50 protein-coding genes, 1 tRNA gene and 1 riboswitch (1 of these 52 only partly in view) are annotated in these 57,126 nt (G+C 63.8%); of the genes, 28 read left to right on the forward strand and 23 right to left on the reverse strand.

The window, feature by feature from the left end; translation table 11 throughout:
• Positions 1-269, forward strand: a 269-nt coding sequence (locus tag J8I26_RS19695; protein WP_209608811.1) for a hypothetical protein, incomplete at its 5' end; no start/stop codon positions are given.
• Here the strand turns inward: J8I26_RS19695 and metF are convergent.
• From metF to metK, 4 genes are all read right to left on the reverse strand, one after another.
• Positions 212-1,054, reverse strand: a complete 843-nt coding sequence (gene metF / locus J8I26_RS19700) for a methylenetetrahydrofolate reductase [NAD(P)H] (protein WP_209608812.1) — start codon at positions 1,052-1,054, stop codon at positions 212-214. The genes J8I26_RS19695 and metF overlap by 58 nt on opposite strands.
• On the reverse strand, positions 1,051-1,404 hold the full coding sequence (locus tag J8I26_RS19705; protein ID WP_209608813.1) for a phage holin family protein: 354 nt from the start codon (positions 1,402-1,404) through the stop codon (positions 1,051-1,053). The genes metF and J8I26_RS19705 overlap by 4 nt, the downstream gene beginning before the upstream one ends.
• Before the next feature lie 136 nt (positions 1,405-1,540).
• Positions 1,541-2,947, reverse strand: a complete 1,407-nt coding sequence (gene ahcY / locus J8I26_RS19710) for an adenosylhomocysteinase (RefSeq protein WP_209608814.1) — start codon at positions 2,945-2,947, stop codon at positions 1,541-1,543.
• 49 nt (positions 2,948-2,996) lie between these two features.
• Positions 2,997-3,084, reverse strand: a riboswitch (S-adenosyl-L-homocysteine riboswitch).
• A 157-nt stretch (positions 3,085-3,241) separates the two neighbouring features.
• Positions 3,242-4,405: a methionine adenosyltransferase gene (gene metK / locus J8I26_RS19715; protein ID WP_209608815.1), complete on the reverse strand. Its 1,164-nt coding sequence runs from the start codon at positions 4,403-4,405 to the stop codon at positions 3,242-3,244.
• Between the two features lie 189 nt (positions 4,406-4,594).
• Between metK and J8I26_RS19720 the strand changes: the two genes are divergently transcribed.
• The 3 genes from J8I26_RS19720 to dapF are packed head-to-tail and all read left to right on the forward strand — an operon-like array spanning position 4,595 to position 7,237.
• Positions 4,595-5,443: a lysophospholipid acyltransferase family protein gene (locus tag J8I26_RS19720; RefSeq protein WP_209608816.1), complete on the forward strand. Its 849-nt coding sequence runs from the start codon at positions 4,595-4,597 to the stop codon at positions 5,441-5,443.
• The gene (locus J8I26_RS19725) at positions 5,440-6,324 is read left to right on the forward strand and encodes a lipid A biosynthesis acyltransferase (RefSeq protein ID WP_209608817.1); all 885 of its coding nucleotides are present in this window, start codon (positions 5,440-5,442) and stop codon (positions 6,322-6,324) included. The genes J8I26_RS19720 and J8I26_RS19725 overlap by 4 nt, the downstream gene beginning before the upstream one ends.
• Positions 6,325-6,379: 55 nt before the next feature.
• The gene (gene dapF / locus J8I26_RS19730; protein ID WP_209608818.1) at positions 6,380-7,237 is read left to right on the forward strand and encodes a diaminopimelate epimerase; all 858 of its coding nucleotides are present in this window, start codon (positions 6,380-6,382) and stop codon (positions 7,235-7,237) included.
• Between the two features lie 101 nt (positions 7,238-7,338).
• On the opposite strand, the gene J8I26_RS19735 is transcribed toward dapF, so the two are convergent.
• Positions 7,339-8,952, reverse strand: a complete 1,614-nt coding sequence (locus tag J8I26_RS19735) for an SEL1-like repeat protein (protein ID WP_209608819.1) — start codon at positions 8,950-8,952, stop codon at positions 7,339-7,341.
• Between the two features lie 366 nt (positions 8,953-9,318).
• Between J8I26_RS19735 and J8I26_RS19740 the strand changes: the two genes are divergently transcribed.
• From J8I26_RS19740 to J8I26_RS19755, 4 genes are all read left to right on the forward strand, one after another.
• Positions 9,319-10,545 carry a porin gene (locus J8I26_RS19740; protein WP_209608820.1) on the forward strand — a complete coding sequence of 409 codons (1,227 nt, stop codon included), beginning with the start codon at positions 9,319-9,321 and terminating at the stop codon, positions 10,543-10,545.
• A gap of 390 nt (positions 10,546-10,935) precedes the next feature.
• Positions 10,936-11,604, forward strand: coding sequence for a DUF484 family protein (locus J8I26_RS19745; protein WP_209608821.1), 669 nt, complete (start codon positions 10,936-10,938; stop codon positions 11,602-11,604).
• Between the two features lie 62 nt (positions 11,605-11,666).
• Positions 11,667-12,644 (forward strand): tyrosine recombinase XerC, encoded by a 978-nt coding sequence (locus J8I26_RS19750; RefSeq protein WP_209608822.1) that lies wholly within the window; start codon positions 11,667-11,669, stop codon positions 12,642-12,644.
• Between the two features lie 172 nt (positions 12,645-12,816).
• The gene (locus tag J8I26_RS19755) at positions 12,817-13,380 is read left to right on the forward strand and encodes a transcriptional repressor (protein ID WP_209608823.1); all 564 of its coding nucleotides are present in this window, start codon (positions 12,817-12,819) and stop codon (positions 13,378-13,380) included.
• Positions 13,381-13,398: 18 nt separating this feature from the next.
• Here the strand turns inward: J8I26_RS19755 and J8I26_RS19760 are convergent, their stop codons facing one another.
• Positions 13,399-14,136, reverse strand: a complete 738-nt coding sequence (locus tag J8I26_RS19760; protein ID WP_209608824.1) for an HAD-IA family hydrolase — start codon at positions 14,134-14,136, stop codon at positions 13,399-13,401.
• Positions 14,137-14,241: 105 nt separating this feature from the next.
• On the opposite strand from J8I26_RS19760, the gene J8I26_RS19765 reads away from it, so the two are divergent.
• Positions 14,242-15,147, forward strand: a complete 906-nt coding sequence (locus J8I26_RS19765; protein ID WP_348635347.1) for a TraB/GumN family protein — start codon at positions 14,242-14,244, stop codon at positions 15,145-15,147.
• Between the two features lie 154 nt (positions 15,148-15,301).
• On the opposite strand, the gene argB is transcribed toward J8I26_RS19765, so the two are convergent.
• From argB to J8I26_RS19785, 4 genes are all read right to left on the reverse strand, one after another.
• The gene (gene argB / locus J8I26_RS19770) at positions 15,302-16,195 is read right to left on the reverse strand and encodes an acetylglutamate kinase (protein ID WP_209608826.1); all 894 of its coding nucleotides are present in this window, start codon (positions 16,193-16,195) and stop codon (positions 15,302-15,304) included.
• Between the two features lie 120 nt (positions 16,196-16,315).
• Complete coding sequence (locus J8I26_RS19775; protein WP_209608827.1) at positions 16,316-17,104, reverse strand: hypothetical protein; 789 nt, start codon at positions 17,102-17,104, stop codon at positions 16,316-16,318.
• Between the two features lie 55 nt (positions 17,105-17,159).
• Entirely contained in the window at positions 17,160-17,936 is a 777-nt protein-coding gene (locus J8I26_RS19780; RefSeq protein ID WP_209608828.1) for a type III pantothenate kinase, read from the reverse strand.
• A gap of 2 nt (positions 17,937-17,938) precedes the next feature.
• Positions 17,939-18,799: a biotin--[acetyl-CoA-carboxylase] ligase gene (locus tag J8I26_RS19785; protein ID WP_209608829.1), complete on the reverse strand. Its 861-nt coding sequence runs from the start codon at positions 18,797-18,799 to the stop codon at positions 17,939-17,941.
• Positions 18,800-18,924: 125 nt separating this feature from the next.
• Here J8I26_RS19785 and J8I26_RS19790 point away from each other — a divergent pair, with 125 nt between their 5' ends.
• From J8I26_RS19790 to J8I26_RS19805, 4 genes are all read left to right on the forward strand, one after another.
• Positions 18,925-20,067, forward strand: a complete 1,143-nt coding sequence (locus J8I26_RS19790; RefSeq protein ID WP_209608830.1) for a VanZ family protein — start codon at positions 18,925-18,927, stop codon at positions 20,065-20,067.
• A gap of 101 nt (positions 20,068-20,168) precedes the next feature.
• Positions 20,169-20,489: an NAD(P)H-dependent oxidoreductase subunit E gene (locus tag J8I26_RS19795; RefSeq protein WP_209608831.1), complete on the forward strand. Its 321-nt coding sequence runs from the start codon at positions 20,169-20,171 to the stop codon at positions 20,487-20,489.
• 34 nt (positions 20,490-20,523) lie between these two features.
• Positions 20,524-21,186: an alpha/beta hydrolase gene (locus J8I26_RS19800; RefSeq protein WP_209608832.1), complete on the forward strand. Its 663-nt coding sequence runs from the start codon at positions 20,524-20,526 to the stop codon at positions 21,184-21,186.
• A 264-nt stretch (positions 21,187-21,450) separates the two neighbouring features.
• Positions 21,451-22,605, forward strand: coding sequence for a D-alanyl-D-alanine carboxypeptidase family protein (locus J8I26_RS19805; RefSeq protein WP_209608833.1), 1,155 nt, complete (start codon positions 21,451-21,453; stop codon positions 22,603-22,605).
• Positions 22,606-23,596: 991 nt separating this feature from the next.
• Here J8I26_RS19805 and ahpF read toward each other — a convergent pair.
• Both ahpF and ahpC read right to left on the reverse strand, forming a co-directional pair.
• Positions 23,597-25,192, reverse strand: coding sequence for an alkyl hydroperoxide reductase subunit F (ahpF, locus tag J8I26_RS19810; RefSeq protein ID WP_209608834.1), 1,596 nt, complete (start codon positions 25,190-25,192; stop codon positions 23,597-23,599).
• A 241-nt stretch (positions 25,193-25,433) separates the two neighbouring features.
• On the reverse strand, positions 25,434-25,997 hold the full coding sequence (ahpC, locus tag J8I26_RS19815; protein ID WP_079217944.1) for an alkyl hydroperoxide reductase subunit C: 564 nt from the start codon (positions 25,995-25,997) through the stop codon (positions 25,434-25,436).
• A 403-nt stretch (positions 25,998-26,400) separates the two neighbouring features.
• Here ahpC and J8I26_RS19820 point away from each other — a divergent pair, with 403 nt between their 5' ends.
• Positions 26,401-26,847, forward strand: a complete 447-nt coding sequence (locus J8I26_RS19820; RefSeq protein ID WP_209608835.1) for a thioesterase family protein — start codon at positions 26,401-26,403, stop codon at positions 26,845-26,847.
• A gap of 183 nt (positions 26,848-27,030) precedes the next feature.
• Here J8I26_RS19820 and J8I26_RS19825 read toward each other — a convergent pair whose 3' ends face one another.
• Both J8I26_RS19825 and J8I26_RS19830 read right to left on the reverse strand, forming a co-directional pair.
• Positions 27,031-28,899 (reverse strand): phosphoenolpyruvate carboxykinase (GTP), encoded by a 1,869-nt coding sequence (locus J8I26_RS19825; RefSeq protein ID WP_209608836.1) that lies wholly within the window; start codon positions 28,897-28,899, stop codon positions 27,031-27,033.
• 406 nt (positions 28,900-29,305) lie between these two features.
• A complete protein-coding gene (locus J8I26_RS19830; protein WP_209608837.1) occupies positions 29,306-30,196 on the reverse strand; it encodes a LysR family transcriptional regulator in 891 nt (296 codons plus the stop codon).
• A gap of 189 nt (positions 30,197-30,385) precedes the next feature.
• Here J8I26_RS19830 and J8I26_RS19835 point away from each other — a divergent pair, with 189 nt between their 5' ends.
• A complete protein-coding gene (locus tag J8I26_RS19835; RefSeq protein ID WP_209608838.1) occupies positions 30,386-31,387 on the forward strand; it encodes a zinc-dependent alcohol dehydrogenase family protein in 1,002 nt (333 codons plus the stop codon).
• 121 nt (positions 31,388-31,508) lie between these two features.
• Complete coding sequence (locus J8I26_RS19840) at positions 31,509-32,495, forward strand: D-2-hydroxyacid dehydrogenase family protein (protein WP_209608839.1); 987 nt, start codon at positions 31,509-31,511, stop codon at positions 32,493-32,495.
• Here the strand turns inward: J8I26_RS19840 and J8I26_RS19845 are convergent.
• A complete protein-coding gene (locus tag J8I26_RS19845; protein ID WP_209608840.1) occupies positions 32,473-33,237 on the reverse strand; it encodes an L-asparaginase in 765 nt (254 codons plus the stop codon). The genes J8I26_RS19840 and J8I26_RS19845 overlap by 23 nt on opposite strands.
• 452 nt (positions 33,238-33,689) lie before the next feature.
• Here J8I26_RS19845 and J8I26_RS19850 point away from each other — a divergent pair, with 452 nt between their 5' ends.
• Both J8I26_RS19850 and J8I26_RS19855 read left to right on the forward strand, forming a co-directional pair.
• A complete protein-coding gene (locus J8I26_RS19850; RefSeq protein ID WP_245200421.1) occupies positions 33,690-36,245 on the forward strand; it encodes a chemotaxis protein CheW in 2,556 nt (851 codons plus the stop codon).
• Positions 36,246-36,331: 86 nt separating this feature from the next.
• Positions 36,332-36,820, forward strand: a complete 489-nt coding sequence (locus J8I26_RS19855) for an asparaginase domain-containing protein (RefSeq protein ID WP_209608842.1) — start codon at positions 36,332-36,334, stop codon at positions 36,818-36,820.
• 35 nt (positions 36,821-36,855) lie between these two features.
• Here the strand turns inward: J8I26_RS19855 and J8I26_RS19860 are convergent, their stop codons facing one another.
• A complete protein-coding gene (locus J8I26_RS19860) occupies positions 36,856-37,758 on the reverse strand; it encodes a LysR family transcriptional regulator (protein ID WP_209608843.1) in 903 nt (300 codons plus the stop codon).
• 155 nt (positions 37,759-37,913) lie between these two features.
• On the opposite strand from J8I26_RS19860, the gene J8I26_RS19865 reads away from it, so the two are divergent.
• Entirely contained in the window at positions 37,914-38,951 is a 1,038-nt protein-coding gene (locus J8I26_RS19865; RefSeq protein WP_209608844.1) for a YeiH family protein, read from the forward strand.
• 78 nt (positions 38,952-39,029) lie between these two features.
• Here J8I26_RS19865 and J8I26_RS19870 read toward each other — a convergent pair whose 3' ends face one another.
• On the reverse strand, positions 39,030-39,503 hold the full coding sequence (locus J8I26_RS19870; RefSeq protein ID WP_209608845.1) for an SRPBCC family protein: 474 nt from the start codon (positions 39,501-39,503) through the stop codon (positions 39,030-39,032).
• A gap of 103 nt (positions 39,504-39,606) precedes the next feature.
• On the opposite strand from J8I26_RS19870, the gene J8I26_RS19875 reads away from it, so the two are divergent.
• The 7 genes from J8I26_RS19875 to dinB all read left to right on the forward strand — a co-directional run bounded on the left by J8I26_RS19875 (position 39,607) and on the right by dinB (position 47,565).
• Complete coding sequence (locus tag J8I26_RS19875; protein WP_209608846.1) at positions 39,607-41,685, forward strand: UvrD-helicase domain-containing protein; 2,079 nt, start codon at positions 39,607-39,609, stop codon at positions 41,683-41,685.
• Between the two features lie 284 nt (positions 41,686-41,969).
• The gene (locus tag J8I26_RS19880) at positions 41,970-42,776 is read left to right on the forward strand and encodes a basic amino acid ABC transporter substrate-binding protein (RefSeq protein ID WP_209608847.1); all 807 of its coding nucleotides are present in this window, start codon (positions 41,970-41,972) and stop codon (positions 42,774-42,776) included.
• A 275-nt stretch (positions 42,777-43,051) separates the two neighbouring features.
• Positions 43,052-43,858: a basic amino acid ABC transporter substrate-binding protein gene (locus J8I26_RS19885; RefSeq protein ID WP_209608848.1), complete on the forward strand. Its 807-nt coding sequence runs from the start codon at positions 43,052-43,054 to the stop codon at positions 43,856-43,858.
• Positions 43,859-44,092: 234 nt separating this feature from the next.
• Entirely contained in the window at positions 44,093-44,836 is a 744-nt protein-coding gene (locus tag J8I26_RS19890; protein ID WP_209608849.1) for an amino acid ABC transporter permease, read from the forward strand.
• 51 nt (positions 44,837-44,887) lie between these two features.
• Positions 44,888-46,168 (forward strand): TIGR03862 family flavoprotein, encoded by a 1,281-nt coding sequence (locus J8I26_RS19895; RefSeq protein ID WP_209608850.1) that lies wholly within the window; start codon positions 44,888-44,890, stop codon positions 46,166-46,168.
• Positions 46,165-46,374, forward strand: a complete 210-nt coding sequence (locus J8I26_RS19900) for a SlyX family protein (protein ID WP_209608851.1) — start codon at positions 46,165-46,167, stop codon at positions 46,372-46,374. Before J8I26_RS19895 ends, J8I26_RS19900 begins: the two co-directional genes overlap by 4 nt.
• Positions 46,375-46,407: 33 nt before the next feature.
• Positions 46,408-47,565, forward strand: coding sequence for a DNA polymerase IV (dinB, locus tag J8I26_RS19905; RefSeq protein ID WP_209608852.1), 1,158 nt, complete (start codon positions 46,408-46,410; stop codon positions 47,563-47,565).
• Positions 47,566-47,595: 30 nt separating this feature from the next.
• Here dinB and yddG read toward each other — a convergent pair whose 3' ends face one another.
• The gene (yddG, locus tag J8I26_RS19910) at positions 47,596-48,531 is read right to left on the reverse strand and encodes an aromatic amino acid DMT transporter YddG (protein ID WP_209608853.1); all 936 of its coding nucleotides are present in this window, start codon (positions 48,529-48,531) and stop codon (positions 47,596-47,598) included.
• A 261-nt stretch (positions 48,532-48,792) separates the two neighbouring features.
• On the opposite strand from yddG, the gene J8I26_RS19915 reads away from it, so the two are divergent.
• Positions 48,793-49,719: a recombination-associated protein RdgC gene (locus J8I26_RS19915; RefSeq protein ID WP_209608854.1), complete on the forward strand. Its 927-nt coding sequence runs from the start codon at positions 48,793-48,795 to the stop codon at positions 49,717-49,719.
• Between the two features lie 100 nt (positions 49,720-49,819).
• Here J8I26_RS19915 and J8I26_RS19920 read toward each other — a convergent pair whose 3' ends face one another.
• A complete protein-coding gene (locus J8I26_RS19920) occupies positions 49,820-50,491 on the reverse strand; it encodes a TetR/AcrR family transcriptional regulator (protein ID WP_209608855.1) in 672 nt (223 codons plus the stop codon).
• A gap of 338 nt (positions 50,492-50,829) precedes the next feature.
• Between J8I26_RS19920 and fusA the strand changes: the two genes are divergently transcribed.
• On the forward strand, positions 50,830-52,935 hold the full coding sequence (gene fusA, locus J8I26_RS19925) for an elongation factor G (RefSeq protein ID WP_209608856.1): 2,106 nt from the start codon (positions 50,830-50,832) through the stop codon (positions 52,933-52,935).
• A 129-nt stretch (positions 52,936-53,064) separates the two neighbouring features.
• Here fusA and J8I26_RS19930 read toward each other — a convergent pair.
• From J8I26_RS19930 to yidC, 4 genes are all read right to left on the reverse strand, one after another.
• Positions 53,065-53,141 (reverse strand) — tRNA-Asp (locus J8I26_RS19930).
• Between the two features lie 124 nt (positions 53,142-53,265).
• Positions 53,266-53,859: a nitroreductase family protein gene (locus J8I26_RS19935; protein ID WP_209608857.1), complete on the reverse strand. Its 594-nt coding sequence runs from the start codon at positions 53,857-53,859 to the stop codon at positions 53,266-53,268.
• Between the two features lie 372 nt (positions 53,860-54,231).
• Positions 54,232-55,632 (reverse strand): tRNA uridine-5-carboxymethylaminomethyl(34) synthesis GTPase MnmE, encoded by a 1,401-nt coding sequence (mnmE, locus tag J8I26_RS19940; protein ID WP_209608858.1) that lies wholly within the window; start codon positions 55,630-55,632, stop codon positions 54,232-54,234.
• A 172-nt stretch (positions 55,633-55,804) separates the two neighbouring features.
• Positions 55,805-57,126: the 3' portion of a membrane protein insertase YidC gene (yidC, locus tag J8I26_RS19945; RefSeq protein ID WP_209608859.1), read on the reverse strand. It continues 379 nt past the right edge of the window; only the last 1,322 of its 1,701 coding nucleotides appear in the window; the start codon falls outside the window, past its right edge — the gene reads right to left on this strand; its stop codon occupies positions 55,805-55,807.

A 57,126-nucleotide genomic window follows, 5' to 3' on the forward strand; every position in this document is an offset into this window, starting at 1 on the left:
TAGCAACGCCCCACACACCGCGCAAGTACTTTTTGAAAAATAAGCAAAATAATTTACTACCTCCACTGCCGCGCAGCACGGCAATCGACTGCAAACTCAGCACAGGCAAGGCTTGCAGCCTCAAGCAGACAAGCAAAAACCAACTTCAAAAACAAAAGAGCCGTCCCTGGCGGGACGGCTCTTATATACACCTGCGCTACCGCTCTCTCGACTACTTGACCAGCCGCTGCCAAATCGACTGCGTCGGCAACGCCTGGTTCAGGGAGTAGAAGTGCAAGCCCGGCGCACCACCTGCCAAAAGACGCTCGCACAACTGCGTCACCACATCCAGGCCGAAAGCACGAATCGATTCCGCGTCGTCTCCGAAGCTTGCCAGCTTCAAGCGAACCCAGCGCGGGATCTCGGTACCGCACATATCCGAGAAGCGCACCAGCTGCGAATAGTTGGTGATCGGCATGATGCCGGCGACGACCGGCACCGTGACGCCCAGCTTGGCCGCATCATCCACGAACCGGAAATAGGCGTCGGCGTTATAGAAGTACTGGGTAATCGCCGAATTGGCGCCCGCCTTCACCTTGCGCACGTAGTTCTGCACATCGTCCTGCGGCGACTTGGCCTGCGGGTGCATCTCCGGATAGGCCGCCACTTCAATGTTGAACCAGTCGCCGGTTTCGGCGCGCACGAACTCCACCAGCTCGTTAGCGTAGCGGAACTCACTGGACGCCTGGTCCATCGCACCATAGCCGCTTGGCAAATCGCCGCGCAACGCCACCAGGCGCTTGATGCCATTGGCCTTGTAGTCATTCAGGATGGCACGCAGGCTTTCCCGCGAGCTGCCGATGCAGGAAAGGTGCGGCGCGGCCTGATGGCCTTCACCGATGATTTCCAGCACGGTGTCGCGCGTACCCTGCTGGGTCGAGCCACCGGCGCCGAAAGTCACCGAGAAATACTTGGGCTGCAGCGTCACCAGCTTGGCGCGTGTCGCACGCAGCTTCTCCGCGCCTTCGGCGGTCTTGGGCGGGAAGAACTCGATACTGAAATTATGCTTGCTCATTGGTTCGATCCTGATTTCAGCAACAACGTCGACAGCGCCCAGGACACGATGCTATACAGCAGCGCGCCACCCACAGCGGACCAGAAGCCGGCCACATGAAAGCCGCCCACCAGTTGCGCGACGACCCAGAACATCAGGCCGTTGATGACCAGGATGAACAGGCCCAGCGTAACCAAGGTGACCGGCAAGGTCAGCACCACCAGTACCGGGCGCACGATGGTATTGACGAAACCGAGAATCAGCGCGGCCAACAGCGCGGCGCCGAAACTGTCGACCTGCACCGAATGCATCAGATAAGGAACGGCCAGCAGGGCCAGGGCATTGATCAGCCAGGTCAGCAACAAACGCATGGTGCGTCCTTTCTGCCCCTGTCGGGACATTGCAGAAGAGATGAGAAAACGCCCGGCCTTCGCGAGACTGCCGCGACGGCCGGGCGCTGCTTTCCGGCGAAAGCGAACCCGGCGCACGGCCAGGATCGCACTCCGATCAGTAGCGGTAGTGGTCGGCCTTGTACGGACCGTCGACAGTCACGCCAATATAGGCAGCCTGCTCGGCCGTCAGCGTGGACAGCTGCGCGTTGAGCTTTTTGAGCTGCAGGCGCGCGACCTTTTCGTCCAGATGCTTGGGCAGGGTGTAGACGCCGACCGGATAGTTCTTGGTGTTCACGAACAGCTCGATCTGGGCGATGGTCTGGTTGGCAAACGACGAGCTCATCACGTAGGACGGGTGGCCGGTGCCGCAGCCCAGGTTCACCAGACGGCCTTCGGCCAGCAGGATGATGCGCTTGCCGTCCGGGAAGATCACGTGGTCGACCTGCGGCTTGATGTTGTCCCAAGTGTACTGCTTCAGGGCGGCGACTTCGATTTCATTGTCGAAGTGGCCGATGTTGCAGACGATTGCCTGGTCCTTCATCTTCTTCATGTGCTCATGGGTGATCACATGGTAGTTGCCGGTGCAGGTGACGAAGATGTCGCCGTGTTCGGCAGCGTAGTCCATGGTCACCACGCGGTAACCTTCCATGGCGGCCTGCAGGGCGCAGATCGGGTCGATTTCAGTCACCCAGACCTGGGCCGACAGCGCGCGCAGCGCCTGGGCCGAGCCCTTGCCGACGTCACCGTAACCGGCCACGATGGCGATCTTGCCGGCCACCATCACGTCGGTGGCGCGCTTGATGCCGTCCACCAGCGATTCGCGGCAACCGTACAGGTTGTCGAACTTGGACTTGGTGACCGAGTCATTGACGTTGATGGCCGGGAAGGCCAGCTTGCCTTCCTTGTGCATCTGGTACAGGCGGTGCACGCCGGTGGTGGTTTCTTCGGTCACACCCTTGATTTCCTTCAGGCGCTTGGAGTACCAGGCAGCATCCTTGGCCAGGTAGCGCTTGATGGAATTGAACAGGCAGACGGCTTCTTCCGAATCCGGCTTGGCCAGCACCGAAATATCCTTCTCGGCGCGCGCGCCCAGGTGCAGCAGCAGGGTGGCGTCGCCGCCGTCGTCCAGGATCATGTTCGAATAGCCGCCATCGGTCCATTCGAAGATGCGGTGGGTGTATTCCCAGTATTCGTCCAGGTTCTCGCCCTTGACGGCGAACACCGGCGTGCCGTTGGCGGCGATCGCGGCGGCGGCGTGGTCCTGGGTCGAGTAGATGTTGCACGACGCCCAACGCACTTGCGCGCCCAGCGCTTCCAGCGTCTGGATCAGCACAGCGGTCTGGATGGTCATGTGCAGGGAGCCGGTGATGCGCGCACCCTTCAGCGGCTGGGAGGCGGCGAACTCTTCACGGATCGCCATCAGGCCCGGCATTTCGGTCTCGGCGATCTTGATTTCCTTGCGGCCCCAGTCGGCCAGGCCGATATCGGCGATGATGTAATCTTGCGAATTGGTAGTAGACATGGCAAACGGCGCTGTTCACGCCCTCCTTTCAATAAAAGCCAGAAAAAAAGTAACGTGAGCGCGGTTGCCAGGCGCATGGCGCCTGTTCACCGCGTCAAGCCTGGCAGGGAATCCCTGTCGCAACGCTCCTTGCAACGGTGAGGCATTGTGAGGTTTTACTGCAGAGCCTGGATGCAATGCCAACGTCCAGGCAGAGCGGACATGTATCGATCCGCGGGAGGTGCATTGTAGCGCGGGCAAGGCGATCAGCAAACCCCTGAGGATTTGCCGCCCGCCTTGCCGCGCTGCCGGGAATTACAGGCCGGCGGAGGCGCGCAGTGCAGCGGCCTTGTCGGTGCGTTCCCAAGTGAATTCCGGCTCTTCGCGGCCGAAGTGCCCATAAGCGGCGGTCTTTGCGTAGATCGGGCGCAGCAGGTCCAGCATCTGCACGATGCCCTTCGGACGCAGGTCGAAGTGCTCCATCACCAGTTGCGACAGCTTTTCGTCGCTGATCTTGCCGGTGCCGAAGGTGGTCACCATCACCGAGGTCGGCTTGGCGATACCGATCGCGTAGGACACCTGGATCTGGCAACGCTCAGCCAGGCCGGCGGCCACGATGTTCTTGGCCACGTAACGGCCGGCATAGGCCGCCGAACGGTCGACCTTGGACGGATCCTTGCCGGAGAACGCGCCGCCGCCGTGCGGAGCTGCGCCGCCGTAGGTATCGACGATGATCTTGCGGCCGGTCAAACCGCAGTCGCCTTGCGGGCCACCGATGACGAAACGACCAGTCGGGTTGATCAGGTAACGGGTATTCTTCAGCCACTCGGCCGGCAGCACCGGCTTGATGATTTCTTCGATGGCGGCTTCGTGAATGGCTTTTTGCTCGATATCCGGCGAGTGCTGGGTCGACAGCACCACGGTGTCGATGCCGACCGGCTTGCCGTCGACGTACTTCAGGGTGACCTGGGACTTGGCATCCGGACGCAGCCATGGCAGACGGCCGTCCTTGCGCAGTTGCGACTGGCGCTCGACGATGCGGTGCGCGTAGTAGATCGCGGCCGGCATCAGTTCCGGGGTTTCGTTGCAGGCGTAACCGAACATCAGGCCCTGGTCGCCGGCGCCCTGCTCGAGGTCGACGCCCTTACCTTCGTCAACGCCCTGGGCGATGTCGGGCGATTGCTTGTCGTAAGCGACCAGCACGGCGCAGCTCTTGTAGTCGATGCCGAAGTCGGCGTTGTCGTAGCCGATACGCTTGATGGTTTCGCGGGCCACGTCGATATAGTCGACGTTGGCGCGGGTGGTGATTTCACCCGCCAGCACGACCAGACCGGTGTTGCACAAGGTTTCTGCAGCAACGCGCGAGAGCGGATCCTGGGTGAAGATGGCGTCGAGAATCGCGTCGGAGATCTGGTCGGCGACCTTGTCGGGATGGCCTTCGGAGACGGATTCGGAAGTGAAGAGATATTCGTTGGACATGCAAGCCTCAAACTGAAAACGATTTACCAATGTCGCGGCTACCATTCAGTCGTGCCTGCGACGCTTTAGCGAAATTTATACCCCGTCTCGCAAGTTGTCATTAACTCGACGGCATGTGCTATTTTACGCGTCTTGCGATTTTCTGCAATTTCGCCGGGTTTCCCTCCCGTACTTCTGTTATCGGCAAGTATGCTTGTTTCTTTATTCCGCCTGCTCTCTTTTCTCCCACTGCCCGCCTTGCACGCCATTGGCGTAGCGACCGGCTGGCTGGTCTTCCTGGCGTCGCCTTCCTATCGCCGCCGCCTGAAGGACAACATCAACCGGGCCGGGCATGGTGCCTATCTATATAGAGCGGTCGGCGAAGCCGGCAAAGGCATGTTCGAACTACCGTTCATCTGGTGCGCCTCGCCGCGTCGGGTGTTGCGCACCGCCAAGATCGAGGGCTGGGAGCTGGTGCAGGCGCATCTCGATGCCGGCCGCGGCGCCATCCTGCTGACCCCGCACCTGGGCTGCTTTGAAATCGCCGCACAGGGCGTGGCCATGCACACGCGCCTGAGCGCGCTCTACCGGCCGCCGCGTAAAGCTGCGTTAAAACCGTTGATCGAAGGCGCCCGCGCGCGCGCCAACCTGCAGCTGGCCCCCGCCAGCCTGGCCGGCGTGCGCATCCTGCTCAAGGCGCTCAAGAGCGGCCAGGCTATCGGCCTGTTGCCGGACCAGGTACCCCAGTTCGGCGAGGGCGTCTGGGCAAACTTCTTCGGCAAGCCCGCCTACACCATGACCCTGTCGGCCAAGCTGCAGCAAATGAGCGGCGCCCCCATCATCCTGACCTATGCGGAGCGTCTTTCCTGGGGCCGCGGCTTTGTCCTGCGCTTCATCCCCTTCGATGGCGAGCTGGAAGGCAACCCGCAGCAACAAGCCACCGCCATCAACGCCGCCATGGAAAAGCTGATCGCGCGCTGCCCGGCGCAATACATCTGGAGCTACAACCGCTACAAGGTGCCGGCAGGCGTGGCCAAACCCGAGGAGGCCGCACAATGAGGCTGCTACTGGCAATCATGTGGATCCTGCACTGGCTGCCGCTGCCCATCCTGGGACGGCTGGGCGAGGCGCTCGGCTCGCTGCTCTATATGTATATGAAGCCACGCCGCCGCATCACCCTGACCAACCTCAGGCTGTGCTTCCCCGAAAAGACCGAAGAAGAACGCGAACGCATCGCCAAGCAACACTTCCAGGCCTTCGCCCGCAGCGCCCTGGAGCGTGGCATCCTCTGGTGGGCACCGATCTCCCGCCTGCGCCGGCTGATCAAGGTCGATCCGGGCATGCCGCTGGACACCTTCGCCAAGGGCCCGACCATTCTGCTGGCGCCGCACTTCGTCTGCCTGGAGATCCCGGGCGCCACGCTGGGCGTATTTTCCGAGTACTCCGCCTGCACGATCTATACGCAGCAGCGCAACAAGGTCATCGACCGCGCGCTGCTGAAAGGCCGGCTGCGCTTTCGCCCCGCGACGCTGCTTGCCCGCGAGCAAGGCGTCAAACCCATCATCCGCGCCATGCGCAAGGGCCTGCCCTTCCTGATGCTGCCGGACATGGACTTCGGCATCCGCGACGCCGAATTCGTCCCCTTCTTCGGCGTGCCGGCCGCCACGCTGACCGCCACCGCCCGCATCGCCGCGGCGACCGGCGCCGCAGTGGTGCCGGTGGTGTGCACCTTCCTGCCCAACTACCAGGGCTGGAAAGCCACCTACTATCCGGCCTGGACCGACTACCCCGGCGACGACATCGTGGCCGCCACCCGCCGCATGAACGAATTCATCGAAGCGCGCGTGCGTGAACACCCGGCGGAATATTTCTGGGCGCACAAACGCTTCAAGACCCGCCCCTCGGGCGAGCCCGACGTCTACGGCAAGGAAGACAACTGAGCGGCAGCGCCGTTTTCGCCCTGTAAAACCGGGGCATCGTCCTTATAATCCAGTCATGAAGATCAAATTCACCAAAATGCACGGCGCCGGTAACGACTTCGTCGTGCTGGACGCCGTCAACCAGGCCATTGCCCTGACTCCGGACCAATGGAAGTTCATTGCCGACCGCCGCTTCGGCATCGGCGCCGACCAGATGCTGGTGGTGGAAAAAGCGCGCGGCGAAGGCGTGGATTTCCGCTACCGCATCTACAACGCCGACGGCGGTGAAGTCGAGCAATGCGGCAACGGCGCACGCGCCTTCGTCAAGTTCGTCACCGACAAGGGGCTGACCGACAAGCGTGCCATTCGCGTGGAAACCATGTCCGGCATCATCGAGCCGCGCCTGGAAGATGACGGCCAGATCACGGTCGACATGGGTGCGCCCATCCTGACGCCGGCCGACGTCCCGTTCGACAGCGCAGGGCTGCAAAGCCGCGCCGAAGGCGAGGATGCGCTGTGGCCTCTGGACGTTGCCGGCAAGACATCCTGGATCTCTGTGGTATCGATGGGCAACCCGCACGCGGTGCAGGTGGTCCCCGACAGCGAAGCGGCTCCGGTGTTGGACGACGGCCCGCTGGTCGAACGCCATGCGCGCTTCCCGCGCCGGGTGAACGCCGGCTTCATGCAGATCGTCGATCGCCATCACATCAATTTGCGCGTCTACGAACGCGGCGCCGGCGAAACCCTGGCCTGCGGCACCGGTGCGTGCGCAGCAGTGGTGGCAGGCATCCGCCGCGGCCTGCTGGACTCGCCGGTCGCGGTACAAACCCACGGCGGCGTGCTTAGCATCGCCTGGGAGGGCGTGGGCCAGCCGGTGATGATGACCGGGCCGGCGGTGTCGGTATTTGAGGGCGAGATCGAGCTGCCCGACTGAGGCCGCTGATACCAAAGACGTTGCCTCGCTCAGCGCCCAAGGACAAACGGCTTGCCAGTTGGCAAGCCGTTTTGCTTTCTACGCCTGGCCGTACACGCCGGTCAGGCCTCGACCTGCCGCTCCTCGACGTCCTCCGGCGCCCCCGCCTGGTCCGGCAACGCGGTCTTGAGGCGATAGAGACGCTGACGGTAATTGCCTTCCGGTCCGGCAGGCCCGCAATCCACATCCTCGAACAGGCGGCCGATGCGATTCAACGCGCCGCGCTCCTCGCCTGTCTCGACCATGATCAGGCGTCGCTTGCTGCGCGCGTACTGGGCACGGATATCCACGACCAGACAATGGCCGCAGTCGGCTTGCTTCAAGTCCAGCAACAGCGCCTCCGGACGCGACAGCCCGAATAAGGTCGCCAGCTCGATGCGGGCCGCCAGAAAAGGATAGGCGTTGACCAGCTCGCGCGTAAGCTGCCCGCGCGCCTGCACCGCCCACTCGGCGGGCTGCGGACGATCAGCCACCTTGTCCAGCAGCGCGCCGGCATCGGCGTTGCCCTGCACGGCGGCCTTCTGCAGCCAGTACAGCGCGCGCACGTCGTTGCTGGGGTCGTCGCGCCGATTACGCCAGGCGGAAACGCCGCACTCCAGCTGCGCCGCCACATGCCCCATCTCGGCGGCGCGCTCCAGATAGTGCTGCACATCGACCAGGTTGCGCTGCGAGAACTCCGGTTTGAGATAGATGCGCGACAAGGCGTACCAGCCGGCGGCCATGCCCTGCTCCCCTGCCAGCAGCAGCCAGCGGATCGCCTTTTTATAGTTTGCGGAGCCCTGACCGGCAAAGCGGCGCGCTCCGGCCTCATCCATGCGGCCGTACAACAAACCCAGCGCCAGTTGCGCATCGCGGTCGCCGGCCAATGCCGCCAGTTCGAGCAGCTGTTGTATATAAGAGAGATCCGGTTTGCGCTCGCCCAACAGCACCTCAGCCAAGCGCCGCAGCAAAACAATATTCTGGCTGCCGAGGCTGGAGGCCAGGGTGTCGGCCGGCGCGTTCAATTGCGCAAGCAAGGCGGCGTATTGGCGCAACAAGCTTTGCGCCAACGGCTGGGCGCGCTGGCAGAAGCCCTCCATGTCGCCCTGGCGCCAGGCGGTATCGGCCAAGGCATGTTGTGCCTGCTCGATGCCGGCGTCGGCGGCCTTGCGGGTCCACTGCTGGATATCTTCCTGTGCCGCAGGCACCGGTTCCTGCGACTGCACGTCTTGCGCTAAAGCACTCGCCGCCGGCGGCTGCGCCGGATCGGTCTGCCGGCCTTGCTGGGCCAACAGCCACTGGGCGTCAGGATTGCCTTCGCGCGCCACCACCTCGAGCGCGCGGATCGCCTTCTTCTTCAGCTCCGCGCTGATCTGGGCGACATTGCCCAGCACCAAGCGCGCAAACACCAGTCCGGCCTTGCTCAAGCCGGCATCGAACGCGCGCTCATACCATTGCGCGGCCTCATGAGGCTTGGCCAGCGGCATCACGACTTCATAGGGGATGTGCTGGGCAATGAGCATCCAGGCATCGGCCAGCCCCTGGCGGGCGGCACGTTCGAGCCAGTGAAATGCGGTGCCCAGGCTTTGCGGCAAACCGTTGCCGCCAAACAGGTAGCGCTTGCCCAGCGTCAGCTGCGCGTCAGCCTGTCCGGCGCGTGCAGCACGAATGATTGCGAGATCTTCCCGATTGGCCATCAGCCTTCCAAGTAGGTCAGAAAACCAAAATTATGCCCCACAAATCACATTTTTTTAAAATTGCACGCCGTTGAAGACAAATGCATCCTTTTAACAACACCCCTCTTAGCGAGACGTTGCGAATCAAGATATCCCCGCAAAGACCGTTATAGAGGGATGGCTTGCAAGCGGAAATTTGCCGTCCGTGCATTTTCCGAGCTCAAAACGTTTGAAAAAAACAACACTACACACGACGTTTGGCGCTTTCAACCAAAATTCCAGCCGCCAAACGACCAATCTGCGGCCATGCCAAATGAGAACCCTTAATGTCTCACCATCCGACTAGAAGTACGGATCCTCAAGACTATTTTTATAGAAGGATGTCAAATGAAAAAATCTCTGCTGGCACTGGCCGTTCTCGGCGCGTTCGCAGGTGCTGCTCAAGCACAAAGCTCCGTCACTATCTACGGTATCATTGACACTGGTGTCACCTACACCAGCAAGGTTCAAACTACCGGCACCAACACCGGCAGCAAGTTCGCCGTCAACTCCGGCGTGATCAACGGTTCCCGTATCGGCTTCAAGGGCGTGGAAGATCTGGGCGGTGGCCTGAACGCCGTGTTCAACCTGGAAGTCGGCTTCAAGAACGACACCGGCGCCCTGGATGACACCAAGCAATCGAACGACCTGTTCCGCCGTAAGTCGGTGGTTGGTCTGTCGGGCGGCTTCGGTACCGTGCTGGTTGGTCGTCAAACCGACTTCGCTGACACCATCTCCGCTTACACCGCTATCGCTGACTTCGGCGGCGTGACCTCCAACGCTGGTTCGGGCATCAACCGTCTGCAAGGTACCCGTACCCAGAACTCCCTGTCGTACACCACCACCAACCTGGGTGGCTTCACCGGTAACCTGATCTACGGCTTCGGCGAAACCGCTGGCAAGACCTCCGCTGGCCAAGCCTTCGGCCTGGGCGCCAAGTACGACAACGGTCCTCTGGGCCTGGGTGCCAACTACTACCAATCGAAGCGTACCCCGGCTGGCTCGACCACCGGCAGCGCTGACACTGGCCTGTACGCTTCCGGCTCCAGCACCACCCTGGCTCAGACCGCATCGGCTGGCGCTTCCGGCGACACCGCATTCAAGGTCTTCAACCTGGTTGCTAGCTACCAGTTTGGCCCGGCACGCGTGTACGGTAACTGGTCGCGCATCAAGCAAGACCTGCAGAAGAACCAAGTCGGCGGCACCGTCACCGGTGATGGCGCTACCTACAGCACCGGCCTGACCGCTGCTAACCGCACCACCAACGGCACCCTGGCCCTGGCAAACAAGGCTGACATGTTCGAACTGGGCACCGCCTACGCTCTGAGCCCGTCCCTGAAGCTGCTGGCTGCTGTGGAATACACCACCGCTAGCTTCGACGGCCTGAACGGCAAGGGCAAGCTGACCCAATACAACCTGGGTGCTGACTACTGGCTGTCCAAGCGTACCGACCTGTACGCATTCGTGTCCAACCTGCGTGCTAAGGACATGAAGAACCCAGGCGTGGTTGGTGACACCACCGGCAACGATGCTAGCCAAACCGCTGTCACCGTTGGCGTTCGCCACAAGTTCTAATTCAAGGACCTGACACCGGCATGAAAATGTCGGTATCAACCTGAATTAAACTGATTCGGGCCTGCATGAGCAATCATGCAGGCCCGTTTCTCTTTTGGGGCCTGAAATCCTTGCACGACATTTCGCCCCGGACGCATGGATTGGCAGAGCAATCAAAGGCGACGCGAATCGTCCCTGCATCGCCCCTCAAACGCCAAAGCATCCCGACAACAGGTAAAAAGACGGCAAAATCGCCCAAACCGCCCGCAAACGCCCGCGCCGGTGATTGTCAGCAATTCCGATAGCGAGGATAATCTCGCGGTAATTCAGGCGGGCCCTGCCGGTACGAACGCCGATACCGGCCTTGCAATGTGCAAGGCGCCCGCCGCCAACACAATAAACACACACGCGATGACCTCCCAACTGGATTCCGACCTGATTGCCGAATATCTGCTCGACCACCCTCACTTCTTCGAGGAGCACGCAGAGCTGTTGTCGACGGTCAAGTTGACCAGCCCGGTGATGGGTCGCGCGGTCTCGCTGCAGGAGCGCCAGATGGAGATCCTGCGCGAAAAGATCCGCGTGCAGGAACTGCACATGGCCGACCTGATGCGCATCGCTCAGGAAAACGACGAGATCACCAACAAGTTCCAGTCCTGGACCCGCGCCCTGCTGCTGACCCGCAACGAAAGCGACCTGCCGCGCGCGCTGGCTGACCAGCTGAAGGAAATCTTCCACGTGCCGCAAGTCACCGTCCGCCTGTGGAACCTGGCTGAAGCGCACGCCGGCAACTGGACCTCGGAATCGGTCTCGGAAGACGCGCGCATCTTCGCCAACGGCCTGTCGGCGCCCTTCTGCGGCCCGAACAAGGATTTCGAAGCGGCCACCTGGCTGGAAGACGGCGCCTCGGTCAAGTCGGTCGCGATCCTGCCGCTGCGCGTGGGCGCCTCGCCGGATGCGTTCGGCCTCTTGGTGCTGGGCTCGCCCGATCCCAATCGCTTCACCTCCGACATGGGCACCGACTTCCTGACCCGCATCGGCGAGACCGCCAGCGCCGCACTGGCCTGCCTGCGCGGCTGAAGATAGCCTGCCCCATCCTCCGCCGCGGCCGGGCAGCGCGGCACGGCCTCTGAACGATGAGCATGGATAGCACTGCGCAATCGCTGATCAGCCAATACCTCTCTTCGCTGCGCTCGCAACGCAAGCTGTCGGCGCATACCGTCGACAACTACGGGCGCGATCTGGTCGAGCTGCGCGGCCTGCTGGCCGGCCCCGACAAGGACGCGCAAGCGGGCGATCCCGACTTGCGCAAGACTACCCAGGTACAGATTCGCAAATGCGCCGCGCAATTGCACGCGCGCGGCCTGAACGCACGCTCAATCTCGCGCAAGCTGTCGGCGTGGCGGGGCTTCTTTGCCTGGCTGTCGATGGAGGTGGAGCTCAAGGCCAATCCGGCCGACGGCGTGAAACCGCCCAAGAAAAGCAAACCCCTGCCCAAGGCGCTGGCCGCCGATGACGCCGTGCGCCTGGTGTCGCAAGGCGATCCCGCCAAGGATCCGTCCTCGACGATGGCGACCTGCAATCGCGCCATGTTCGAACTGCTGTACTCCAGCGGCTTGCGGGTATCCGAACTGGGGGGGGTCGATATTGCGGACGTGCGCGAAGGCGCTTATGAATCGGCCGGCTGGATTGACGTTGACAATGCCGAAGTCACCGTCACCGGCAAGGGCGGCAAGAAGCGCAAGGTGCCGGTCGGGCGTGCGGCGCTGGAGGCGATTGCCGCCTGGCTGCCGATTCGCGCCGCGCTGGTCAAGGCAGATACGGGCACAGACTGCCACGCGCTGTTCCTCAGCGAGCGCGGCACCCGCATGTCGCCGCGCGTAACGCAGCTGCGCCTGAAGGCCCACGGCAAATCGCTGGAGATGGCCAGCGACGTGCACCCGCACATGCTGCGACACTCCTTCGCCACCCACGTGCTGCAGAGCTCAGGGGATCTGCGCGCCGTGCAGGAGATGCTGGGCCATGCCTCCATCACCGCCACCCAGGTCTATACGGCGCTGGACTTCCAGCGTTTGGCGCAAGTCTACGACCAGGCTCATCCGCGCGCTAAAAAGAGCTGAACCAAGAGCTGAACCGCTGCCCCCTGAGACGCCCCTGTCGACGCAAGGGAAAAACGACGGTCTGCATGGGCTAAAATGGCGGAAGATGCGGCCCGCCGAACAGACTGATCTCGACGCAGGCCAACTCCAGCCAATCACTGGCGCGCCCTGAAACACCAAGCCGATATCGACCATGAAAGCCAAAGCCGCCGAAACTCCCGCCAGCAGCCATACCAGCCAGGCCGCCACGATGGCCGCACTGGCCGAGGCGCAACTGCGCGAAGCCGGCGTGCGCGTGACGCAGGCGCGGGTGAACGTGCTGGGCGCCCTGCTGGAGACCCGCAGCGCCGCGTCGCACCAGGATATTCAGGATCGCTTCGCAGGCATGGATCGCGTGACGCTGTACCGTGCGCTGGATTGCCTGACCGAGGCCGGCCTGGCCCACAAGATTTCCAGCGACGATCGCATCTTCCGCTACAGCGCGGGCGCCGACCACGGCGAAAACGGCCTGCATGACCATTCGCACGGCAAGCAGCACCAGCACGGCCATTTCAAGTGCACTCGCTGCGCGCGCGTGTTCTGCCTGGATGCCAGCGACGGCACCGACTTCCTGGCCACGGTGCTGCCGGACGCCGACAAACACCGCTCCACCGCCGCTCAGCTTCAGTCGGCCCTGCGCAAGACGCTGGGCAAGGGCTTCCAGAGCCACGAAGTGGAACTGACCATCAAGGGCTGGTGCGCCGACTGCGCCGACTGACGCCGCCTTCGATCTTCCTTACTTTCGCAGCGCCCCCAGCTTGGCCAGGCGACGCGGCAACTGCCGCACCGACTTCACCTTGACGTCGACATAAGACGGCAGGCGACTGCGCACACGCTGCGCGCCCAGATGGCCGAGCATGGTGTTGCCGACCAGGTATTGCGTCACCCAGGCGGTGCGCACGCCCAGCTCGCGCGCCGTCTTCAGATTGTCCACCGTGTCTTCCACCAGGATGCAGCGGCGCGGGCTGACCTTCTCCCGCGCCAAGAGCTTGCGCAGCATAAGGCGCGAAGGCTTGGGCCGCAGCTGGCGATGCACGTGCATGGACTCGATCGAGATATGGTGCGAGAAATGGCGCTGGAGCCCAAGGTGGCGCAGCAGATCGCGCGAATAGCGGCGCGGCGCGTTGGTCAGCAGGATCTTGCGTCCCGGCAGTTGCGCCAGCCAGCGGCCGATGCCGCGCTCGGCACGCACCATGCCCAGCAGGTCATCGAACAAATGCGCCTCATGAAGGAAATCCTCGATGCGCACGCCATGGTGGCGCACCATGCCCAGCAGGGTGGCGCCATACAATTTCCAGTAATGCCGGCGCAGATGGTTGACCGCCGCCTCGTCGGACGGGTGACCGCCCTCCTCCAGCACGCGCGTGATGTAGCGGTTCATGTTCGCGTTGATCGTCGGGAAGATCGCGTGCGAGGCGTTGTGCAGCGTATTGTCGAGGTCAAACAGCCAGAGCGGTGTAGTATTGGACGCCATAAATCAAGCCGGCCGCGCCCCGGAGGCGGGCGGGTGTAGAGAAACAAACAACGAAACAAGCAAGAAAGGCCAGCAGTGAAAGGTTTTGCCGGAAGACTGATTATAGTGACATTGGCGCTACTGTTCTGCTTTTACCTGCCGGCCACCGGCGCCCCGGCAGCGGCGGCGGCCGACGCCCCGCCAGCAACACCCCTGCGCGGCGCGCTGTACAAGGTCTCCGATGGCAGACACACACTGCACCTGTTCGGCACCATCCACGTCGGCGCACCGGATTTTTACCCGCTGGAAAACCGAATCGCACAAGCGATCGCCCAGGCGCCGACACTGGCGCTGGAGCTCGATCCGCAGAACGCCGGCGCGTTGCAGGCGGCGGTGCAGCGTCACGGCATCTATCCTGATGGCCGGCGCTTTGAACAGGCGCTCGATCCCGTGCTGACCCGGCGCACGCTGGCGGCCCTGAAGCGCTACCAGCTGCCGGCCGAACGCCTGCAAAACTTCCGTCCCTGGATGCTGGCCACCGCGCTGACCGTGCAGGAGTACGCCCGCAGCGGCTATCAACCGGAGCTGGCGGTCGACAGCTACCTGGCCACCGCCGTGCGCGCACAGGGCGGCAAGGTGATTGAGCTGGAAAGCGCAGAGCGCCAGATGGGCATCTTCAGCCGCCTGGATCCGGCGCAACAGGCCCGCTTCCTCGGCGACACGCTGGACGAACTGGAAGACGCCGACCTTACGCAAAAACTCAATGACCTGGTCAATGCCTGGCGCCGCGCCGACAGCGCCGGCTTCGCGCAGGCCTTGAAGGAAATGGACGACGACAAGTCCTTCGCCAGCACCTTCACCCGCCACGCCCTGCTGGACGAGCGCAACCCCGGCTTGGCCGACGGCATTGCCGCGCTGCTGCACCGGCAGGACAAAGCGGTCGCCGCCATCGGCATCCTGCACCTGGTCGGCCCCGGCAACGTGCCGGCATTGCTGAAGAAAAAGGGATTGCGCGTCGAGCAACTCTACTGAGTGCCGGCGGTGAGCCGCGCCGTAGTGCCGTGAGCACTGGATGAAGAACGACGAACAGCGGCGTCGCCGCAACCGCTGGAAAACAAAAAGGGATGAGCGTGCTCATCCCTTTTTTATTGCCCGCCCCGTCAGGAGCACCAACGAGGCGCTGCGATCAGTGCGAACGGATCATGGTGCCGAAGGCCTGCTCGGTCAACACTTCCAGCAGCAGCGAGTGCTCGATGCGGCCGTCAATGATGTGCACGGTGTTCACGCCCGACTTGGCTGCGTCCAGCGCCGAGGAAATCTTCGGCAGCATGCCGCCGGAGATGGTGCCATCGGCAAACATCTCGTCGATCTCGCGCGCCGACAGGTCGGTCAGCAGGTTGCCGGCCTTGTCCTGCACGCCGGCGATGTTGGTCATCATGATCAGCTTTTCAGCGTGCAGGATCTCGGCGATCTTGCCGGCCACCACGTCGGCGTTGATGTTGTACGCCTGGCCGTCGTCGCCGAAGCCGATCGGCGAGATGATGGGGATGAAGGCGTCGTCCTGCAGCGCCTTGACCACCGCCGGGTTGATCGCCTCGATCTCGCCCACGTAACCGATATCCAGGAAATTGCCCGGCTTTTCCTTGTCCGGCATCTGCATCTTGCGTGCACGAATCAGGCCGCCGTCCTTGCCGGTCAGGCCCACCGCCTGGCCGCCGTAATGATTGATCAGCATCACGATGTCCTGCTGCACTTCACCGCCCAGCACCCATTCCACCACTTCCATGGTCTCTTCGTCGGTAATGCGCATGCCTTGCACGAAGGTGCCTTGCTTGCCGATCTTCTTCAACGCCGCGTCGATCTGCGGGCCGCCGCCGTGCACCACCACCGGGTTCATGCCGACCAGTTTCAGCAGGATCACATCGCGCGCGAAGCCGTGCTTCAGGCTTTCCTCGGTCATCGCGTTGCCGCCGTACTTCACGACGATGGTCTTGCCGTGGAATTTGCGGATGTAGGGCAGCGCCTCGGCCAGAATTTCGGCTTTGATCTGGGGAGCTACTTTGGTGAGGTCGGTGGTCATGGCAATGTCCTGTGACTGGATGGTGGTGGGGGTGGTGAATTCAAGGAACGCGATTTTACATGGAAAGAACGATCCGTTCGTGACGTTTGCAATGACTGTGCATTAACGGCAACGCCAGGCTCAGGCTGAGCAGGAGCGGATTTCCTGCTCCGGGAAATCACCCTTGATGCGCTCGAGCGCGCTACGCGCATCCGGCGCCAGGTCGCGCAGCTGAAACACCTGCTTGCCGGCCCCGGATCGGCGCGCAATGATGCGCGCGCTGCGCACGCCCTGGGAGATCAGTTGGCCGACATAGGCCTTGGCGGCATCCTCGGTGCGGAAGATCCCCAGCGATACGCCGTAGCGCAGTGCCGGATTAGGGAAGGTGTCGGGAATCACGTAGAAATCCTGGATGCCCAGGCGGCGCAACTCCGCGGTGCGGCGGTCGGCGCCTTCACGCCCATCCTGCGGCGGGATATAAACCATGTGGCTGGTCACGTCCTGGGTCAGCTTCTGGACCACCTTGTCGCCCAGGTTGAGGCTGGCCAGTTGCGCGGAAAAGCGGCGCGCGTCGGCGGCGCTGAAATTGCCCACCTCGGTGCAAGAAGGCGCCGCCACAGGCTGCGCCGCGGCCTGCGCGGTCTGGACCGGAGCCGAGGAGGAAGCAGGAGTGGCGGAAGAAGCGGCAGCGCCAGCCGCGCCCGGCTTGGCGCCGGCATCGGCAGCAGGGGCAGGCTCCTGGGTGCGCACCTGCTGCACCAGCTTTTCGCTGTTGGGCGGCAGGATGCTGAGCAACTCGGGACGCAACTGTTCAGCCAGGCGCTGCGGCTCACGGCGCTCCGACGCGCCGGCGCCGAAATAACCGCGCTGCAATCCGAACAGGATCACATTGCCCAACAGCAGTAGACCAACCAGCAATTTCAGCTTCATCCGCGCGTCGTCTTCGTTTGACCTGAACCTTGTCGTGAATCGGGAGGCGGCCAGCTCAGCCGCCGTGGGTCATGGCCGCATGCAAGCCGACCAGAACCAGATTATCCACCTTTTCCAGCGCCGCATCGCCAGTGGCCAGATACGGCGCCAACACCATCGCCGCGCCGCCGGCCAGCACGCAACGCAGCGGCTGTCCCGGTCGCTGGCGACGGCGTTCGGCCAGCGCATGCTCGATCGCGCCGGCCTGGGCCGCCACGCAACCGGAGACGATGGCGTCGACCGTGTTGTTGGCGAAAGCAGCCCCCGGCGGCGCCACTTCGCCAACCTGCGGCAACTGCGCCGTCGACAGCGCCAGCGAGGTCATCATGGTGCCCAGCCCGGGCAGGATCATACCGCCCTCGAATACGCCGTCGGCGCTGATCACGTCAATCGTGGTGGCGGTGCCGCAGGTGGCCACCAGCAACTCCTCGCGGGGAAACATCCTGCGCGCGCCGATGGCTGCGGCAAAACGGTCGCTGCCCAACTGCTGCGCATTGCGATAGGCATTGCGCAGGCCCGCGCGCTGCGGCGCCGAGACGAACCATTCGATCGCCACCGCGGCGCCAAAGGCCTGCACCAGCGCCGCCTCGATCTGATCGCGCAGCACCGGGCCGGCGACGTTGGAAACGCACACCGCAGTGATCGTTCCCAGCTTGCCCCAGTCGGCTGCGAGGCGCTCGACCTCGCCGCGCTCCAGCGTCCCTTCATGCAGCCAATGCCCCGCGCCGGCCCGCGCGCGATCGGCCGCGACCCACTTGATGCGGGTATTGCCGGCGTCGATCAGCAACAACATGCTCACTCCTGCAGGCGCAGCGACAGATCGCCGGCTAGCACCGTCACGCGGCCGGCTTCGGTATCGATCAGGAAGCGCCCCATCATGTCGACGCCGGCGGCCGTGCCTTCATGCACGATACGGCCGTTGTCGAGCACGCGCACCGCTTGCCCGGCGTAAGAGTGGAAGGCCTGCCAGCGCTCGATGAAGGCGCTGAAGCCGCGCTGCTCGAACTCGGTCAAGACGTCGGCCAGTGCGCTGGTGATGATGGCCAGCACCGTCTCGCGCGGCTGTTTTTGCAGCTCCGGCGCAGCGCCGACGGCGCGCTGCAGTTCGGCCTCCAGATCCGGCGGCACCGCCAGGTTCAGGCCGATGCCGATCACGGCCCAGGTGGCGTCGCCGCGCCCGCCGTCAGCGGCGGTCTCGATCAGGATGCCGGCCAGCTTGGCGCCGTCGCGCAGCACGTCGTTGGGCCATTTCAACTGCACCTTCACGCCAAACACCCCGAGCGCCTCGGCCAGCGCCACGCCGACGGCCAGCGGCAGGCCCAGCAAGGCGTGCAACGGGCGCTCAAAGCGCCAGGCCAGCGAGAAGGTCAGCGCCGACTCCGGCTCGGCGCGCCACGGGCGGCCGGCGCGACCGCGGCCGGCGCTCTGGCGATCGGCCACGCGCAGCAGCGGCCCGGCGAGGCTGGGCAGGCGCTGCACCAGGTCGATATTGGTCGAACCGGTGCTGGCCACCGCCTGCACCTCGATGCGCTTGGCATTGGCGTTGCCGGAACCCGCCAGCAGCGTAGCCAGGCGCCCGGCGTTGACCAGCAAGGGCGTGCCGGCGGCGTCGTGAGCAGGAGCAGCGGCGATCGCGGGCGGCAATGGGGAAGTCATGTTCATAGCGCACATTGTAACGGCAGAGCGGCCTTCGGCGATGCCTGCGCCCACCCTCCGGCGCACTGCAAAGACGCGCCGCCCCGGCTGCACCCCCTCGCGAAAATCGGTTACCCTCATGCCCCATGGAAGCCAAGCCCGACACTACGGCCGCCCCGCCAACCCATGCTCCCGCCGCCTCGTCCTTCGCGCGCGTGAGCCTGCTGGTGTACACGTTGCTGATCGTCTATGCCAGCTGGTATCCGTTCTCCGGCTGGCGCGACATGGGCCTGGGACCTTTCGACTACCTGTGGGCGCGCCTGCCGTATTACTGGACCGGCTTCGACGTCTGGACCAACGTGGCCGGCTACGCGCCGCTGGGCGCGTTGCTGGTGCTGGCGATGTATCCGCGCGTCAGGCCGCTGTGGGCAATCTGGCCGGCCACGGCCGCCGGCGTGCTGCTGTCGGCCTGCATGGAAGCAGTGCAGACCTGGTTGCCCACGCGCATCCCGTCCAACCTCGACCTCATCACCAATTCCGCCGGCGTGTTCCTGGGCGCCCTGCTGGGCGCAGCCAGCAGCCGCTACTTCCTGCGCGAAAGCCGTTTCCTGGCGATGCGCCGGCGCTGGTTCTCGGGCGAAGCCAGCCGGGGCCTGGCGGTGGCCGGCCTGTGGCCGCTGGCGCTGATCTATCCGCAGAACCACCTATTCGGGCTGGGTCACCTGGTGCCGCCGTTATCGGCCTTCTTCTCGGACCTGCTGGACACGCCCATCGACCTGGCCACCAGCTGGATCAACAACGCGCAACTGAGCGCCGAGCAATACTGGCTGTCCGACGTGATCGTCACCGCCTGCGGCCTGACCGGAGCGTCGCTGCTGTTCCTGTTGCTGCTGCGCCGGCAAGCGCCGCGCCGGCGGCTGGTGCTGCTGTACCTGCTGGCATGCATTGCGGTAAAGTCGCTGGCCTGCGCGCTGTTCTTCGCGCCGCAAAACGCCTTCGTCTGGATCTCGCCCAGCGCGGTCGGCGGCGTCATGCTGGGCGCCATGATGGTGGCCGGCCTGTCCTTCGCCCCGCCCACCGCGCAGCGCCGGGTGGCCGCGCTGGCGCTGATCCTGAGCCTGGCGGCGACCAACGCGGTGCCGGCCAATCCCTATTACATTTCCACGCTGGAAACCTGGGTGCAGGGCAAGTTCCTCAACTTCGACGGCGCCGCCCAGTTCCTCTCGGTGCTGTGGCCTTTCCTGGCGATCTGGTTCCTCTACCACCCGGTGCACCGGAAACAAAAATGACCGGGGTGTATCATTGAGTCTTTGCCGCAATCCCGCGTCCGCCAAGGCCAACCGGCTGACAGGACGCTGACGCGGCGCCGCTTTCACGGAGCCAAGCGCATATGAGCGACCAGCCCTTCTACGAACACCACGTCTTCTTCTGCCTCAACCAGCGCAAGCCGGGCGAGCGCACCTGCTGCGCCGACAAGGGCGCGCAGTCCGCGCAGGAGCACGCCAAGAAACGCATCAAGCAACTCGGCCTGGCCGGCGAAGGCAAGGTGCGCATCAACAAGGCCGGTTGCCTGGAACGCTGCGAAGAAGGCCCGGTGGTGGTGATCTACCCGCAAGGCACCTGGTACACCTTCGTCGACAATGAAGACATCGACGAAATCATCGACAGCCACATCGTCGGCGGCAAGATCGTCGATCGCCTGAAGATCTGAGCCCCCTCACCGCACTTCGCCACAGCCACACGCAATGAACGCACATACCCAGAATTTCATGATCGCCGGCGCCGTCGGCCAGCTCGAATGCGCGCTGGACCTGCCGGATCCCGACGCCTTCGCCGCCCCCGTGGGCTTGGCGCTGGTGGCGCACCCGCACCCGCTGTTCGGCGGCACGATGGACAACAAGGTGGCGCAAACGCTGGCGCGCACCTTCCTCGCGCTGGGCTATGTCGCCGTGCGCATGAATTTCCGCGGCGTCGGCAAATCCGAGGGCACGCATGACCACGGCGCCGGCGAGACCGACGACATGGCGCTGCTGCTGCAGCACATGCGCGCGCAATACCCCGACCTGCCGCTGGCACTGGGCGGCTTCTCCTTCGGCACCTTCGTGCAGGCGCAGCTGCAGCAGCGCCTGCTGCAAGCCGACCCGGCGCAGGCGGCCGAGCGCCTGGTGCTGGTGGGCACCGCCGCCGGCAAATGGCCGATGCCGCCGGCGCCGGCCAACACCATCCTGATCCACGGCGAACAGGACGACACCATTCCGCTGTCTGCGGTGCTGGACTGGGCGCGCCCGCAGGAACTGCCCGTGGTCGTGATCCCCGGCTCGGATCACTTTTTTCACCGCAAGCTGCAACATATCAAGAACGTGGTGGTCGAAAGCTGGCATCGCCGTCCGGCGCAGCCGCAAGCCTGATCTGCCGCTGCCGCGCGGCGATGGGGTAAGCGCCGCCACGCGCGGCTTCCGTGAGGGGATTTTCGGGGTAGAAGATCCATTCAAATTGGGGACGGAAGCGGTACGGCGTTTATAATCCCGGGTGCAATCCGTCTCGCAGTTCCAATCGGATGGTTCTCCAGGCTGCGGCAAGCGCCGACAGCCGCCGGACCCGCCTGGCTTCACTTCACTTTTCAAACCAACAGCAACGATGTTCCCCGTGCTGGCAATTTTTCTTAGGCACCGATGAAAAAGCTTCTCGCGGCGCTCGCCGCCACCGTCCTTTCCATTTCCACCCTCACCGCTTCCGCACAGGCCCTGCCGCCGCCGACGGTCGCCGCCAAGTCCTGGCTGCTGCTGGACGCCTCGGCCAACCAGGTGATCGCCTCCAGCGATCCCGATATGCGTGTCGAGCCGGCCTCGCTGACCAAGCTGATGACCGCCTACCTGGCCTTCGCCGCGCTGCGCGACAAGCGCCTCTCGCCGGAGCAGGAAGTCAGTGTGTCGGTGAACGCCTGGAAGGTCGATCCGAGCAGCTCCAAGATGTTCATCGAGCCGAACAAGCCGGTCTCGATCGACAACCTGCTGTACGGCCTGATTTCTGTGTCCGGCAATGACGCCGCCGTGGCCGTGGCCGAAGCCGTGTCCGGCACCGAGGACGCCTTCGTGCAGCTGATGAACCGCGAAGCGCAGCGCCAGGGCCTGACCAACAGTCACTTCAGCAACCCGCACGGCCTGCCCAGCCCGGACACCTATACCACCGCGCGTGACCTGTCCATCCTGTGCCGCAACCTGATCAACGATTTCCCCGAGTACTACAAGCGCTATTACTCGGTGAAGAAGTTCACCTACAACAACATCACCCAGCCGAACCGCAACCGCCTGCTGTGGCTGGACCCGACCGTCGACGGCATGAAGACCGGCCACACCTCCAGCGCAGGCTATTCGCTGATCACGTCGGCCCATCGCCCGGTGCCCAACGGCGAGCGTCGTTTGATCTCGGTGGTGATCGGCACCGTGTCCGACCAGGTGCGCACCCAGGAAAGCCAGAAGCTGCTGAACTGGGGCTTCCAGAACTTCGACGCCGTGAAGCTCTACGCCAAGGGCCAGCCGGTGGATACGCCTGACGTGTGGAAGGGTTCGCAGGGCAAGATCAAGGTCGGCTTCAAGAACGACGTCTACATCACCATCCCCAAAGGTACTGCAGACCGCGTCAAGACCAAGCTGAACCGCAACGACCCGCTGATCGCCCCGATCTCGGAAAACGCCAAGATCGGCACTCTGCAAGTCACCATCGACGACAAGACCGTCGCCGAACTGCCGGTGGTTGCACTGGAATCGGTAGGCCCGGCCGGCTTCATCGGCCGCGCATGGGACTCGCTGCGCTTGATGTTCAAGTAAGCGCCGTCCGCTTCCTCCGCTTCAAACGAAAACGCCATCGGGATCCGGTGGCGTTTTTTGTTTGTGCAATGGCTTTGGTGGACCGCGATGAGCGACGCCGATAGCCCGATTGCTCTTCAGTGAGGCATGACGAGCGACACTGGATCCCCGCCTTCGCCGGGATGACCGTTTATTTGGATGGCGAGTCTGTCTTCGCAGTGGATCAAACCTGATGCGGCCAAGGCGGCCGATACGAACGTCGGAGAAGTGCGACGAACGACGCTGGGTCCCTGCTTTCGCAGGGACGCCGGATTGCATCAGATAGCGAGCCACCACATCGAAGCCGCAGGCGAGCAGCAAGCATACGAGGCCGAAGGCGAGGATGAGCAGAGGCGATGCCGAAGGCGAGCGCCATCCCAATGCCGCAGGCGAGGCGGATGGCATTTCCCCTTGTGGGCCAGCCGTCGGAGCGCGATGAAAAATGGATCAGCAAGGCAACCGGAGCGCAGCGACTTTGCCTTGCCCATTTTTTACCGCGCTCCGCAGGGAACCCCGAAGGGGCTGGCGCTTTAGGGGCCGCTTTCTTTTGCTTACTTTTCTTGGCGGAGCAAGAAAAGTGAGCGGCTGCCGGGCCGCCCCCGGCGCTGCGTTCCGACCGAAGAAAGAAAAGCACAAAGCCGGTACATCGGCACGTCGCAAGAGCAGACTACCCAGCTCGAACAACAAGCACCGCTGAAGCGCAACAGACGACGCCGGGTCCCTGCTTTCGCAGGGATGACGGATTCCAATTGATGGCGAGTCTGCCTTACAACCAATGACGGCGCTTGATGCTGCTTGGGTGATGAACGTCGGCGTCGAAGAAGCACAAGGAACGGCGCTGAATCCCAGCCATCACCTCACCTGCATTCGACCAGCTCAGCCCCCCCCAACCCAACTCAAATTCAGCACAGCAAAACAAAAACGCCACCGGTTCCCCGATGGCGTTTCCCTTTAAAGCCAACTACTCAGCAACTTAAGCAGCAACCGCTTCCTTGGCAGCAGGCGCAACCTCATCCACCGACGAACGGATCAGATGATCGAACGCCGACAGCGAAGCGGTCGCACCCGCACCCACCGCAATCACGATCTGCTTGAACGGCACCGTGGTGACGTCGCCGGCTGCAAACACGCCCGGAATCGAGGTCTGGCCGCGCGCATCGATCTCGATCTCGCCGTGCTTGGACAAGGCAACGGTGCCCTTGAGCCATTCGGTGTTCGGCACCAGGCCGATCTGCACGAACACGCCTTCCAGCTCCACGTGCTTGATCTCACCGGTCTCGCGTTCCTTGTAGCTGATGCCGTTGACCTTCTTGCCGTCGCCGGTGATCTCGGTGGTCTGCGCCGAGGTCACGATGGTGACGTTGGACAGGCTCTTCAGCTTCTTCACCAGCACCGCATCCGCCTTCAGCTCGGCCGCGAATTCCAGCAGCGTCACATGGCTGACGATGCCGGCCAGGTCGATTGCCGCTTCCACGCCGGAATTGCCGCCGCCGATCACCGACACGCGCTTGCCCTTGAACAGCGGGCCGTCGCAGTGCGGGCAGTAGGCCACGCCGTGGTTGCGGTATTCGCGCTCACCCGGCACATTGACTTCACGCCAGCGGGCGCCGGTGGACAGGATCACGGTCTTGCCCTTCAACACGCCACCGTTGGCCAGCTTGACTTCGATCAGCTTGTCGCCAGCCACCAGGGACTCGGCGCGCTGGGTGTTCATGATGTCGACCTCGTATTCGCGGACGTGCTGCTCCAGCGCGGTGGCGAAGTGCGGGCCTTCGGTTTCCTTGACGGAGACGAAGTTCTCGATCGCCAGCGTGTCCAGCACCTGGCCGCCGAAACGCTCGGCGACGACGCCGGTGCGGATGCCCTTGCGCGCTGCATAAATCGCGGCAGCTGCGCCGGCCGGGCCACCGCCGACGATCAGCACGTCGTACGGATCCTTGGCGCTGAGCTCTTCACCCTTGCGGGCGGCGGCGCCGGTATCCAGGCGGGCGAGGATTTCTTCGACGCCGGTACGGCCCTGGCCGAACACTTCACCGTTCATGTAGATGGTCGGCACGGCCATGATCTGGCGTTGCTCGACTTCGCCCTGGAACAGCGAGCCGTCGATGGTCACCGAGCGGATGCGCGGGTTGATGATCGACATCACGTTGAGCGCCTGCACGACCTCCGGGCAGTTCTGGCAAGTCAGCGAGACATAGGTCTCAAAGCTGTAATCGCCGTCGAGGTTCTTGATCTGCTCGATCACCTTGTCGTCGAGCTTGATCGGGTGGCCGCCGACCTGCAGCAGTGCCAGCACCAGCGAGGTAAATTCGTGGCCCATCGGGATCGCGGCGAATTCGACGCTGATATCGGTCCCGGGGCGGTTCAACTTGAACGACGGCGAGCGCGCGTTCTTGGTATCGCGATGCTCGACCAGCGTAATGCGGTCCGACAGCAACACGATCTCTTGCAGGAGCTCCTGCATTTCACGGGATTTGGCGCCATCATCCAGCGACGCGACGATCTCGATCGGCTGGGTGACCTTTTCCAGGTAGGCCTTCAATTGGGTCTTGAGATTGGCATCAAGCATGGTGATTTCACTTTCCTCGTTTGGAGATTCTTGTCGTCCGGACCACGGCATCCGCCTTGTGGGCTTCAGCCGCTTGCCCGCAGCAGGCCCGGACGTGTACTTCTTCAGTATTTCAAACTACGTTAAATCGTTGAGTGGGCGTAGCGAGCGGTTCAAGGTCGGCAGGAGAAGCGCAGTCGTACGAGAGTACGACGAGCATCGCAGTGCCGAGATTGAGCCGCGCAGTAGCCCAATCAATGATTTAGATCTTGCCGACCAGGTCCAGGGACGGCTTCAGGGTCGCAGCGCCTTCTTCCCACTTGGCAGGGCAGACTTCGCCCGGGTGCGAAGCAACGTACTGGGCAGCCTTGACCTTGCGCAGCAGTTCCGAAGCGTCACGGCCGATGCCGTTGTCGTGGATTTCCAGAACCTTGATCTGACCTTCCGGGTTAATCACGAAGGTGCCGCGCAGTGCCAGGCCTTCTTCTTCGATCAGCACTTCGAAGTTGCGCGCCAGGGTTGCGGTCGGGTCGCCAACCAGCGGGTATTGCACCTTCTTGATGGCTTCCGAGGTGTCGTGCCATGCCTTGTGGGCGAAGTGGGTGTCGGTCGAGATACCGTAGATTTCAACGCCCAGCTTCGAGAATTCAGCGTAGTTGTTTGCCAGATCTTCCAGTTCGGTCGGGCAGACGAAGGTGAAGTCGGCCGGATAGAACACGAACACGGACCATTTGCCCTTCAGGGTCGCTTCGGAGATGTCGACGAACTTGCCAGCGTGGTAAGCAGTTGCCTTGAACGGTTTGATAGTGGTGTTGATCAGGGACATTTCTATTTCCTTTTTAGGGGGTTGAGTGAAGCAGTGGGAAGAATAGTAAAACGCAGAATCAAATAGATCAATTTTATTTAATCAATATTTTTGATTGGAATTAACTATCGACATGGAGGGCGAGGCTATCGAGGACATGAAGTTGCCCGCAGGCAGCAGCCCTTGAAAACACATGGCGACGATGCCTGCTTCTGCAAGTCGCCGTTGGCGCTTTTCAAGCACTTGGCCGTATGTCGACAACCATCGCTTAACATGGATGCCTCGTCGCTGCCGGGCTGAATCATGCACCCGGTCAGAAATGAGGCAGCGGGATGGCATCCCGCCGCAATGTTACTGCAAGGCAGCGCCTTTCGCGCGGCCTCCCATCACCGTAGAACGCCACCACGGAGACCACCGCCCAGCCATGAGCGAAAACAGCAAACCCACGCCCGGCCGTCGCGCCGACTACCGCCACTTCCACCCCATCCAGACACGCTGGATGGACAACGACGTCTACGGTCACGTCAACAACGTCGTCTACTACAGCTGGTTCGACACGGCGGTGAATCACTACCTGGTAGCCGCCGGCGTGCTCGATATCGAGCGCAGCCCGGTGATCGGGCTGGTGATCGAGACCCGCTGCAACTACTTCGCGTCGATCGCCTTCCCCGAGCAGGTCGAGGTCGGGGTGCGCGTGGCGCATGTGGGACGCAGCAGCGTGCGCTACGAGATCGGCATCTTCAAGGCGGGGGATGAAACGGCGGCGGCGCAAGGACATTTCGTGCACGTCTACGTGGATCGCGCGTCGCGCCGGCCGGTGGAGATTGCGGCGGCGATGAGGAAGGCGCTGGGGGCGATTGCTGTCGGCTGACCCGGAGCAGTTGAAAGACGCTGGGCTCCTGCTTTCGCAGGAGCGACGGCGGGTAATGTGCTGTTGACCTGTCGTTCCTGCGAAAGCAGGAACCCAGTGTCGTTCGAATTTTAGGACAGCGGCAAGAAAAAACGCCCGCCGCATTGCTGCGGCAGGCGCTCTTGTCCGACTACTCCGTCAGGCTCAGGCAGCCAGCTGCTTCTCCAGCTTGCCCTTGACGCCCACCAGCTCGGCCGGCAGCTTGTGCGCCAGCTTCTCGAACAGCTCGGCGTGCAATTCCAGCTCTTTCTTCCATGCCGCCTTGTCGATCGAGGTGATGGTGGCGAACTGATCGGCGGTGAAGTCGATGCCTTCCCACTGCAGGTCTGCAAAGCGCGGGGTGATGCCGAACAGGTGCTCGACGCCGCCGGTCTTCACGCCTTGCGGGTCTTCGATACGGTCCAGCATCCACTTCAGCACGCGCATGTTGTCGCCGAAGCCAGGCCACACGAACTTGCCGTTCTCGTCGGTGCGGAACCAGTTGACGCAGTAGATCTTCGGCAGTTCGGCCGGCGAGGCGGCGATCTTCTTGCCGATGTCCAGCCAGTGCTGGAAGTACTCGCTCATGTTGTAGCCGGCGAAGGGCAGCATCGCGAACGGGTCGCGACGCACCACACCCTGCTGGCCGACAGCCGCAGCGGTGGTTTCCGAACCCATGGTGGCCGCCATGTAGACGCCTTCCACCCAATTGCGGGCTTCGGTCACCAATGGCACGGTGGTCGAGCGGCGGCCGCCGAAGATGAAGGCCGAGATCGGCACGCCGGCCGGATCGTCCCAGGCCGGATCGATCACCGGGTTCTGGGTGGCGGAGACGGTGAAGCGCGCGTTCGGGTGTGCCGCCTTGCGGCCGGTTTCCTTGGCGATCTCCGGAGTCCAGTCCTTGCCCTGCCAGTCAATCAGGTGCGCCGGCGCTTCTTTGGTCATGCCTTCCCACCAGACGTCGCCGTCGTCGGTCAGCGCGACGTTGGTGAAGATGGTGTTGGCCGAGACCGAAGCCATGCAGTTGAAGTTGCTCTTCTCGTTGGTGCCCGGGGCCACGCCGAAATAGCCGGCTTCCGGATTGATCGCATACAGGCGGCCATCGGCGCCCGGCTTGATCCAGGCGATGTCGTCGCCGATGGTGGTGACCTTCCAGCCGCCGAAAGCCTTGGGCGGGATCAGCATGGCGAAGTTGGTCTTGCCGCAAGCCGACGGGAACGCCGCCGCAACGTAGTGCTTCTTGCCTTCGGGCGATTCCACGCCGAGGATCAGCATGTGCTCGGCCAACCAGCCCTGGGCGCGGCCCATGGTGGAGGCGATGCGCAGCGCGAAGCACTTCTTGCCCAGCAGCGCGTTGCCGCCGTAGCCGGAGCCGTAGGACCAGATTTCGCGGGTCTCTGGGTAATGCACGATGTACTTGGTGGCGTTGCACGGCCAGGCCACGTCCTGCTGGCCGGCGGCCAGGGGCGCGCCCACGGTATGCACGCACGGCACGAAGTCGCCGTCGGCGCCCAGCACGTCATAGACGGCCTTGCCCATGCGGGTCATGATGCGCATATTCACGGCCACGTACGGCGAGTCCGACAGTTCGACGCCGATGTGGGCGATCGGCGAGCCCAGCGGGCCCATCGAGAACGGCACCACGTACAGGGTGCGGCCGGCCATGGAGCCGTCGAACAGGCCGTTGAGGGTCTGGCGCATCTCGGCCGGGTCGGTCCAGTTGTTGGTCGGGCCGGCGTCTTCCTTGTTGGGGGTGCAAATGAAGGTGCGGTCCTCGACGCGCGCCACGTCGGACGGGTCGGAGCAAGCCAGGTAGCTGTTGGGACGCTTTTCCTGGTTCAACTTCTTCATGGTGCCGGCTGCGACCATTTCGGCGCACAGGCGGTCATATTCTTCCTGCGAACCGTCGCACCAGTAAATGCGAGCCGGCTTGGTCAGCGCAGCGATTTCGGCGACCCAGTTGATCAGTTTCTGGTGTTTGACGTAGGCGGGAGCGTTCACTGCGGGAACGCCGGCCATGAGGGGTTGGTTCATAGATGCTACCTCCAATGCCACAAAGTTAATGAATTCGTTTTGGCACGGCAGGATCGTCGTTGCTTGACACCGGCGGGGCGACTACTCAGCACTCACACCAGCCAGCGAAACGGCGTTCCCGTCGGCGGCGACCGCCATCCTCGGATACCGGTCGCTGAGCCCGCAACCTTGGTTGGATACGGGGCTTGGCTCACTCTTCGACAGTGAAAAGTGGAAAAAGGTGGCAAGGATTGTACCCCGGCAAAAAAGAATTTACTGAAATTTGTAGCGAGATATACCCGACTTATGTAGTAGGTAATTACAAATTAAAAAAATTCTGTTTTTTCATTACCAGTGCGAATAACACGACTTTCCGTGAAAACCGCTTGAATACTGGTTTTGCACGGGATTGCGGGCAACACATCATTCACAATGTGAATATCTCGCGCAAAAAATCAACGAAAACTTTCACTTTGGCCGTTTCGCGACGGGCCGGCTGGTAGAGGGCAAAGATGTCCGGGCCGGCCGCTTGCCACTCCGGCAATACCGGCACCAGTTCACCATTGCGCAGGGCCGGCGAGAGCGACACCGACATCTGCTGGATGATGCCGCAACCAGCCTTGCCCGCCTCGATCATGGACTCCACGTGATCCATCATCACCATCCCCTTCGGAGTATGCGAGCCTTCCACGCCGTCGCGGGAAAAGCGCCAAGGCCGGATCATGCGCGTGCGCGGGTTGAGGAAGCCCAGGCAGGCGAACTGGTCCAGCGATTCGGGCGACTGCGGCCAGCCGTATTGCTGCAGGAAAGACGGCGCGGCGCAGCAGACATAGGCGGTCGACGCCAGCTTGCGCGCCACCAGGCCTGAATCAGGCAGCTCGCCGATGCGCACCAGCACGTCGATGCCCTCTTCCACCAGGTCGATCATGCGGTCGCTCACGGTGATGCGCAGCGCGATCTCGGGATAGCGCCGCAGGAAGGCGGGCAGCGCCGGCGCCACGTACTGGCGGCTGATCACGTTGGGCAGGTCGACCCGCAACACGCCGGCCGGGGCGTTGCCGGACGCGCGCAGCCCGGCCTCCAGCTCGCCCATGTCGGCCAGCAGGCGCAGCGCCTTGGCATGGCAGTGACGGCCCTCTTCGGTCAGCGACATGCTGCGCGTGGTGCGGTTGATCAGGCGCACCTTGAAATGCGCCTCCAGCGCGGCGACGTGATTGGTCACCGAGGAGGTCGACATGGAAAGCTTCTCCGCCGCGCGGCTGAAGGCGCCGGCCTCGACCACCGCGCAAAACACCTTGAGCATGTCCAGCCTGTCCATCGCGATCTCCCGTCTGTGGTTGTGCACCGATTCTATGGCAAGCCTGCGGCCGGATTATCCAGCGCCGCGCAATTCTGATTTCTCGCGCGCCCCGTTTTTCGCGACGGCCGCGCTGCCTACACTGCCCTGCATCGACCGTAACGCCAGCCGGCGGCGGCGACCACCCAACACTATCCAAGGAGAAACGCCATGAATGCCAACACCATGCAAGCCGCCGTCCTGCAACGCTTCGGCGCCCCGCTCGCCCTGACCGAGGTCGAAATTCCCCCGCTGCGTCCCGGCCAGGTGCTGGTGCGCGTCGCCGCCAGCGGCGTCAATCCGCTGGACACCAAAATCCAGGCGGGCAACGCCGCCCATGCCCAGGCCAGCCTGCCGGCCATCCTCGGCATCGACCTGGCCGGCACGATGGAAGCCGTGCATGCCGGCGAAACCCGCTTCCAGCCCGGCGACGAGGTCTACGGCATGACCGGCGGCGTGGGCGGCGTACCGGGTTCGCTGGCGCAGTTCGCCGCGGTCGACGCCGACCTGCTGGCCATCAAGCCGCGCACGCTGGACATGCGCCAGGCCGCCGCCCTGCCGCTGATCTTCATCACCGCCTGGGAAGGTCTGGTGGATCGCGCCCGCGTCCACGCCGGCCAGAAGGTGCTCGTGCACGGCGGCGCCGGCGGCGTCGGCCACATGGCGGTGCAGGTGGCGCTGGCGGCCGGCGCCGAGGTCTACGCCACCGGCAGCGCTGAACAACGAAACGTGATCGAAAGCCTGGGCGCCACCTTCATCAATTACCGCACCCAGAGCGTGGACGACTACGTCGCCCTGCATACCGGCGGCGAAGGCTTCGACGTCGTCTACGACACCGTCGGCGGCGCCACGCTGGACGCCTCCTTCGCCGCCGCCCGCCGCTACCACGGCCACGTGGTCAGCTGCCTGGGCTGGGGCGCGCACAAGCTGGCCCCGCTGTCCTTCCGCGCCGCCACCTATTCGGGCGTATTCACGCTGCTGCCGCTGCTGTCGGGTCGCGAACGCGCACATCACGGCGACATCATGCGCGAAGCGACACGGCTGGCCGATGCCGGCCGCCTGCGCGTGCTGATGGATGAGCGCCGCTACACGCTGGCCCAGGCCAACGAAGCCCAGGCCGTGGTCGCCGCCGGCCAGGCGCGCGGCAAACTGGTGGTGGACGTCGCCGTCTGAAGCGGGATAGCGCATGCCGAACGGCGGCAATTTCTTTATGATGGCGCTAAGACGCGCCCTCATCCACCTCGCGACGGCGCAGCTCAACCATATAACCACAGCCGATGCCACGGAGACCCACATGAAAATTGCCATCCTCGACGACTATCAGGATTCGGTGCGCCACCTCGACTGCTTCCGCATGCTCGACGGCCACGACGTCAAGGTGTTCACCAACGGCGTGCGCGGCGCGGGCCAGCTGGCCGCGCGGCTGGCGCCGTTCGACGCGCTGGTGCTGATCCGCGAGCGCACCTCGCTGAACAAGCTGCTGCTGGAAAAACTGCCCCTGCTGAAGCTGATCTCGCAGACCGGCAAGGTCAGCGGCCATATCGATGTGGCCGCCGCCACCGAGCACGGCATCGCCATCGTAGAAGGCGTGGGCGATCCGACCGCACCGGCCGAGTTGACCTGGGCATTGATCATGGCCGCCATGCGGCGCGTGCCGCAGTACTGCCAGGCGCTGCGCGCCGGCGCCTGGCAGCAGGTGTCGGCCACGCCGCACCACAATGTGATCGGCAGCGCGCTCAAGGGGCGCACGCTGGGGGTCTGGGGTTACGGCAAGATCGGCAAGATGGTGGCCGGCTACGGCCGCGCCTTCGGCATGAAGGTGGTGATCTGGGGTCGCGAGGCCAGCCGCGAACAGGCGCAGAAGGACGGCTTTGAGGCCGCCGCCGACAAGGAGGAGTTCTTCCGCCAGGCCGATGTGATCACGCTGCACCTGCGCCTGAACGACGCCACCCGCGGCATCGTCAAGGCGGACGACCTGGCGCTGATGAAGCCCACCGCCTGCTTCACCAATACCAGCCGCGCCGAGCTGGTCGAAGAGGGCGCGCTGGAAGCCGCCCTGCAACAGGGTCGCCCCGGCCTGGCCGCACTCGACGTCTACGAGCGCGAACCGCTGCCGGTCGATTCGCCGCTCTTAAAGATGGATAACGTGGTGGCTGCGCCGCACCTGGGCTATGTGGAAAAGGACGGCTACGAGCTGTACTTCCGCGCCGCCTTCCAGAACATCCTCGACTACGCCGCCGGCGCGCCGAAAAACGTGCTCAATCCTGAGGTTCTGAAGTAATCCGGTGCACGGTGCGCACCGGCGGGTTGTACTGCAGCAGCGGTGACCCGCCGGCGGCCTTCCACAGATGCCGCCAACCCGGCGGCCACGGCAACGGCGGGCCCGCATACTCGGGCACGTTGCGGCGGATCGGGATCACCGGCAGATGCTCCGGCATCTTGCCGTTGTAATGCCAGCCCAGGCTGAACGCGTAGTCCGGCAACAGCGTGGCGCACACCAGCTCGAACCAGTTGGCGTGCTCCTCATCCTCACCCAGCGCCTGCGCCAGGCCCTGCGGATCGAATTGCGCCAACAGGCGCGCCAGCTCCTCGGGCGTTGCGCCAGGCGTGTCGCCCCAGCCCATCACCGGATTGAAGTTGTAGTCGGCGCCGGAGCCATACCAGCCTTCGCGCCACGGGCGCTCGATCCAGTTGCGCGGACCGCCGAAGAGGTGCCAGCGCCAATGCAGGCCGGACGGCTTGGGCCAACTGTAGAGATAAAGACGCTGGTAACCGGCGCGGTGCAGCTCGCGCACCATCGCCATCAGCCGCGCGTGCGGCATGCGATCCGGCGGCGCGCGCCGAAACAGGATCGGCGTGCCGTCGGCATGCTGCACCTCGTCCGAGGACAGGTTCAGATCCAGGGTGCGCACCTCGCTGCCAAAGCGCGCGGAAATCCACCCCGTCAACAGATTGACGAGCACGATCACGCCATAGCCGCGATGGCGGTGGAAGATCACTGTGCCGGGTGCCAATGGTTTCATATGCGGTTCATTATAAGGTGCATCGCGGGATCGCATTTCCGCCCCGCCCGATCACGCCGGGACAGCACAACGGCCGGGCGCGCCACGAATATTGCCACGCTGCATCATTCAGAAAATCTCATGTAAAGATCTGTGGCGCAAACCCCGAATTTCAAGCTTTTCATCAGGCGATAACCGACCTGCCTCGCTAGAATCCGCTGCGCGGTAAAACGCTATAAATAATTTCCCGGGGAAGAGATGACGAGCTTGTCCGCATTGCGGACGCGTTCGGGCATTGGCATGCAATTTGCACCTTTCCCCGTGCAGCACATACAAAAAACAAACAACAGATGTCGGAAGATCCAACATCGCGGTTCGTTGGTCTTGCGGCGCTACCAGAGGGATGTACAACGATGCCAAACGCCACGACCGCTCACCCGGCCTCCATACACACTGAAACTTTTTTGCCCTACATGCGCGACGTCGCCAAGTGCGAGCAGTCGCTGCAGGAACTGAACCTGATGTGGCGCGTCATTGAGGCCTCGGCCAAGATGAACTGTCCGGTCGAAGCCAAGACCATCCTCCCCACCATGGCCGCGACCCGCTCCGGCTTCTCGCGGCTGGAGCGCGAGCTGGTGAGCAGCCTGGTGGAAGAGAAGGTGCGCAATGTGCTGGCCGAGATCGGCACCAAGGCCCAGTACGTGATCGACATCGTGGTGCGCAACCTGTTCGAGCGCACCGCCGACGTCGGCTTTCTGGCCACCGACCGCGAGCTGTGCAACTTCGTGGCCGGCATCACCGACTCGGCCGACGCCGCGCGCTACCGCCTGCGCGAATACCGCAACAAGTACACCGTCTATGACGAGATCCTGCTGCTCGACACCGAGGGCAACGTGCTGGTGCAGATCGACCCGAGCACCCCGCTGGAGCACAGTGCGGATCCGCTGATCAGGCAAACGCTGGAGTCAGACACCTACGTCGAGATCTTCCGCGCCACCGACCTGCGCCCGGGCAAGGATCGCGCACTGATTTATGCGCGGCGCATGCACCATCCCCAAACTGGTGCGGTGATCGGCGTGCTGTGCCTGTGCTTCCACTTCGAGGAGGAGATGGCCGGCATCTTCTGCGCGCACCGCGATCCGGAAGCGCGCGCCAACATGCTGCTGCTGGATGGCGACAACCGCGTGATCTCCAGCGCCGATGCGCTGTGGATTCCGCCGGGCACGCAAGTGCCGGTCAACACCGGCGGTCAACCGCAGCTGATGATGTTCTGCGGCCGCGAGTATCTGGTGCGCACCTTCACCTCCGGCGGCTACCAGGGCTACCCGGGCCCGGCCGGCTGGCAGGGGCAAGTCATGATCCCGGTCGAGGTCGCCTTTACCGGCATCGTCAGCGACGTGCTCTCGCGCCTGTCGCCGGAGCTGACCGAAGGCCTGCTGTCGCACGCGCACTCCTTCTGCCCGCCGCTGTACGACATCATGACCGCGGCCAAGACCATCCAGCGCATCGTCTGGAACGGCCAGGTGATGACCGCCGGCCAGCGCGGCGAGATGCAAAAGCTCAAGACCATCCTCGACCAGATCAGCGAGACCGGCAACCGCAGCAATGAGCTGTTCGCCCAATCCATCCACGACCTGTACCAGGCAGTGCTGGCCTCCAGCATGCGCGACGCCGAGTTCACCACCGGCCTGCTGGTGGACCTGCTGGATCGCAACCTTTACGAACGCTCCGACGACTGCCGCTGGTGGGCGCTCACGCCCGAGCTACGCGCAGCGCTGGCCGCGCCGGACATCGACCAGGCCACGGCTGCCAAGCTCAATGAGATCCTGGCCTACATCAACGGGCTCTACACGGTCTACACGCGCCTGTTCGTCTACGATCGCCACGGCCGCATCGTCGCTGCCACCGGCGACGCGCTGGAGAGCGTGATCGGCAGCAGCATCGACGCCGACACGCTGGCGCAAGTGATGGCGCTGCGCACGCAGCAGCAATACCACGTCAGCAGCTTCGCGCCGAGCGCCCTCTACGGCGGGCGCGACACCTACATCTATCACGCCGCCATCCGCGCCCTGGGTAACGACGGCGAGGTGGTCGGCGGTATCGGCATCGTGTTCGACTCCGCCCCCGAGCTGCGCAACATGCTCGACGCCGGCCTGGCGGGCAAGGACAAGATGAGCGCCCTGTACGTAGACCGCCGCGGCCGTATCCTCTCCAGCACCGATGCCAGCCGCCCCACCGGCAGCATGCTCGACATTGATCCCGCCCTGCTGCAGGTGGCCAACGGCGAAGGCCGCTCAGGCGTCACGGTGCATGACGGCCAGTACGCCATCGTCGCGGTCAGCGCCTCCAACGGCTATCGCGAATTCAAGGTCAGCGACGGCTACAAGGAAGACGTGATCGCCGTGGTCTTCCAGTGCTTCGGCGCGCTCAACCATGGCAACCAGCAAAACGCCGGCAGCGACTTCCACCTGGAAAGCGAAGCGGCCTCGGCCGACGGCCTGGAATACGCCACCTTCTTCTCCGACGGTGGCCTGTTCGCCATCTCGGCGGCCAATGTGATGGAAGCCGTACCGTATTCGGCGGTGCTGCCCACGTCGATGGGCAACCGCGCGGAGCAGATCGGCGTGCTCGGGCTGAGCCGCGACGATCAGCACAAGGAGTTCATCTGGGTGTTCGACCTGGGCCAGCTGATCCGCGGCACCCGCTCCGCAGTCACCGGCAGCAGCCAGGTGATGATCGTGCGGCATGGCGCGCACACCATCGGGCTGCTGGTCGACGAGCTGCACGCGGTGCCGCAGTTCAACCCGGCGCAAATCATCCACACGCCCTTCGCCATGCAGGGCGAGTCCATGCTGGTGTCGCAGGTGATCAAGGCCAACGGCGGCAAGCTGCTGATCCAGTCCATCGAGGTCGAGCGCCTGTTCGCGTATGTGGTGGACGGCACCATCCCGTTGCCGCCGCCGATGTCGGATGCGGCGCCGGCGCAGCAAGAAAAGCAGCAAGAACAGCGGCAACTGATGGCGGCCTGAGGCGCGGGTCGACGGTGCGCGGTGCAAGACGCCGTCCGTGTAAGATAGCGGACGGCGTTTTTCCACCCTTCTTCAATAGGACCATCATGAGCCTGCGCATCATCGCCACCGGCGGCACCTTCGACAAGCACTACGACGAAATCGCCGGCACGCTCGATTTCAGCGCCAGCCACTTGCCGCAGGTGATCTCACGCGCGCGCATCACCGCCGAAGTGATCCTGGAGGAACTACCGCTGCTGGACTCGCTGGAAATGCAGGATGCCGACCGCCAGCGCATCCTGGCCTCGTGCCGCGGCTCCACGCAACAGGCCATCGTCATCGTGCACGGTACCGACACCATGCAACTCACCGCCCAGGTGCTGGGCTCGGCGCTGCAGGACAAGACGGTGGTGCTGACCGGCGCCATGATCCCCTACGAGATCGCCAACTCCGATGCGCTGTTCAATTTCGGCTTCGCCTGCGGCGTGGCGCAAGTGCTGCCGCCGGGGGTATACGTGGCCATGAACGGCCAGATCTTCGCCTGGAACAAAGTGGCCAAGAACCGCAGCGCCGGCGTGTTCGAGCCGATCAGGTAAGCACCTCGCAGGGCGCAGCCGGCGGCCTGTGTCGCCTATGCGCCCTGATGCGTTTCAGCCCACTCGCGGCAGAACGCCAGCAGCGCCGCCAGACTGGGCGAAGACGCCCGATGGCTGCTGACCACCATGTAGAAATGCCGGCGCAAGGTCGGCAGCGGCGTCGCCAGCTCCAGCAATTTCCCCGACTCGATCATGTCTTCCACCACCGTGCGCGACAGGCAGCTGATGCCCAGTCCCTCGGCGGTGGCGCGCTTGATCGCCTCCGAGTTGCCGAACTCGAACGAGGAAGGCAGATGGTGCAGATAAGGAATCAGCGCGTGCTCGACCGCCTCGCGCGTGCCCGACCCGGTCTCGCGCAACAGCCAGTCGGCCTCGCGCAGCGCCTTGAGCGTGACCTTGCGGCCGGCTGCAGCGATCGGGTGATGCGGTGCAGCCACCACGATCAGCTCGTCGACCATCCACGGTTCCACATTGACGTTGTCGGCATGGCATGGGCCTTCGATCAAACCCGCATCCACCTCGAAATTGACCACCGCGTCGACGATGTCGGCGGTATTGGCCACCAGCGCCCGCACGCGCGCGCCCGCGTGGCGCTGGCGGTAGGCGGCGATCATCGCCGGCAACATGTAGCTGCCGATGGTGGTGGAGGCGCCCATGTGCAGCTCGCTGCCCGAGGCCGGATCGGCGAACTGGCGCTCGATGGTGTGCGCGGCATCCAGCATGTGGCGCGCCTGCGGCAGCAGCAGGCGGCCGCTGTCGTTGAGGACCAGACGCTTGCCGACCCGATCGAACAGTTGCACGCCGAGCAGGCTTTCCAGCTCGTTCAGCGATGCGCTGGCGGCCGACTGCGACAAGGCCACCAGTTCGGCAGCGGCAGTGGTGGTGCCTGACTGCGCCACCGCCAGGAAGATTTGCAATTGCCTCAAGGTAATTTTCATTTCTGCGCCGCCGAGATTTGCGTCCCGGCTTGGGGGACAGCCTGATGATTAACCATATAAACAGGTTGATATTAACAAAATAACGCGTTTTTCTTTTATATCAAGCACGCGTAAAGTCGGCTCCATCAACACAACAACAGCACGTGGAGAGCGACATGCGTACCGCCAGCCATCCCCAAACCCTGCATCCGCTGCCCGGCCTGGCGCTGTCAGGCGCCCTCGCCTGGGCCGCCATGCGCCTGGGCGACATCCCCTGGCTGCAGGATCACGGCTTCTCGGCGCTCACCGTGGCCATCGTGTTGGGCATCCTGCTGGGCAACACCCTCTATCCTCGCCTGGGCGCCTCATGCGGCCACGGCGTGAAATTCTCCAAGCAGATGCTGCTGCGCGCGGGCATCATCCTGTACGGCTTTCGCCTGACCTTCCAGGACATCGCCCACGTCGGCGTGACCGGCGTGGTGATCGACGCTGCCATGCTGCTGTCGACCTTCGGCCTGGCGTGGCTGGTGGGTGTCAAAGTGCTCAAGCTGGAACGCGACGCGGCGCTGCTGATCGGCGCCGGCAGCTCGATCTGCGGCGCGGCCGCGGTGATGGCCACCGAGCCGGTGCTGCGCGCCCGCAGCGAACAGGTCACGGTCGCCATCTCGACCGTAGTGATCTTCGGCTCGCTGGCGATCTTCCTCTATCCGCTGCTCTTTACGCTGCAGGCCGAACCGGCATGGGGCATGCGCCTGCCAAACTTCGGCATCTATATCGGCTCCACCGTGCATGAAGTGGCACAGGTGCTAGCCGCGGCGCGCTCGATCGACCAGCACACCGCCGATGTCGCGGTGATCACCAAGATGGTTCGCGTGATGATGCTGGCGCCGTTCCTGCTGATGCTGTCGATGAAGGCCGGCCCGTCGGCCTCGGGCGAACGCGGCAAGCTGTCGATCCCCTGGTTCGCCTTCGCCTTCATCGGCGTGGTGGTGTTCAACTCCTTCCTGCCGCTGCCGGCTGCCCTGAACCAGATCGTGCTGCAAGCCGACACCTTCATGCTGGCCATGGCGATGGTGGCGCTGGGCCTGACCACCCACCTCTCGGCCATTCGCAGTGCCGGCATCAAGCCGCTGCTGCTGGGCGCCGTCCTGTTCGGCTGGCTGGTGGTGGGCGGCGCGCTGGTGAACGGCGCACTGGGACGCCTGCTGGCCTGAGCGCCATCCTACGCAGACAACAAAAAAGCGCGGACCATCACGGTCCGCGCTTTTTTCATGGTGATGCTGAAGAACGCGTCAGTGCAGTTCGCCGCGCACCGTCAGTTCACGGATCACGCGCACGGTGTCGATGTCAGCCTCCTGGTAGGCCGAACGACGGAACTCGTTGTAGAAGGCCTCTTCACCGCCGGCGGCGGCCTCCGGCTGGCCATCGTCGTATTCGAAGCGCACGAACAGCACGCTCTCCTGCGGCTCCTCGATGGTCATGCTCATGCGCGAGGCGGCGATCTCGCCCTGCGCCGGTACCTCATAGAGCACCTGGATCTGCGGCAGGTAGGTCACCTTGTCGCGGATCACCAGCTGGCCGTAGCGCAGTTCGCGGCGCACGCTGTCCAGGTTCTTTTCATCGAGGCGGCAGTCGTCCAGATGCGGCATGAACAACTTGGGCGCCTCGGCGCGCATGACCAGGCCGCGCCACAGCTGCTCGCGGGTAAGCGTGTCGACCAGCGGGTTCAGCGGGTCGTTGATCTGGATGAGGTGATTGAATTTCATGGTTGTGCTCGTGCTCGTTGGCGACGCCTTCGTGTGGCAATTGTCCCACATCGCGGCTGATACAATGGCGCGTTTTTCCCTGCCCTCCTGATCCTCGATCCGAATGTCCGCTCCCTCCTTCGGGCTGAACAAGCCGCAAAGCGAAGCCGTCCACTACATGGCCGGCCCCTGCCTGGTGCTGGCCGGCGCCGGCTCGGGCAAGACGCGCGTGATCACGCAGAAGATCGCCCACCTGATCGAGAACTGCGGCTACGAATCGAGGAACATCGCGGCGCTGACCTTCACCAACAAGGCCGCGCTGGAAATGCAGGAACGCATCGCCAAGCTGCTGAAGGATCCCAAGCAGGCCAAGCACCTGACGGTGTCGACCTTCCACTCGCTGGGGGTGAAAATACTGCGCCAGGAGTCCAAGCATCTGGGGTTGAAGGATCGCTTTTCAATCATGGACAGCGACGATTGTTTTTCCCTGGTGCAAGAACTGGCGGTGACCACCGACAAGGCCATCATCCGCGGCATCCAGAATTCCATCTCGCTGTGGAAGAACGGCCTGGTCGATCCCGAGGTCGCGTTGAAGAGCGCGCAGACCGAAGACGAGGCGCAGGCCGCGCGCATCTTCCGCAGCTACGTGGCCACCCTGAAGGCCTACCAGGCGGTCGACTTCGACGACCTGATCCGGCTGCCGGTGGAGCTGTTCCAGTCCAATGAAGAAGTGCGCGACCGCTGGCAGCGCAAGCTGCGCTACCTGCTCATCGACGAATACCAGGACACCAACACCTGCCAGTACGAACTGGTGAAGCTGCTGGTGACCGGCGTGGGCAAGAAGCCCATGTTCACCGCGGTGGGCGACGACGACCAGGCCATCTACGCCTGGCGCGGCGCCACCATCGAGAACCTGAAGCTGCTGGGCGTGGATTTTCCCAACCTGCACCTGATCAAGCTGGAGCAAAACTACCGCTCCAGCACGCGCATCCTGCAGGCGGCCAACGCGGTGATTTCCAACAACCCCAAGCTGTTCGACAAGACCTTGTGGTCCGAGCACGGCCTGGGCGATCCGATCTCGGTGATGGCGATGGACGATGAAGAATCCGAAGCCGACCAGATCGCCATTTCCCTCTCGGCGCACCGCTTCGAGCGGCGCGCCAAGTTCGCCGACTACGCCATCCTGTACCGCGGCAACCACCAGGCGCGCATCCTCGAAAAAGCGCTGCGCCGCGAACGCATTCCCTACGTGATGTCGGGCGGCCAGAGCTACTTCGACCGCGCCGAGATCAAGGACATCATCGCCTACCTGCGCCTGATCGCGAACCAGGACGACGACCCCGCCTTCATCCGCGCGGTGACCACGCCGCGCCGCGGCGTCGGCCAGGCCACACTGGAGGTGCTGGGCACGCTGGCCGGCCAGTGGCAGTGCTCGCTGTTCGAGGCGGTCTACAAGGGCGGCCTGGAAGACAAGCTGACCGACCGCCAGCTGCTGCCGCTGCGCAAGTTCTGCGACTTCATCAACTCGCTGGAGTCGCGCGCGACCCGCCCCGGCCCCTCGGGCAGCGGCGAGAACGCGGGCAAGGTGCTGGACGACATGATGGAAGCCATCAACTACGAGTTCTACCTCTACGACAGCTTCGAGGAGCGCGCGGCGCAGGCGCGCTGGCAGAACGTGGTGGACTTCACCAACTGGTTGAAAGAACGCGCCTGCGGCGGACGCGATCGCGACGGCGAGGAAAAGAACCTGCTCGAGATCACCCAGATGGTGGCGCTGATGAGCATGCTGGAAGGCAAGGACGAAGAGCAGGACGCGGTGCGCATGTCGACGCTGCACGCCTCCAAGGGACTGGAGTTTCCGCACGTGTTCCTGGTCGGCGTGGAAGAAGGCATCCTGCCACACAAGGGCGACCCCGACACGCCGCCGGACGCGGCCGCAGCGCGCGTGGAGGAAGAGCGCCGCCTGATGTACGTCGGCATCACGCGTGCGCAGCGCTCGCTGCACATCTCCTGGTGCAAGCGCCGCAAGCGCGCCAAGGAAATCATCGAGTGCCAGATCTCGCGCTTCGTGAAAGAGATGCGACTGGATGAAGGCACCGCGATCCCGCTGGAAGAGGAAAAGATCACGCCGCAGGCGCGCCTGGCCAACCTGAAGGCGCTGCTGGCCAAACCCAAGCCGGCGCCCGATCCCGATCCGGCCTGAGGGCAAGGGCTTGCGCACAAAGATTTCCGCTTTCACAACTTTGCCCGCACTTTTCTCCGGCCAACGGCGGTGATTGCGGCGAAAACGTGGTTTCGGCGGAATTTATTTACGGATTTCACCCGCAATTGCCCGCCTGCGCGGCTCAGCGGTTTACAATCTCGCCTGCAAAAAAATCGCAGAGTTTCAAACAAGAAATATTCGTCGCCGCATCCTGCAGTGCGCTGATGCAGTCCACCGCGGCCGGCTGCGATTCAATCAACCATTCAACCTAGGAACGCCTGAAGATGATCAAGATGTTTTCCCGCTACGCCCGCGCGCTGGCGCTGACCGCCGGCTTCGTCGGCATGCTGGGCCTGGCCGCCTGCGGCAAGCAGGAAGAGAAGGCCGCCGCGCCGCAAGCCGCGGCCCAGCCGCGCGTCTACCTGGTCGGCGTGGAGTCGGCCTATGCACCGTTCTCCTCGGAAAACGAACAGAAGACCGTGGTCGGTTTCGACATCGACGTCATGAAGGCGCTGGCCAAGAAGATCGGCATCGAAGTGAAGTTCGTGCCGACCCCGTTCGAGAGCATCTTCAACTCGCTGGCGCAGGGCGACCTGGACCTGCTGATCTCGGCCATCACCATCACCGACGAGCGCAAGAAGTCGGTCAGCTTCTCCGATCCGTACTTCGTGGCGACCCAGGCCATCGCCGTGCCGGCCGCTGACACCAAGGTCACCAAGATGGGCGACCTGAAGACCCTGACCGTGGGCACCCAGAGCGGCACCTCCGGCGACGAGCTGGTGCAGCAGGTGCTGGGCCAGAACAGCGCCAAGATCAAGCGCTTCGAATCGACCCCGCTGGCGCTGAAGGAACTGGAAGGCGGCGGCGTGGATGCGGTCGTGGCCGACGAGCCGGTGGTGAAGAACTACATCGCCAACAACCCCAACAGCAAGCTGCGCACCGTCAACGACAGCACCTTCCCGAAGGAAGACTACGGCATCGCCGTGCGCAAGGACGATCCGGAACTGCTGGCCAAGGTCAACAAGGCGCTGGCCGAGATGAAGGCTGACGGCAGCTTCGCCGCCATCAGCGCGCAGTACTTCGGCAAGTAAGCCGAGCCCCTTCGGCGCATCGCTCCGCGCCGCGCAACACCCTCGACAGGCCTTGTCTCAACGACAAGGCCTGTTTGCTTTGGGCGGGCCATTCGATGGATTCAAAGGGGATTCTCGTCGACCGGCGGCGCTGCGCTGGTAGCTTTTCAGGATTAACCAAGGATCTGCAGTAGCTGCAGCCGAGAACGATTGTTCCGCCGGCAATGCGTGTGAGAATGCCGCGCGACTGCCGCCGGCGGTCCGCCGCCTCCATCGTCTTCCGGGAGTCCAACGCCATGTCCGCCACCATCACCCGCTTCACCCTGCCTCTGTTGCTGCTGTGCGCCGCCCTGTTGAGCGCCTGCGACAAATCGTCCCCTGCGCCTTCTTCCTCGCCTGCCGCCGCCGCGCAGGCGCAGCAGGTCTATCGCGTCGGCACGGACGCCGCCTATGCGCCGATGGAGATGATGGTCGACGGCAAGCAGCCGACCGGTTTCGACATCGACCTGATGAGCGCCATTGCAGAACGCGGCGGCTTTCGTATCGAGTTCATCAACACGCCGTTCGAAAGCATCTTCAATTCGCTGCTGCAGGGCGACCGCGACCTGCTGATTTCCGCCATCACGATCACGCCCGAACGCCTGCGCAGCGTCAGCTTTTCCGAGCCCTATTTCGAAGCGCGTCAACTAATCGTCACCGTCGGCGGGCAACTGCGCGTGCGCGGCGCAGGAGACTTGTCCGGATTGAAAGTCGGCGTACAAAGCGCCACCACCGGCGACATCGCCATGCAAAAACTGCTGGGCCGCAACAACACGGCGATCCGCCGCTTCGAGTCGATGCCGCTGGCGCTGGCCGAACTGACGGCCGGCGGCGTCGACGCGGTGGTCGGCGATGAGGCGGTGGTGCGGCATTTCATCGCCGGCAGCAAGGGTGCCGGGCCGGCCTACCGCATCGTCGCCGACGACAACTTCGGTAAGGAGTATTACGGCATCGCCGTGCGCCCCGGCGACCAGGCGCTGCTGGAGCGCATCAACCGCGGCCTGGCGGCGGTGCGCGCGGACGGCACCTACGAGCGCATCCGCGCGCGCTATTTCGGCTCATAAGGCTGCCCCTTCCGGAGCGCCCGCCCCTGCTCCGACGCCCCCCTGCGGGGAATGCCGCCGCGCGCCGGGCGTTGCCAAACGCCACGCTCGGTGGCCGCGACGCTTTACCTGACCCACCCCGCCATATAAACTAACGCCCGCGCAGGAACGCCATCGGCCTTTCCACGGCCGCCGACCCGCTCGCATGCAGCCGGTCCGGCAGCAGCGTTCCTTTCCCCACTCCTTGAGTTCACCATGGATTTTCGCTGGAGCATCATCCAGGGCTACGCCCCTCTGTTTGCCAAAGGCCTGGTCGCGACCATACAGGTATCGCTGATCGGCATCGTGATCGGCACCGTGATCGGCCTGCTGGTGGGCATGCTGCGGCTGTCCACTGTGGCCCACGGCCCGTGGCGCTGGCCGCTGCGCATCGCGCGCTGGATCGCCGGCTTTTACGTCGCCTTCTTCCGCGGCACCCCGCTGTTCGTGCAGATCATGCTGATCCACTTCGCGCTGATGCCGATGCTGGTGCATCCCGAACACGGCCTGATCATCTCGGGCGAGCTGGCGCGCGTGATCAAGCAGGACTACGGCGCCTTCCTGTCGGGCACGGTGGCGCTGTCGCTCAATGCCGGCGCTTATATTTCGGAAATCTTCCGCGCCGGCATCCAATCCATCGAGCGCGGCCAGTCGTACGCCGCCGCCAGCCTGGGCATGAACTACGGCCTGACGATGCGCTATGTGGTGCTGCCGCAGGCTTTTCGCCGCATGCTGCCGCCGCTGGGCAACGAAGCCATCACCCTGCTCAAGGATTCCTCGCTGGTCTCTGCCATCGGCCTGGCCGAACTGGCCTATGCCGCGCGCACCGTGGCCGGCACCTATGCCCGCTACTGGGAACCGTACATCACCATCTCGGTGGTCTACTTCTCCATGACCATCCTCCTGGCGCTGCTGGTGTCGCGCTTGGAAAACAAGTACAGCGCGCCGCATCGCCGCTGATCCTTCCGATATCGCAAGACCGCGCGCAACGTTATCATTGCGCGCATGACCATGACGCAGAACCTCCCCACCCTTTCCCCCGGCGCGCGCGTGGCCGTGATCGGCGCCGGCCCGGCCGGCCTGATGGCGGCCGAAGTGCTGGCGCAGCACGGCGCGGCCGTGGATGTGTACGACGCCATGCCCTCGGCCGGACGCAAGTTCCTGCTGGCCGGTCGCGGCGGCATGAACATCACCCACTCCGAGCCGCAGCCGGATTTCCTGCCGCGCTACGGCGAGCGCCGCGAACAGCTGGCGCCCTTCATCCGCCGCTTCGACTCGGACCGCCTGCGCGCATGGATTCATGAACTTGGCATCGAGACCTTCGTCGGCAGCTCCGGGCGCGTGTTCCCGCGCGAGATGAAAGCCGCCCCGCTGTTGCGCGCCTGGCTGCATCGCCTGCGCGACACCGGCGTGCGCTTCCACACGCGGCACCGCTGGCTGGGCTGGAACGAAAGCGGCGCGCTGTGCCTGCAAACGCCCGACGGCGAAATCGCCGTACAGGCCGATGCCGTGGTGCTGGCCCTGGGCGGCGCCAGCTGGCCGCGCCTGGGTTCCGACGGCGCCTGGGCGCCGCTGCTGCAGGACAAGCAAGTGGGCGTGGCGCCGCTGCAGCCGTCCAACTGCGGCTTCGAGCTGGCCTGGAGCGAACACTTCCGCGAGCGCTTTGCCGGTGAACCGGTCAAGCCGGTGGTGGCCAGCGTGACGCTGCCCAATGGCGACATGGCCAACCGCCGCGGCGAATTCATCGTCACCGCCGAAGGCATCGAGGGCAGCCTGGTGTACGCTCTGTCGGCAGGTCTGCGCGACGCCATCGCCGCCGACGGCCAGGCACGCCTTTACCTCGATTTGCTGCCGGACTGGACGCTGGAAAAAGTGCACGCCGAGCTGGCCCATCCGCGTGGCGCGCGCTCGATGTCCAGCCACCTGCAAAGCCGTCTGCACCTGAAGGGCGTGAAGGCCGGCCTGCTGCGCGAAATCGTCAGCAAGGACGACTTTGCCGACGCCACCAAACTGGCGCGCGCCATCAAGGCGCTGCCGCTGACGCTGCTGCGCACGCGCCCGATCGCGGAAGCCATCAGCACCGACGGGGGCGTCAGCTTCGAGGCGCTGGACGACGCCCTGATGCTGCGCGCCCTGCCCGGCGTGTTCTGCGCCGGCGAAATGCTGGACTGGGAAGCGCCCACCGGCGGCTATCTGCTGACGGCGTGCTTCGCCACCGGCCGCGCCGCCGGCGCCGGTGTATTACACTGGCTGTCCGCAGAAAAACGGCCGCAAGAGGAGCCCAGCAAGTGAGCAGCGAAGAACGCATCATCGACATCGAAATGAAGCTGGCGCACCAGGAACACCTGGTCGACGAGCTCAACCAGACCGTGTACCGCCAGCAAAAGAAGATCGAAGAGCTGGAGCTGCTGCTGGGCGCGCTGGCCAAGCGTTTCCGCGAACTCTCGGACACCAGCCAGGACCGCGCCCCGGCCAACGAGAAGCCGCCGCACTACTGAGCACCGGCGCCTGCGCAGCCCAGCATTTCTTCCATGAATTCCGCCCGCCGCATCGCCCACATCGACATGGATGCGTTCTTCGCGTCCTGTGAGCTGTCGCAGTACCCCGAGCTGCGCGGCCAGGCGATGGTGGTGGCGGGCAGGCAAAGCCACGCGCCGCGCCGGCGCGAAGACGGCAGCCTGGAGTTCTCCCGCCTGCGCGACTATGTCGGCCGCGGCGTATTGACCACGGCGACCTACGAGGCGCGCGCACTGGGCGTGCATTCGGCCATGCCCGCCATGAAGGCGGCTCGACTGGCGCCGGATGCGGTGCTGCTGCCGGTCAACTTCGAGCTCTACCGCAAGTATTCCCGCCTGTTCAAGGACGCCATCCGTTCCATCAGCCCGGTCATCGAAGACATCGGCATCGATGAGGTCTACGCCGACGTCTCCATGCTCGACGACAGCTCGGAGGCGATCGCGCGCCTGCTCAAGGCAGCGGTCTTCGACGCTACCCAGCTCACCTGCTCGGTGGGTATCGCCCCCAACAAGCTGCTGGCCAAGCTGTCTTCCGACATGCAGAAGCCGGACGGCTTCACCATCATCGAACCGGGCGACCTGCCGTTGAAGATCTGGCCCATGCCGGCCAGCAAGATCAATGGCATCGGCCCCAAGGCCAGCCAACGGCTACAGGCGCTGGGTATTCACACCATCGGCGAGCTGGCGGCCTGCGAGGAAGCCTGGCTGGTGGAGCAATTCGGCCGCAGCTACGGCAGCTGGCTGTACCGGGTCTCGCATGGGCTGGACGAGCGTCCGGTAGTAACCCACAGCGAACCGGTATCGATGAGCCGCGAAACCACCTTCGAGCGCGACCTGCATGCGGTGAGGGACAAGGCTGAACTGGGCGCGGTGTTCACACGCCTGTGCGAACAGCTTGCGGCGGACCTGGTGCGCAAGAACTATCACTGCCGCAAGCTCGGCATCAAGCTACGCTTTGACGACTTCAAGACGGTGACGCGCGACATCACCCTGAGCGAGCCGACCTGGGATGCGGCGGCGATCCGCAGCGCGGCCGGCAAGTGCCTCAAGCGCATCGACCTGGGCCGCTCGATCCGCCTGCTCGGCGTCAAGGCCGGCAGCTTGCAGCGGCCGGAAGAAACGGAATCGGGCACGGCCGGTGCGCATCAGTTCTCGCTCGATTTCTCCCCTTAAGCGCCGTCGCGGACAAGTCGCGAGATGGCGTCAGCCTTCGGCGGCCGCCTGCTGTTCGGACGCCTTGGTCGCCTTGGAAACCTTCTTTGCACGCGTCGCCAGCCAACACAGAATGGAGCCCGCGCATACCAGGCACGCGCCCACCCAGAACGACTTCGGCAGCGGCGCATGCAGCAGCACCGCGGACAGCGCCGACGAGAACACCGGGATGAAATAGGACGCGCCGGCCAGCACGGTCACGTTGCCGTGCAGAATGCCGACGTTCCAGGCGGCGTAACCAAACCCCATGGCCGCGGCCGCCAGCAGCAGGTAAACCATTGCGGGCATGCTGAACGTCATTTCACCGACATGCCCGCCGAGGAAGAACTTCAGCCACAAGGTCGCCGCCACCATCATGAAGAAGGCGGTGACGCCATTCTTGCCCTTGGCCATGTTGGCGGTCACGGTGCAATACGCCGCCCAGATGACGGCGCCGGCGAAGGCCAGGCCGTAGCTCAGGGGATTGTCCTGGATGTTGGCCAGCATGCCCGCCAGGTCCAGCCCCTGATCGCCGCCCAGCACCCAGCAGATGCCAAGCATGGACAGGATGAAGCCGGGCGCCACCAGCAGGTTGGCCTTCTGCTTGCTGAAGGCGATCGCCGAGATCAGCGTGAAAGTGGGCCAGAGGTAATTGACCATGCCGACCTCGATCGCCTGGCGGCCGGTGTTGGCGTAGCCGATCGACAGCGACAGGCACAGCTCATACGCCACGAACAGCACGCTGCCCCAGAGCAGATACTTGCGCGGGAAGCTGCTCAGCCTGGGAAAGCCCACCGACAGCACCAGGAACACCGAGGCCACGGTATAGATGGCGGCGGCGCCGCCGGTGGCACCCAGGTATTCGCTCACGCCGCGGATCAGGCCGACGATGGCGCTCCAGAGGACGACGGCGGTGAGTCCGATCAGGGTGGCTTGTTTGCTGTTCATTCGTTGTTCAATTCAAGTTTCGATAGGGCCGCAGTGATGTCGGAATGACGAGGCGGGCCCGGTTTGCCGCAGCGCAGGGTAACGCAATGCGGCCCGGCATGGCGGCGTGCACCTGGTGCTGCCAAGGCGACATCGCGCCTGCATGTTCTCGCAGGTTCCCATGGCAACGACGCGGGGCCAAATTATCCCCAGACATGGACAATCCGACATCGCTTGCCCGATGACGGGCGTGTAGAATAATCCCTTTTGCCCCGGAACGTTATGTGGTTTAAGAACCTCCAGATTTACCGACTGCCCGCACCGTGGGCGGTCAGCGCCGACGAGCTCGAATCCCATCTCGCCCCGCAGGCCTTCACCGCCTGCCCCAGCCTGGAAATGCAAAGCCAGGGTTGGGTCTCGCCGCGCGGCAACGAAAAGCTGGTGCATGTGGTCAACCGCCAGCTGCTGCTCAAGCTCGATACCGAGAAGAAGCTGCTGCCCTCCTCCGTGATCAACCAGGTCACCAAGGCGCGCGCCGCCGAGCTGGAAGAACAGCAAGGCTTCCCGCCGGGCCGCAAGCAAACCAAGGAATTGAAGGAACAGATCACCGACGAACTGCTGCCGCGCGCGTTTTCCGTGGTGCGCAGCACCTGGGTATGGATCGACCCGGTCAACGGCTGGCTGCTGGTGGATGCCGGCAGCGCCGGCAAGGCCGAGGAAGTGCTGAAGCTGCTGTTCAAGGCGATCCCGAAGTTCCCGCTGGAAAACCTGCGCACCGCCATGTCGCCGGGCGCCGCCATGACGGACTGGCTGGTCAGCGACGAAGCGCCGAACGGCTTCACCGTCGACCAGGACACCGAGCTGCGCTCCACTGCGGAAAGCAAGGCCACCGTGCGCTACGTGCGCCACACGCTGGAAGCGGACGATATCCGCCGCCACATCGAAGCCGGCAAGCAGTGCACGCGCCTGGCGCTGACCTGGGCCGACAAGGTGTCCTTCGTGCTGACCGAGAACCTGTCGGTCAAGCGCATCGCGCCGCTGGATGTGTTGAAGGAAGACGCCGACCTGACCGGCAAGAACGACGACGAGCGTTTCGACGGCGACTTCATGCTGATGAGCGGCGAGCTGGCCAAGCTGCTGGCGGCGCTGGTCGACGCACTGGGCGGTCAGCTGAAGGAGAACGACGGCACCATGGCCAAGGCGGCTTGATGCCGACCTGAGGTCAGGCTGGAGCGAATGCTTCGGCATCCGATAAAAAAAACGGGAGCTTCGGCTCCCGTTTTTTTATTGTCCAACGCCGCCGGCGACCTCAGGCGGCGCGCACCTTGCGCACGGTCGCCGGCGCGGTCGGCCGGCGGGCGGTCAGGACGCTCTCCAGCGGCAGCATCGCGTGTTGCAGCGTAGCCGTCAGGCGTGCGCTGGAAATACCGTCGCGCGCGCCCAGCGCCATGCCGTTCAGGAAGTTGGTATAGAAATCACCCAGCGCGGTGACGTCGGCGTCGGCGCGGATTTCTCCGTCGCGCTGCGCCTGCTGCAGGCGCGCCCGGATCTCGTTGCGGCGCTTGTGGCGACGCTGCGACAGCGCATCGCTGTGTTCGGCATTCTCCGGCGCGCAGTTGATTGCCGAGATCACCACCATGCATCCCTTGCCGACCGGCAAGCCGGGCGTGCCGCTTTTGCCGGCATACATGCGCACGCTGGCGCGCAGCATGGCGTAGAGATCCTCATAAATGCCGTTGCCGGCCTGCAATTGCCGCAGCGGCTCGGCGCTGACGGTGCGCGAATAAAAGTCGACGGCTTCGCGAAACAAGGCATTCTTGTCGCCGAAGGCCGCATACAGGCTGGGCGCCTTCACGCCGATGGCCTCGGTCAGGTCGGCCATGGTGGTGCCTTCATAGCCCTTGCTCCAGAAGACCTGCATGGCCTGTTGCAGCGCCTGGTCGCGGTCAAAGCTGCGCGGACGGCCGCGTGTTCGTATCATCGGTATCCTTTGTGGACGCAATCCCGTCCGTTGGTGCACCGCAGGTGGCCGTGCCGATTTGCGGAGGTGTTACCCGCAGGGATAATGGATTTGTCAGGCAGTGTAGTTTATTTTAATCTGCATTACAAAAATATCGCTGCCTGCTCTTGAAGAAAGTCCGCTACGTTCCTATTATCTAATCCTCGTTACATAAATGTGGCGAGAATGGCGATAAGCAAGAGCGCGCCGTCAAGCTGAATCAAGGCCGGACCAGCATCCGAATTGCATTGCCGACAACCATCACCGTTCAATCCACGCTCCAGCGGGAGCACCAACGGCACCCATCGAAAGGATATGCCATGAGCCGCAAGACCCGAATAGAAAACTACCGCAACATCGGTATCAGCGCCCACATCGACGCAGGCAAGACCACGACCACCGAGCGCATTCTTTTTTATACGGGCGTGAACCACAAGATCGGCGAAGTGCATAACGGTGCGGCCACCATGGACTGGATGGAGCAGGAACAGGAACGCGGCATCACCATCACCTCGGCCGCCACCACTGCCTTCTGGAAGGGCATGGCCGGCAATTATCCCGAGCATCGCATCAACATCATCGACACCCCGGGCCACGTCGACTTCACCATCGAAGTCGAACGCTCGATGCGCGTGCTGGACGGCGCGGTGATGGTGTACGACTCGGTGGGCGGCGTGCAGCCGCAGTCCGAGACCGTCTGGCGCCAGGCCAACAAGTACAAGGTGCCGCGCATCGCCTTCGTCAACAAGATGGATCGCATCGGCGCCGACTTCTTCCGCGTGCAAAAGCAGATCGTCGAGCGCCTGAAGGGCAACGCCGTGCCGATCCAGATTCCGGTCGGCGCCGAGGACCATTTCTCCGGCGTGATCGACCTGGTGAAGATGAAGGCCATCATCTGGGATGATGCCAGCCAGGGCGTGCTGTTCAAGTACGAAGACATTCCGGCCGAGCTGGAGGACACCGCACGCCAGTGGCGCGACAACATGGTCGAGCAGGCTGCCGAGGCCAGCGAGGAGCTGCTGGAGAAATACCTGTCCGGCAATCCGCTGTCCGAAGAGGACATCAAGCACGGCCTGCGCCTGCGCACCGTGGCCGGCGAGATCGTGCCGATGCTGGCCGGCAGCGCGTTCAAGAACAAGGGCGTGCAGGCGATGCTGGATGCGGTGATCGACTATCTGCCCTCGCCCATCGACGTGCCGGCCATTGCCGGCCATGCCGAGGACGACAGCGAGATCGAGCGCCATCCGTCGGACGAGGAGCCGTTCTCGGCGCTCGCCTTCAAGATCATGACCGACCCATTTGTGGGCCAGCTGACCTTCTTCCGCGTGTACTCCGGCATCGTCAACTCGGGCGATGCGGTCTACAACCCGCTCAAGGGCAAGAAGGAACGCCTGGGCCGCATCCTGCAGATGCACGCCAACGAGCGCAAGGAGATCAAGGAAGTGTTCGCCGGCGACATCGCCGCCGCCGTGGGCCTGAAGGACGTGACCACCGGCGACACGCTGTCCGATCCGGAGCATCCGATCATCCTGGAACGCATGGTGTTCCCGGAGCCGGTGATCTCGCAGGCGGTGGAGCCGAAGACCAAGGCCGACCAGGAGAAGATGGGCATCGCCCTGAACCGCCTGGCGCAAGAGGACCCGTCCTTCCGCGTGCATACCGACGAGGAATCGGGCCAGACCATCATGTCCGGCATGGGTGAGCTGCACCTGGAAATCCTGGTGGACCGCATGAAGCGCGAGTTCAACGTGGAAGCCACGGTGGGCAAGCCGCAGGTGGCCTATCGCGAGGCGATCCGCAAGGGCGTGGAAGATGTCGAGGGCAAGTTCGTCAAGCAGTCCGGCGGACGCGGCCAATACGGCCACGTGGTGATCAAGCTGGAGCCGCAGCCGGCCGGCAAGGGCTATGAGTTCGTCGATGCGATCAAGGGCGGCGTGGTGCCGCGCGAATTCATCCCGGCGGTCGACAAGGGCATCCAGGAGTCGCTGAAGTCGGGCATCCTGGCCGGCTATCCGGTGGTGGACGTGAAGGCGACGCTGACCTTCGGCTCCTACCACGATGTCGACTCCAACGAAAACGCGTTCCGCATGGCCGGCTCGATGGCCTTCAAGGAAGCGATGAAGCGCGCCGGCCCGATCCTGCTGGAGCCGATGATGCAGGTCGAAGTGGAAACGCCCGAAGAGTTCATGGGCAACGTGATGGGCGACCTGTCGTCCCGCCGCGGCATGGTGCAGGGCATGGAAGACATGGTGGGCGGCGGCAAGCTGGTGCGCGCCGAGGTGCCGCTGTCAGAGATGTTCGGCTACTCGACCACGCTGCGTTCGCTGTCACAGGGCCGCGCGACCTACTCGATGGAGTTCAAGCACTACGCCGAGGCGCCGCGCCAGGTGGTGGACCAACTGACCGGCAGCAAGGGCAAGGGCTGATTCTCCCGCGCCAATGAAAAGGCCGGCGCATCTGCAAGGATGCGCCGGCTTTTTTCTTTCCTTGTGTGCCGCGAACGCTGCGCAGAAAGAAAAACGCCCGCTCAACTTGCGTTGAACAGGCGTTTTATTTGGCGGAGCGGACGGGGCTCGAACCCGCGACCCCCGGCGTGACAGGCCGGTATTCTAACCAACTGAACTACCACTCCTAAATCGTCTTCAGCGGAACTGCTCTTGCTGAAAGACCGCTATTCTATAAGAGCCTTTTTTAAAAAGCCAGTACTTTGTAGCGGTTTTTGCGAAAATATTTACATCGAGGCGCAAAGCCCGGTCTCAGGCCTTGAATTTGCCTTCGAAAGCCAGCTTGGACAGCGGTTCGCGGGGGCTGGGCAGCTCGCGCGCCTGCAGGCCTTCGGGCAGGATGGACTTGTCGCCCAGCTTGCCGATGGCGACCATGGCTTCCACCGAGAATTCGGCCGGCACGTTCAGTTCGGTGCGGGCCTTTTCCTTATCGAAGCCGGCCATGCCGTGCGCATGCCAACCGGAGATGCTGGCTTGCAGGGCCATGTAGCCCCAGGCCGAACCGGTGTCGAAGGAGTGGGTCGGGGCCGGCACGGCTTCGGAGGCGCCCGGCGGGACCATCACGGTACGTGACAGAACCACGATCAGCACCGACGCCTTCTCGGCCCAGCCGCGGTTGAATTCGTTCAGCAGGCCCAACAGGCTGTTCCATGCCGGCGTGCCGCGACGCGCGAACACGAAGCGCCAGGGTTGCGCGTTGTAGGCCGAAGGCGCCCAGCGTGCCGCTTCCAGGAAGGTCAGCACGGTCTCTTCCGAAATATCGGCGCCGGTGTAGGCGCGCGGCGACCAGCGGTTGATGAAATGCGGATCGATCGGATAGTCGGCTGCGCGCGGATTGGAAGACATGCTTGCTCCTGTGGATGAGATTCGGGAAAGCGGCATCTTAGCAGCGCGGGATTTTTCTTGCTGGCGGCGGCGCGCTGTCGACGCCGCGGTAACTCGAGCGTGCCGCGCGCAAGTCTGCGGCTAAAAGAGCAGACATAAAAAAGCCCGCGCACCTTGCGGCGGCGGGCTAAATCCAATTCTCAGGGGTGATGAATTGGAGGGGGAGGACCTTCAGAATAACCACGCCCTCCTCATGCCTCCAACGTTTTTACACGCTGTAACATCCCTCGCGAAGATTTATCAACTGATCAAGCCTTTGCGGCGAAGTGCTAACGTTTTGTTACGCGCATCAGCGCCCTGTCAGCCCGGCGACATGTCGCCCGATGCCGACACTCACTTGCCGATACAGAAGCGCGAGAAAATCACGCCCAGCAGATCGTCCGGCGTGAACTTGCCGGTGATGCCGGACAAACGCTCCTGCGCCAGGCGCAGTTCCTCGGCGAACAGATCCAGCGCATGGTCGCCGGCTTCGTTGTCGAGCGCAGCATGCGCGGCGGCGTGCTCGAGATGCTCGCCCGCTGCCTTCAGCGCCAGCAGGTGGCGCTCGCGCGCGAGGTAGCGCGACTCCACCGTCTGCTGCCAGCCGGCGATGCGCAGCAGCTCGCCGCGCAGCAGGTCCACGCCCTGCCCTTCCGCGGCCGAGATGTAGACGTGCGTGGCGTCGGGCATCTCGTCCACTGCGGGCTTGTGGCCGGAGCGGTCAATCTTGTTCCAGATGCGGATGATGGGCACGCCGTCGGGGAAGCGCGCGGTGATCTTTTCGTCTTCCAGCGTGGGGCCGCGATCGGCGTCCAGCATGTGCAGGATGACGTCGGCCTTGGCGACTTCAGCCCAGGTGCGTTCGATGCCGATGCGCTCGACCTCGTCGGGGCCGCTGCCGTCCTCCCCCGCTTCGCGGATACCGGCGGTGTCGATGATGTTCAGCGGCATGCCTTCGATCTGGATGGTCTGCGTGACCTTGTCGCGCGTGGTGCCGGCGATCGGAGTCACGATGGCCACGTCAGCGCCGGACAGCGCGTTGAGCAGCGAGGACTTGCCGACATTGGGCTTGCCCGCCAACACGGCATTGAGGCCGTCGCGCAGCAATGCGCCCTGGGCTGCGTGCTTGAAGACGTCGTCCAGCGTGGCGCGGATCTTCGCGAGCTGGCCGCGCGCGTCGGATTGCTTGAGGAAGTCGATCTCCTCTTCCGGAAAATCGAGCGTGGCTTCGACCAGCATGCGCAGGCTGGTGACTTGCTCCACCAGTTCGTGGATCACTTTGGAGAAGGCGCCCGACAGCGATTCGGAGGCCGACTTGGCGGCCGCCTCGGTGGTGGCTTCGATCAGGTCGGCCACGGCCTCGGCCTGGGCCAGGTCGATCTTGTCGTTCAGGAAGGCGCGCTGGGTGAACTCGCCCGGCTCGGCCATGCGCAGGCCGATCTCTGCGCCCGCTTCCAGGCAACGCGCCAGCAGCATCTGCATCACCACCGGGCCGCCGTGGCCCTGCAGCTCCAGCACGTCTTCGCCGGTATAGGAATGCGGCGCGGGGAAATGAATCGCCAGGCCCTGGTCAATGACGCTGCCGTCTTCACGGCGGAACGGCAGGTAGGTGGCGTGGCGCGGCTGCAGGCTGTCGCGGCCGCACAGGGCGGCGATCAGCGGCGCCAGGTTCTTGCCCGACAGGCGAACCACGCCGATGCCGCCGCGTCCGGGTGCGGTGGCGATGGCGGCGATGGGAGAAGAGTCGAAGGTCATGATGCGGATATCTTGTTGTCGTTTTGAATATGGCCGGCCGCGCATGCGCGCAGAGGCAAGGCTCAATGTTAAGGCCTGTGAAGAAACTCCGATCGAAAAAAAACCCGTGAATTCCACGGGTTCTTTTTTGCTCGCCGATCCCGGCAAACGGGATCGGCGGGAGCGGCAGGGATTACTTGGTCTTGCCGCTCTCGATGTTCTTGGTGATCACCCATTGCTGCGCGATCGACAGGATGTTGTTGGTCACCCAGTACAGCACCAGGCCGGACGGGAAGAAGAAGAACATGAACGAGAACACCAGCGGCATGAACATCATCACCTTGGCCTGGACCGGGTCCGGCGGGGTCGGGTTCAGCTTGGTTTGCAGGAACATCGAACCGGCCATGATGATCGGCAACAGACCGACCGGCATGTTGAAGTACGGAATGGTGCCGAACAGCGTATCCGGGGCGGTCAGGTCATGGATCCAGCCCAGCCACGGCGCGCCGCGCATTTCAACCGATGCCAGCAGCACCCAGTACAGCGAGATGAACACCGGGATCTGGATCGCGATGGGCAGGCAGCCGCCCAGCGGGTTGATCTTCTCGGTCTTGTACATCGCCATCATTTCGCGGTTCATCGCCTGCGGATCGCCCTTGTGACGCTCGCGGATGGCCTGCATACGCGGCGCGACCGCCTTCATCTTGGCCATGCTGCGGTACGACGCGGCCGACAACGGGAAGAAGATCAGCTTGATCAGCACGGTCAGCAGGATGATGGTCCAGCCCCAGTTGCCGACGATGGCGTGGATGTGGGTCATCAGCCAGAAGATCGGCTTGGCGATCAGGGTCAGCCAACCGTAGTCCTTGACCAGCTCCAGGCCGGGGGCGACGGATTCCAGCACCTTCGACTCTTGCGGGCCGGAGTACAGCTTGGCGTCCATGGTCACCGAAGCGCCGGCGGCGACTTCACCCATCGGGATGATCGAGGCCACGCTGAACAGATTGGGCTTGACCTGCTCGGTCACGATGCTGCGGGTCTTGCCTTGCGGCGGCACGAAGGCCGACACGAAGTAGTGCTGCACCAGCGCAATCCAGCCGTTGTCGGCCTGCTTGGCGTGCTCGGCCTTGCCTTCGGCGATCTTCTCGAAGGTCATCTTCTCGAACTTGTTGGATTCGGTGTAGACGGCCGGACCGGTGAAGGTGCTGTAGAAGTGCGACTCGCCGCCCGGCTTGTTGCCGTCACGCAGCAGTTGCAGGTACAGCGACGGATTGATCGCCGCAGCGGTGCCGTTGGTCACGGTGTGCTTGACGTCGATCAGGTAGCTACCGCGGGTGAAGGTGAAGGTCTTGGTCAGCTTCACGCCGCCTTGATCAGCCTCCAACACCAGCTGCACTTCGTTGCCGTTGTCCAGGGTGCGCGCGCCCGGCTTGGCCGTGAACAGCGACTTGTGGTTGGGGAAGGTGCCGCCGGTCAGGCCGGTTTCAGCCAGGTACACATGGCCGGCGCCGGAGT

It is taken from the genome of Herbaspirillum sp. LeCh32-8 (assembly GCF_017814915.1).
In the GTDB taxonomy this organism is placed as follows: domain Bacteria; phylum Pseudomonadota; class Gammaproteobacteria; order Burkholderiales; family Burkholderiaceae_D; genus Herbaspirillum.

Bases quoted from the DNA above. Each gene is read 5' to 3' on its own strand.
- metF (WP_209608812.1), bottom strand. From the start codon at position 1,054: ATGAGCAAGCATAATTTCAGTATCGAGTTCTTCCCGCCCAAGACCGCC.
- J8I26_RS19705 (WP_209608813.1), bottom strand. From the start codon at position 1,404: ATGCGTTTGTTGCTGACCTGGCTGATCAATGCCCTGGCCCTGCTGGCC.
- ahcY (WP_209608814.1), bottom strand. From the start codon at position 2,947: ATGTCTACTACCAATTCGCAAGATTACATCATCGCCGATATCGGCCTG.
- metK (WP_209608815.1), bottom strand. From the start codon at position 4,405: ATGTCCAACGAATATCTCTTCACTTCCGAATCCGTCTCCGAAGGCCAT.
- J8I26_RS19720 (WP_209608816.1), top strand. From the start codon at position 4,595: ATGCTTGTTTCTTTATTCCGCCTGCTCTCTTTTCTCCCACTGCCCGCC.
- J8I26_RS19725 (WP_209608817.1), top strand. From the start codon at position 5,440: ATGAGGCTGCTACTGGCAATCATGTGGATCCTGCACTGGCTGCCGCTG.
- dapF (WP_209608818.1), top strand. From the start codon at position 6,380: ATGAAGATCAAATTCACCAAAATGCACGGCGCCGGTAACGACTTCGTC.
- J8I26_RS19735 (WP_209608819.1), bottom strand. From the start codon at position 8,952: ATGGCCAATCGGGAAGATCTCGCAATCATTCGTGCTGCACGCGCCGGA.
- J8I26_RS19740 (WP_209608820.1), top strand. From the start codon at position 9,319: ATGAAAAAATCTCTGCTGGCACTGGCCGTTCTCGGCGCGTTCGCAGGT.
- J8I26_RS19745 (WP_209608821.1), top strand. From the start codon at position 10,936: ATGACCTCCCAACTGGATTCCGACCTGATTGCCGAATATCTGCTCGAC.
- J8I26_RS19750 (WP_209608822.1), top strand. From the start codon at position 11,667: ATGGATAGCACTGCGCAATCGCTGATCAGCCAATACCTCTCTTCGCTG.
- J8I26_RS19755 (WP_209608823.1), top strand. From the start codon at position 12,817: ATGAAAGCCAAAGCCGCCGAAACTCCCGCCAGCAGCCATACCAGCCAG.
- J8I26_RS19760 (WP_209608824.1), bottom strand. From the start codon at position 14,136: ATGGCGTCCAATACTACACCGCTCTGGCTGTTTGACCTCGACAATACG.
- argB (WP_209608826.1), bottom strand. From the start codon at position 16,195: ATGACCACCGACCTCACCAAAGTAGCTCCCCAGATCAAAGCCGAAATT.
- J8I26_RS19775 (WP_209608827.1), bottom strand. From the start codon at position 17,104: ATGAAGCTGAAATTGCTGGTTGGTCTACTGCTGTTGGGCAATGTGATC.
- J8I26_RS19780 (WP_209608828.1), bottom strand. From the start codon at position 17,936: ATGTTGTTGCTGATCGACGCCGGCAATACCCGCATCAAGTGGGTCGCG.
- J8I26_RS19785 (WP_209608829.1), bottom strand. From the start codon at position 18,799: ATGACTTCCCCATTGCCGCCCGCGATCGCCGCTGCTCCTGCTCACGAC.
- J8I26_RS19790 (WP_209608830.1), top strand. From the start codon at position 18,925: ATGGAAGCCAAGCCCGACACTACGGCCGCCCCGCCAACCCATGCTCCC.
- J8I26_RS19795 (WP_209608831.1), top strand. From the start codon at position 20,169: ATGAGCGACCAGCCCTTCTACGAACACCACGTCTTCTTCTGCCTCAAC.
- J8I26_RS19800 (WP_209608832.1), top strand. From the start codon at position 20,524: ATGAACGCACATACCCAGAATTTCATGATCGCCGGCGCCGTCGGCCAG.
- J8I26_RS19805 (WP_209608833.1), top strand. From the start codon at position 21,451: ATGAAAAAGCTTCTCGCGGCGCTCGCCGCCACCGTCCTTTCCATTTCC.
- ahpF (WP_209608834.1), bottom strand. From the start codon at position 25,192: ATGCTTGATGCCAATCTCAAGACCCAATTGAAGGCCTACCTGGAAAAG.
- ahpC (WP_079217944.1), bottom strand. From the start codon at position 25,997: ATGTCCCTGATCAACACCACTATCAAACCGTTCAAGGCAACTGCTTAC.
- J8I26_RS19820 (WP_209608835.1), top strand. From the start codon at position 26,401: ATGAGCGAAAACAGCAAACCCACGCCCGGCCGTCGCGCCGACTACCGC.
- J8I26_RS19825 (WP_209608836.1), bottom strand. From the start codon at position 28,899: ATGAACCAACCCCTCATGGCCGGCGTTCCCGCAGTGAACGCTCCCGCC.
- J8I26_RS19830 (WP_209608837.1), bottom strand. From the start codon at position 30,196: ATGGACAGGCTGGACATGCTCAAGGTGTTTTGCGCGGTGGTCGAGGCC.
- J8I26_RS19835 (WP_209608838.1), top strand. From the start codon at position 30,386: ATGAATGCCAACACCATGCAAGCCGCCGTCCTGCAACGCTTCGGCGCC.
- J8I26_RS19840 (WP_209608839.1), top strand. From the start codon at position 31,509: ATGAAAATTGCCATCCTCGACGACTATCAGGATTCGGTGCGCCACCTC.
- J8I26_RS19845 (WP_209608840.1), bottom strand. From the start codon at position 33,237: ATGAAACCATTGGCACCCGGCACAGTGATCTTCCACCGCCATCGCGGC.
- J8I26_RS19850 (WP_245200421.1), top strand. From the start codon at position 33,690: ATGCGCGACGTCGCCAAGTGCGAGCAGTCGCTGCAGGAACTGAACCTG.
- J8I26_RS19855 (WP_209608842.1), top strand. From the start codon at position 36,332: ATGAGCCTGCGCATCATCGCCACCGGCGGCACCTTCGACAAGCACTAC.
- J8I26_RS19860 (WP_209608843.1), bottom strand. From the start codon at position 37,758: ATGAAAATTACCTTGAGGCAATTGCAAATCTTCCTGGCGGTGGCGCAG.
- J8I26_RS19865 (WP_209608844.1), top strand. From the start codon at position 37,914: ATGCGTACCGCCAGCCATCCCCAAACCCTGCATCCGCTGCCCGGCCTG.
- J8I26_RS19870 (WP_209608845.1), bottom strand. From the start codon at position 39,503: ATGAAATTCAATCACCTCATCCAGATCAACGACCCGCTGAACCCGCTG.
- J8I26_RS19875 (WP_209608846.1), top strand. From the start codon at position 39,607: ATGTCCGCTCCCTCCTTCGGGCTGAACAAGCCGCAAAGCGAAGCCGTC.
- J8I26_RS19880 (WP_209608847.1), top strand. From the start codon at position 41,970: ATGATCAAGATGTTTTCCCGCTACGCCCGCGCGCTGGCGCTGACCGCC.
- J8I26_RS19885 (WP_209608848.1), top strand. From the start codon at position 43,052: ATGTCCGCCACCATCACCCGCTTCACCCTGCCTCTGTTGCTGCTGTGC.
- J8I26_RS19890 (WP_209608849.1), top strand. From the start codon at position 44,093: ATGGATTTTCGCTGGAGCATCATCCAGGGCTACGCCCCTCTGTTTGCC.
- J8I26_RS19895 (WP_209608850.1), top strand. From the start codon at position 44,888: ATGACGCAGAACCTCCCCACCCTTTCCCCCGGCGCGCGCGTGGCCGTG.
- dinB (WP_209608852.1), top strand. From the start codon at position 46,408: ATGAATTCCGCCCGCCGCATCGCCCACATCGACATGGATGCGTTCTTC.
- yddG (WP_209608853.1), bottom strand. From the start codon at position 48,531: ATGAACAGCAAACAAGCCACCCTGATCGGACTCACCGCCGTCGTCCTC.
- J8I26_RS19915 (WP_209608854.1), top strand. From the start codon at position 48,793: ATGTGGTTTAAGAACCTCCAGATTTACCGACTGCCCGCACCGTGGGCG.
- J8I26_RS19920 (WP_209608855.1), bottom strand. From the start codon at position 50,491: ATGATACGAACACGCGGCCGTCCGCGCAGCTTTGACCGCGACCAGGCG.
- fusA (WP_209608856.1), top strand. From the start codon at position 50,830: ATGAGCCGCAAGACCCGAATAGAAAACTACCGCAACATCGGTATCAGC.
- J8I26_RS19935 (WP_209608857.1), bottom strand. From the start codon at position 53,859: ATGTCTTCCAATCCGCGCGCAGCCGACTATCCGATCGATCCGCATTTC.
- mnmE (WP_209608858.1), bottom strand. From the start codon at position 55,632: ATGACCTTCGACTCTTCTCCCATCGCCGCCATCGCCACCGCACCCGGA.